This window comes from Paenibacillus thalictri, from assembly GCF_004307995.1.
Lineage (GTDB): Bacteria > Bacillota > Bacilli > Paenibacillales > NBRC-103111 > Paenibacillus_AF > Paenibacillus_AF thalictri.
On the sequence record NZ_SIRE01000018.1, the window covers coordinates 1 to 57,671 of the forward strand.

The window sequence follows — 57,671 nt, forward strand, 5'->3', positions numbered from 1 at the left end:
TAATGTAGTACCTGTCATCCCCAACCGAAATTTCAAACGTGAAAAACAAAGCAAAGCCAACCGATTTACACAAACAAAAAGACGCAACTTATAAAATAAGCTTAACCTGACAACATTGGGCGCTGCGCCCTGGACCCGCCATGCGTAGAGCGGCTGTGTGCCTCGGGCCCGCGCATTTGGTGTGCCTTATCTTCGCTTTCGCTTGGTTTTGGCGCACCTGCGCTTTACTGCGGCGGGATGATGCGTGGTGCGGCTATGTGCCTCGGGCTCGCGCATTTGGTGCGCCTTACCTTCGCTTTCGCTTGGTTTTGGCGCACCTGCGCTTTACTGCGGCGGGATGATGCGTGGTGCGGCGGCGTGCCTCGGGCTCGCGCATTTGGTACGCCTTACCTTCGCTTCGCTTGGTTTTGGCGCACCTGCGCTTTACTGCGGCGGGATGATGCGTGGAGTAGCGGCGTGCCTCGGGCTCGCGCATTTGGTGCGCCTTACCTTCGCTTCGCTTGGTTTTGGCGCACCTGCGCTTTACTGCGGCGGGATGATGCGTGGTGCGGCTATGTACCTCGGGCTCGCGCATTTGGTGTGCCTTACCTTCGCTTTCGCTTGGTTTTGGCGCACCTGCGCTTTACTGCGGCGGGATGATGCGTGGTGCGGCGGTGTGCCTCGGGCTCGCGCATTTGGTGCGCCTTACTATGGCGGGATGATGCGTGGTGCGGCTATGTGCCTCGGGCTAGCGCATTTGGTGTGCCTTACCTTCGCTTTCGCTTGGTTTTGGCACACCTGCGCTTTACTGCGGCGTAATGATGCGTGGTGCGGCGGGGCGCACCACAAAAAGGCGTCTGCAATCCGCTTTACAGCGGTTTTACAAGACGCCTCGCCGTCATTTTTACAAGTTACACTCTCCGTAAACGTTCGAAAACGATGACGTTGCCTCTTAACGACACGATCCGGAAACCGTTGGATAACAGACAAGCTTCTGCCCTGCTCAGCCGTCCCCCCAGAAAAATTAAAGATCTGCACGGAAATGCGGTGCCAATGATCCGGAACGCACGGATGATCCGTACTCCCCTTACAAAACGAAATCTGATCGTTATGACATCGGTTCTAAATATCGCCATATACTCACCCCGCTTTCTTACGAAGCTGTATTATTCAATGCGGGTGAACATGTCGGCGCAACTGCTAGTACCTCCCTCTCGATAAAAATCCGCTGACAAGCATAGACAAGCGTCCTGTGAAAGTCGCAGCCCCGCTCCTCGCTTTACCCGCTTTTGTCCTATGCAAAATGGGCTTGCTTTAGGCCAAGCTCACTGAATTCGGGTGAGATCGTACAAAAAAATGGACAAATTGCAGGCCATTGTCCATTTAGAAGCGTAGACGACTTGAATAGTGTATTAATGCGGGTCACATATAAGGAAGGGAGGAAAAGGCGTGCGGAATGTCGCGAACAAATGGTCCAAATTCGCTGTCCTGATGCGTCACAGCGGGGTGGCAAAGCATATTCCGACCATGCGGGTGTTCAATCCAGCCAATTTGCAGTGGATGCTGCAGCGCTTCTCGTTTATTGTCGCCAAGCCGTTTGTCGGAACTGGAGGACATCGTGTCGTAAAAATTACGAAAGACGCGGGAGGTTATGTCGTCCAGTATTATGGCAGCAGAACCAAGGTGCATTCGCTCAGTCAATTAGCCGCCAAAATCAACCGGATACGTCAAGGCCGCAGATTTATGCTTCAACAAGGCATATCGCTGACGACGATTCACAGCCGGCCCCTGGATTACCGGGTCAAATTGGTGAAGGTGAACCGAAAATGGGCAATTAGAGCCGTAGTCGGCCGTTTGGCCCGCCCCGGTTTGTTTGTAACCAACCTTTGCCAGGGAGGCACGATGCTGAAAGGAAGCAATGCCTTGCGTCAAACGTTCCCAAAATCGCTAGTTAAATCAAAAATCGCCACCATGTGCGGGGTGGCGCGGACATGCACCTTCTTGCTGGAATCGCATTACCCCGGAATCGGGGCGCTTGGCTACGACTTTGGCATCGACCGGCAAGGCCGGGTTTGGATATTAGAGGTTAATACAAGGCCGCATTAACTTCATAAATAAGGGAACATGTTTTACTATGTAATAGGGGAAAAGTACAAGGCTGCACCCGCCCACTGAAAGATGATGCTCGGAATGTGCAGGTATGAGACGAAATTTGACTTTTCCCCTGCTCTTCTCCACCCGACAATCTGTTGACTTCACTTGCGTTTGCAGCATAATAAAATAAAGGGCCTGACCGAAGCTTTCTTCGGACGGACCCTTCATTATTACGGAACTCTCTTATATTATTGATCCTGCCGGATCACCCATACCTCGGAAACGTTCAGACGCTTAAATCCGCTCATTCGTTTCCATTTCAAAACGAGCGTTCCGTCCGTTATCGCTTCGCGGGGAATTTTCGAGACAATTTGCGTACATTGTCCTTGCTTCACGGCAACATTCTCGTGAACGGCCATGCCGCCTGCCGTAAGTGTCACTTCGTAATCGCGATTTAATTCGCTGGCCGTATCGCCTACATAAGTCACTTTGACGCAATACGATGAAGACGGGTCCAGATGATCGTACTTCAACACCAGCGGCGTATCGGCCAACGTATTGGCGTGACGCACCGACGCCAAAGGCGGAATGTTGTCCAGCGGGCGCACATGATCTTTTTGCAGCAAATAAATGCCATGAGCCATTCGGGGGGATTCCAGATACCCCGGGTCTTCCGCCCAGCCCTTGCCCGGATCCACGCGCTGCCATCCCTGATACGAGCCCAAATTGTCATAGAAACCCCCGGGACCCGGGTTCGTCCGGTTGACAAGCTGGTCAATCGCGACAAGACGGTCCGATTCCTGCGCCATTTCCTTAATTTCAGCGCATTGCGAAGTTAACCATAACGCATCGTTGAGCGGAAAATCAATTGCATCCATAAACGCTCCACGGCCTAATGCGATTGCTTGATGTTTCACAACGGACAGTTGTTCGCCGATGTTCTTGAACAACTCGTCGGCCAGCTCCCAGCAGCGTGTCCGGTAATGCGGCGATACAGGCTGAGAAGTCGATTTCCGCAAAATGCTTTCCATCCGCTCGATCGCCTGCAAAGCGCCGATAGACGGTGCACTCCGCAGTACATCCATCGCTTCGCTCTCCAGCTCCGTTTCGTAAATCAGCCGTCTGCGGATATAAGCATCATAATAAGCGCGCAGCAGCCCCATCTGGAACCTGTAACTATTCAGCACTTCAGGCGGCGCGGACTGCTCCATCCGCTGCCATTGGCGCAGCGTATCGTCGACGCCGGCATTCGCCAGCAGCGGCCCCTCCCAGTTTCTTTCCAGCGCCATCAATCCCTGCGCCACGCCTTCCGCGTAATCGGCGCCGACAAACAGCCGGGCAAAATCGCGCAAAGTTTCGATGACCGGTATGCTCGAATCCCAATCCTGGTCGCTCCAAACAAATTTATTGACGTCATCGTTTATGCCTTCGGAATAAGAGATATTGCCGGAGGCATAACCCTCAAGTAAATTATGAATGTACTTCTCCGCCACCGGGCGAGGATTGATGCTTTCCCGGCCTAATGTAAGGGCATAAGCAAGATCCCAATTTTGCACCGGATACTGGCAGTGGAAGTTATGTGTGATGTCCTCATAGCGGCGGATCGGATATCGGTCCGGCACTCGCTTGCGCAGTTCGGGCAACGTGATGTCGACATGGGGGCCAAATACTACCCCGCCGAGCCATTCAGGCTCTTTGGCAATTTCGGTAAGAAACCCTTCGAGCCATTTTTGCTGCTCATAACCCATAAACTGCGGCGACAGCCAGATACGCGCCTGCGGATGGTGCTTCTGCAGCAGCTGCGACACCTGCTCGGACCATTCAAACAGCAGCTCGGGATTTAAATCTCCCGGATCGCTGCCGGGAATAAAGACGGCATGAATATGAGGCACCTTGCTAAAAATCTCTTCCCGCTCCGCGATTTCCGCACGAACCGTTTCCGGATCCTCGTAATTTTCCGCCATATTCGGGTACCACACCCAAGTATCAAGCCCGTAGGAATGGATCGTTTCCGACAATCGGATCATCATTTCCAGCGGATCGACCTTCATCAGCGGACCGGTCGCGTCGTCGTCCGTGCGCGGCGGCATAACTTCGATGCTGTTGGCTCCAAATAAAGCAAGCTCGCGAATATACTGATCGAACTGCTCGGGACTCCAAGCGTCGTATGCATTCGTTTTTGGGCGGTAACCAAGCTGATGTCCCCGGATCGGCTGGCGCGGCGTGCTTGAAATCGCCGTATTGGCGTCAAGCCGGATCGATCCCCGCGTTAAGCGGGCATTCCGCAGAAACTTGCCGATGCCGTACAACATCCCCCTGTCATCGGCGCCGACAATCAGTACCGCGGCGCTTGTTCCCTGCTGGGCCAGCAGATGGTAGCCTTCTTGGCCTGGAGCCGCAAGCTGCTGCAGCGCCGCCGCAGTGTCCGTTTGCTGCAGCAATTCCTGCAAAGATGCTTCCGTTCCGGCCACAATCACAGGTTCGTTTCCTTCCGGCCATGTATGAACGACAGGCAACGTAATACCCGTCCTTTTCTCCACTTCTTCGACCAGCACCTGCGATGCTTTGGCCGCCGGTCCCTCTGTGCCTTCAGGAATAAGCAATACGGCGTTAGCCAGCTCCAATGCAGCTGCCTGAGTGGCAGTCGCTCCTTGATTGTCTCCCATGATTAAACCCTCCCGTTAAATATGAATCCGGTTGCCGGCATCTTCCGTCCGGTCGCCCAGACCTTCCTTGATCTCTTTTAACTCCCGGGACATATTCGCGACAAATGCGGTCATATCCGATGCGTGAATAATAAAGTTAAGCCCCAGCTTACCCCAGGCGATTTCTTGATCGACGCCGAAAAAGTAATGGATACCCGCAGCCACGCCCGCAGCTCTAGCCTTGACGATAATCGTCTCGATCGCCTCCACGAATATCGGGTGACGGTACTGTTCCGGAACGCCCAAGCTGCAGGACAAATCGTGCGGCCCAATCAGCACCGCATCCAGCCCGGGAACGGCGAGAATGTCATCCAGCGCATCCAGCGCCGGTTTGCTTTCGATATTGACAATCAGCAGGTTGCCGCTGTTATAGTCCTTCAAATATTCCGCCAGCTCCGGTTCCGGAGCTTCGCTGCCATTGATGATGCCTTGCAGCTTGCGTCCTTTAAGCGGTCTCATCTTGACCGCGCCGCGCAGCGCCTGCACCTGCTCCACCGTCTCCACGTAAGGAGCGACAACACCGGCTGCGCCGGCATCCATCGCAATGCTTGCCTGGTTAGGATCGGGGTAAGGGATTCGCACGATCGGCGCCATGTTCAAGGCCCCGTATGTCCTGCACATCCACGACAATTGATCGCGGTCCATCGACATATGCTCTGTGTCCAGAAACACGAAATCGAGATTCAGCTTGCTCACTTCCGCCGGCCAGCGGGGCGAAGTCGAGATGATTAACGTCCCGTAAGCCCTGCCGCCATCCTTTAAATGCGCCGATAATTCCTTGCCGTTCATGGCTTCGCTCCTTTGATATATATTAAACGAATGTTGTGGCAGCCCGTTCCATCCCGAAAGGAGCTGCCTTGCCGATCTTGGTGTTGAATTCCTTTTATCAAATGGCTTTCGGTTGCAGGAATTCAAAGCCAACACTCGCCGGCAAGACAATCTCCATTCTCCATTTCACTCTGATCTTTCTTGCATTTCTTGGTATCTTGAAATCCTCACGTTCAACTCATTTGATCTTCACCTTAAACACCGCTTTGCGAATCTGCTGGGACGAACCGGCCGCAAGACACGGCATATGCGCATCGCCGGGGAAAAAGATAGTAAAACATCCGGCCCGAACGTCGAGAAAGTCCCCTTCGCCCGTCAGCACCTTGTAATCTTTTTCTTCCAGATGGTCTTCGGTTACCGTCATCCGTCCCGTTTGCGCCACACCCATCCGCTCGGTTCCCTCAAGCATAACCTGGATATCGATATATCGGCGGTGCGCCTCCCAGAAGCCCTGCTCCAGCGGCCGGGTCGGATAACTTTGCAGCAGCAGGAACAACTCGTCTCCTTCGATTTCATATTTGCCCGGCTTCATCGTATCGAGCGGTTGCTCCTGCAAATATTGAAAAGCTGCGGCAAATTTCTCGTGAAGGGCAACATACAACTCCGCGTTGTCTACATGATCGTAAATCAAAATCGGCTTACCTCGCTTTATGTTTACTTTTTCAATCTGGCATTAGCGTCATTGTAGATCTTTTCGATATCGAGCGCGCCCTTGGACACCAGTTGCTTGGCGTAGTCGTCATATTCACTGAGCGGTCTTGTGCCCATAATGAATTTATCCATTTCCTGCTGGACGGACGTATCGACCTGTGTTTTCAGCTGCTTCAGCTTATCCATTTCTTCTTTCGTAAACGGCGGGTCGAGCGGATTTTGGAAATAACCTTTGTCCTGATCCATCAGCTTGCTCCATTTGTCCAGCTCCGGCGGCGAAATCGCCACAAGCGGCCGTTCATCGACATAGGTGGCGAAAGCCAGCAAGCCGGTACCGAGTGCAGATTGCATTGCGTGGAACGGGTCTTTTTTGTCCAAGTACGTTTTCAGAACGCTGTCTAGCACAACCGGATTACCGCCTTCCATCTTGTAATGCTCGCCTTCGATGCCGAGATTGGTGGCAAGCACACCCTCGTCGCTGTACATCCAGTCCATGAATTTGATGGCCGCTTTCGGATCTTTCACCTTCGAGCTGATGGAATACAGATGCCACCAGTCTTTCGGATACTCGTAGTTTCTTGTTTGGCCCTTCGAATTTTTCATAATCCGGATTTGCTCGAACTTGGCCTGCGGCTCTTTGGCTTGAAGCGCTTTCGTAAAGGTCAGCGCATACGTGTTGTTGTCGTAATAAAACAGTGATTTGCCCGAGCTCAGCTTCTCCTGCCATGTCTGCTGCGTGTTGACCGCGTAGTCCGGATCAAGCAACTTCTCGCTGTACAGCTTATTCAAATAAGCGAGCACCGGCTTGAAATCCGCGGCATGCGCAGGCCCGTATTGATATTTGCCGCCCTCCACATCAGGATCGAAGTAAGTCGGGTAACCCGAACCCAGCGTAAACGCCATATATGGCAAAAAGTTGGCAATTCCATTGCGGAACGTAAGCGGATACGTATCGGGGTACGCCTCCTTAAACTTTTTCAGCACCTGGTACAGCTCGTCGAAACTGGTCGGCGCCTGCAGGTTCAGCTTCTTCATAATGTCCTCGCGGATCAGCGGCAGCTGCCCATAACGTACCTTCCATTTACCCATGACCGGAAAGCCGTATAACTTGCCGTCGACCATCAGCTTTTTGATTTCCGGATTCTGATCCATCACCTTTTTGAAATTGGGGGTCAGATCAGGATAATCGGTCACGGCCAGAAACATGCCAGCCTTAGCCATCGGCGACGCGTCCAGCAAATTGTTTTTCGGAATGCGGACGACGTCCGGGATGTTGTTGGTGGCGAGCATCGTCTGCAGCTTTTCCGAATAGTTCGTGTCCGGCGTCGGCTGAAGTTCGATTTTCATATTCGTCTTGTTAAAAATTTCCTTAATCGCCGGCGAATCAGCGACAATCGGCTGGGACGCGCCATCCGGCAGCATGACCTTCAGCGTCATCGGCGAATCAAACAGCTTGCCGCTTTTCGCCGCGCCTGCCGCGCCGTCGGCAGGTTTAGGCGCCGCGGCCTGCTGCCCGGCAGCGTCCGGCTTCTTGTCGGTTTGCGATGCGCTCGGCGTGCTGCTGCAGCCAAGTAATGCCGCCGATGTCAATGCAAAGCTGGACACGATAGAAATGACCTGTTTCTTTTTGTTTGCCATACTTTTCGCCCCTTACTTTTATTTTTGAGTTTGTGTGGTGTGGCCTTTGTCTGTGTGAACATTTATTCATTAGGGTTGTGGAGGGTAAGGGAATTGCTGCAGAAAGTTTACGTCCGCTTTGAAAACCGAGTTTTTACCGTAAGGTAAATTTAAAAAAACACGGTTTTCACTGGCGGTGGAGCAGCAATCCCTTTCCCGGAACAGCCCATGAATGAATAAATGTTCACTGTCCTTCCACACCGCTCAAACTCCCCTTCCTCTACCCTTTAAGGGCCCCCACCATAACACCCTTAACAAAATACTTCTGCACAAACGGATAAACAAGTAAAATCGGCAAAATCGTGATGATGATAACGGCATATTTGATGTTTTCCGCGCTGACCAGCACCCCGATCTCCGAGCCGCTTGCGGCCATGCTTTGGTTGCCCATCTGCCCGGCCACGACGATTTTGCGCATAATGATCTGCACCGGGAACAACTTCTGATCGTTCAAATAAATCATCGACGGGAAAAAGCTGTTCCAATGCCACACGGCGTAAAACATCGTCATTGTCGCCAGCACCGGTACGGACAACGGCAGCACAATACGCAGGAAAATCACCAGATCGTTAGCGCCGTCCATCAGCGCCGATTCGTGAATTTCGCCCGGAATTCCGGCAAAAAAGGTGCGCATCATAATCATGTACCAAACATTAATCGCCGGAGGGAGCAGGATCGCCCACATCGAATCAAGCAGCCCCAAGTTGTTGACGACGAGATAACTCGGGATCATCCCCCCGTGGAAAAACATCGTCAGCACGATCAATACGGTAAACACGGTTTTGCCCTGCAGTTTCCGCGTCAACGGGTAAGCGCAAAGCGCCGTCAACGCAACGTTGATCAGCGTTCCAAGCGTCGTGTACAAGAAGGTGTTCCCGTAAGAACGAATGATCGCCGGGTCCTCCAATATCGTTTTGTATGCCTCCAGGTTGAACCCGGACGGGAAAAACCGCACATCCCCGCGAGACACAAGCAGCCCGTCGCTAACCGAAATGATCGCCATGTAATAAATCGGATACAACGTTACGATAACAAGCAGCAGCAGCAGCGCGTAATTCAGACTGTCGAACAGCAGCGAGCCGAAGCCTCTGCTTTTTCTTTTGGCGCGTACCGCCGTTAAAACCTCCACACTTGATCTTTCCACAGAGCCACTCTCATTTCTACCATAGACTCGTTTCGCCTACTTTTCTCGAGATGTAATTCGCGCTCACTACAAAGATCACGACAATCACCGACTGAAACAGCTCCACTGCGGTGGCAAAACCGAAGTCGCTGCCGACAAGACCCCTTCGATAGACGTAGGTAGAGATGACATCGGCGGTCTCGTAAGTCGGACCGGTGTACAGCAGCAAAATCTTCTCATAGCCGATGCTCATGATATTGCCCAAGTTCAGCAAAAACATGATGGTGATGACCGGTGCGATACCGGGTATCGTCACATGCAGTGCTTGCTTCCAGCGGCTGGCGCCGTCCATGGTAGCGGCCTCGTACAGCTGCGGGTCGATCGAGGTGAGCGCCGCAAGATAAATAATCGCTCCCCAGCCCAAGCCCTGCCATATTTCCGAGCTGACGTAAATCGTCCTGAACCATTCCGGCAGCATCAGAAACTGTACCCGTTCTAAGCCAAGCCCGCCGAGAATCCGGTTAACCAAACCTTCATTGGTCAGGAAGTTGACAATCATACCGCAAATCACGACGGTGGAGAGAAAATGCGGCAAATAGCTGACCGTCTGCACAAATTTTTTGAACAGCTTGTGTTTCATCTCATTTAACAACAGCGCGAGAATAATCGGCGCCGGAAAAAAGAAGATGATCAAGTAAATGTTCATCAATACGGTGTTGCGAACCAGCTTCCAAAAATAAGGGTCCCATAGAAACTGTTGAAAATATTTCGTGCCCACCCATTCGCTTTTCCAGATGCCTTGAAATACGTTGTAATCTTTAAACGCGATCAATAACCCGAGCATCGGACCGTATTTAAAAATTACAAAGTATACCATCGGAACAATCATCATGAGGTGCAAATATTTGTTTTGCAAAATGAGCCGAATAAAGATACCTCCTTCCCCTTAAGCTGTTTTAGTTGTAACACGAAAGTTCGCCGCGGCGTAACGTCCAAAATCGGAACCGCGTGTTCCATTTGCGGAACTTAAACCCGATGTATCATCCCTCCATCCGTTGTTCCACATTTCCGCCATCCGCCGTATGCCCTGCGCGCCTGCGGAATTCATTGGGAGGGAGACCTTCGATTTTTTTGAACAGGCGAATAAACGTCGTCCGGCTGAAAATGCCGACCCTCTCGGCGATATCGCTGATGTTCATGTCCGTGTTCAGCATAATTTCCTTCGCTTTCGAAATCCGCGTCATGCTGATATAGTCCGTCAGATTGACGCCCATCTTTTCTTTAAATACTTTCGATATATATTTAGAAGAAACACCCATCTGCTCGGCGATTTTTTCCAAATACAAGTCCTGTTCGTAATGGTTCTCGATATAATGCAGGATGGTGTTCACCAGCTGATCGGACCTGTGCGGAGCGCCGCTCCGTTCCCGGTTCAAATCGGCCGTGTCCGCAATCAGGAAGTTTTGCTGCGCATCGCTATTGGCCAGCACGGACATCGCATCGTGATAAGATTTGGGGATTCCTTCCGTCCCCGGGTAACATTTGCCGATACCGGCATGAATGCCGCAGTACCTGGAATCGTGCTGAAACGTTTCGATAATAAGGCCAAGAGCATGTTTTAGGCGGATGGCGTCCTGCTCTTCGTCGACGTTGGCGAGGCACACAAATACGTTTTGCTTTGATTCGATGATATACGAAGGCACATATTGACCGATCAGGCTTTCCACGATTTTTTTCATTTTGTGGAGAATCATCAGCCGTTCAACATCTTGAATTTCTTCGTAAAACGCCGGTTTGTAAGAAAGCTTGATGCTGCAGCATACGAAATATCCCCGGGTGAACGCCAGCTCCTCCTCCAGCACCTTATGCCATTCCCGTTCGTTGACCGGCTTGTTTCCCGTCATCACATGCAGCAGCACATGATCGATGTAATCGGTGGACAGCGTATCCAGCCGTTTTTTGAACGTATTGCTTTTTTCGATGATCTGGTGGATCCCCATGCCGATCCAATCCAATTCGCTGACTCTCATCTTGCCCTGCCGTCCCGCCGGATACGCATCGTCCCCGTCGCTTAACAGGATGTCTCTGATTTTTTGAATCGGATTGTACAAATTGTAGGCAAAAACAAACGACAACACGCATCCGACAATCATCAGCAGCACACAAACGGATACGATCATCACAAACACCTTGGTGTATTGGGCCGTAAATTCGGAGTAAGGAGTCAGCGAATAATAAGTCCAGCCGTACACGCCGGATTTGATTTTGGTCAAAATATACTTCTGACCGCCGATCCGGACATCGCCGCTGTCGCTTCCGTTTTTCGCCAAAACCTCGCTAAGCTCCGCGGTTCCGAAACCTTCCGTTCCGTCCAGACTGCTCCAGATGATTTTGTCATTATTGTTCAGAATCATAAAATTGGTGCTGGTGAACAAAGCGTTGTTGCGAATCGTCTTGGCGATCCGTTCGATGGAAACCGTCATGACCAGCTCCGTTTGATGACCGTTGACCGTTTTGGAAAACACAAAAGGAATCCCGTTTCTCTCCAGCGACTGATTCAAAACGACTTTCGACGGACTCAACAGTTCCAGATAAGTGCTGCTGCTCAAGCGGTTTCTCCAGAAATCGGCGTCGTACGCTTCGAACTTGTAGGTGCTGCTGAAATAATAATTGAAGTTTTCAAGACCGTCCTTCGTATATACCTTCTGGTCATCGACGTATACAAACAGATTATCGATCAAATCGCCGATATCGTTGGAGATGCGGGACAACGTATACGGGATATTGGGCACCTTCACCTTATCGGCCGAGTTGTACTCGTCATACGGCTGAATTAGGGACATCACATTTTTGTCATAGAAAAAACTGACGCTGGATCTTTGCGCTGTTTGCACAAACATATCGATAAAATCAACGGAGGATTGCAGGTTAAGCTGCACCTTCTGCTTGAAGTCATCCTCCGATTTTTGGCTGAAATTGACGTACAGAAAAGCGCCGATAATCAATATCGGCAGCAGCAGGGACAGGAAATACAACAAGATGCGCAAAAACAACTTGTTTTTTAAAGGGATGTAAGAACTTAAGGGGATCTTTTTCATATGTGTGAAAAGCTCCTTTCATGCCAAGCATCGGTAAGCCGCTTCACCCCGGTAACAAACTCATAAACAAACTCACCTTATGTTATATTGTAAACGGTTGCAATTTTTTTGCGAGACACAATACCGGATCCGGTGTTTCATTATTCCGCTGTTTCATTTAACCGCCTGTATGTTTCAAATTTCCTCCTTCCGATTTTCCCTATCCTGCGGCTACTGATGCCAGTTTTGTCAACGTCCTTGCGGGTTAGGTCCCCATACCGCTCAACATGGAGTTGCCGCCATTTCCCTTAAGCAACGATAAAAGATCGGAACGCTCCTTATAGAGCGTCCGATCTTATTGCGCATTGCCGGTCAAGGTCGGGCATCGATTACCGTGCCGTCTCCAAGTACAAATTGATTTGAATAGGGATAAAAATGTTTTTCTCTCGCCATACGCGGAGTTGTCGAGAACCGCTTCATCTGGTCGTCCGGTTTCCAGAACTCCAGCACTTTGGCGCGAAGGGCTGCCGCAATCTCGGCATATTCGCTGTTTCGGACCACGTTGTTCCATTCTCCGGGGTCATCCGCCACATGGTACAGTTCTTCGCTGCCGTCCAAATAGCAGCAGTATTTCCACGATCTCTCCCGTATCATGCAGCCTGCAGCTTCGGGTTCCCCCAGTATCGTGCTTTCGCAGAAAATGCCGTCCCGCTCCAAGCTTTCGCTTACGCCTGTCAGCAGAGGCAACAGGCTGAGTCCGTCGCATTCGTCCGGCACGGGGCTTGCCGCAGCTTCGCTGAAGGTCGGAAATAAATCAATCAAGCCGACCGGCTCGGCAATGCGGGTGCCTGGAGCAATTTGCCTCGGCCAGCGGACGATCAGCGGAATGCGGGCGCTGGCGTCGAAAAACACGGACTTCTGCCACGCTCCCTTCTCTCCGGCCATTTCACCATGATCCGAAGCGTAAACGACCATCGTGTTATCGGCAAAACCGAGGTACTGCAGCGTTTGCAGCAGTCTGCCGACCGCATCGTCGATCCATTCCACACAGCCGTAATAAGCGGCCAGCGCTCTCAACTGCTCTTCATCCCGTTTGCCGTAATGATGTCCTACCCCGTTGCCGGTAAACGCTTTGCGCACGAAAGGCACTGCGTTGTCCAGAACGTCCGGAGGCGGCTCCGGCAAACTCACTTTGCCTGCATATTTCTCATAATAAACGGCAGGAGGATTGATCGGAAAATGCGGCTTATCGAAATGCACGCTCAGCAGAAACGGCTTCTCTCCGAACATCGCCGCATGCCCTTGCAGCCATTTGGCAGCTTCCGCTACGCAAATTTCCGTCTGCGTCAGCGGCAGCGGAATACCCGACGGCCCGGAGTTGCCCAGCACGTCGCCAAGCCCCGATTCTCCCTTACTCTCATCGCGTGCCGGATCGGGCTGATGTGCTTGCCCGTACAAATCGCCGTACGGCCTCATCTGGTAGCCGTGGAACTGCTCGCCGTTAAAATGCGCCTTGCCGATCAAGCAGCTGCGGTACCCCGCAGCCGTTAATACACGCGGAAATGTCGCGCTGTTCGCTTCCAGTATGTGCTTGTTGTCGTAAATGCCCGTGTGGCGGCAGTACTTGCCGGTAATCAGCGATGACCGGCTCGGCGCGCACAGCGGATTTTGACAGTAGGCGCTTGTAAATGCCGCTCCTTCCGCAGCAAGCCGGTCCAGATTCGGGGTGTGTACCGTTTCGTTCCCTTCGAATCCCAAGAAGTGCGGATTGTGCTGATCGGACAATATAAATAATATATTAGGTCTGCTGTTCATAAATAACCTCCTTGACTGAGGCCGGGACATCTACTCAAACTCGATAAAGTTCACTTCTTTTACCGGCTGCGAAGCATCGGACGGGATATAAAACGTTTTGATCTCGCATTTCCCGAATGAGCTGCTCCACTGCCGCCCAAGCGACGGAAACGCAATGTCCGCATCCGCTTCTTGCCCTGCCGTTTCGTAACAGCGTACGATCCAGCCTGCACCGTCCTCCGCTTGTTTAAACGCCGTAGCCGCAACAGCTTCATGAGAAATGGAAATCTCTTGCGCGCGCTGCGGCAGAACGCCTTCATGGTACGTTTCCCACACCGTCAGCAGCGGGACGTTCAGCTCGTTCGCTTTGCGCACGATGCCCGCTTTTCTCCAGCAGCCTTGATGAGGAACCAGCGTGTAGGAAAACTCCTGAATCCCTTGATCCATAAACTCAACCTGATCGTCGCGGTTGCCAAAATGATCGGCATAAATCGGGCTGCGCACAACCGTCATGCGGATATCGCCGTCCAGCACATCGTAGCCGTATTTGGCATCGTTCAACAAGGACAGACCACAGCTGCGCTCCGTTTCGCCGGGAACTAGCCCCGACACGTCGACCCACTGCTGGCCCGGCACCTCGTCGCCGTTCATCGCCCGTTCGATAAATCCGTAAGGAATTTCCGAGAACGAGCGGGCCTGTTCGGCGCGGACCGGGAATGAGAGCTTCAGCATTTTGTGGCGCTCCCGCCAGTCGAGCTGCACCTTCACCTCTACTATCGCGGACGAGTGGCACAAGCTGATGTCCTGACGCAGCAGCGAACCGTTATAGCGGCTTATGACGCGGATCGTACCGCGCAGCGGACCCTGCTCCAGCACCTTGACCTCGGCGTCGCCGAAGCGGCCGATTTCGTCGCGGAACTGCCTCATCCCGTGGCCCCACGTATCGCTGTGATGCTCGTCAACGACAATCGGTACGGCACCGCTGCCGTTCAGCAGCTCCGTGCCGGCCTGTTTGTCGAAGATGCGGCGGATGTATCCGGTATGGCTGTCGATCTCGATGCGAATCAAGCTGTTCTCGAGGCTGCCGGAATCGGTTTTCACCGGTTCCACAAGCTCCGGCGCGTGCTGCTCCTTGTCCAGATAAGCCCAGTAGACGCGATAGCCGAATGCGGGGATTTTGGCCATAATCAGCGTATCCCACTTATCGTCCACATTCGTGCGTGTCGCTCTCACCTTCTGAATCGGTACGGCTTGACCTTCGTCATCCGTTACGCCGCTCAGCAGTTTGTTGAGTCGAACCGGCGCCTCGACCTCCCACGACAACGGGTTAAAGATAACGACCGGCGTGCCGAGATCGTCCTGCTCCCACAGCTGCCAATGCTTATCTTTGCTCAGCGATTTTATCTGGGGTTTCATCGTATTTATCGACCACGATAGTTTTTGCAGCGCCGCATTCAGCGACCTTGCTCCGATGCTCAGCGATTCGCCGTAAAATTCGCGTACGTCGTCGAACGCTTCCTTTACGCTGCAGCCGCCCATAATATCGTGAAAATGGTTAAACATCACGTTCTCCCACGCCTGCAGCAGTGCCTGCTGAGGATATGGCAGATCCAGCTTGATGCGCGCCAGCGCTGCAAATTTCTCCGCCGTCAGCAAACGGTGCTCCACCCGCCGGTTCAGCGCCTTCGATTCCGAATGCGAGGAGTAGCAGCCTACCGCATGGCGCTGCATTTCGTCATGAATAACCGGAATATCGGGCTGATTCCGCTCCATTTCGGCAAAAAACTGGTTGGGCGAGCTGAGCTTAAGCTGCCCGCCGCCTTCGCGAGCTTGAAGTTCTTCGAGCAGCTTGAGATTGGCAATGGTCGGTCCGCCGCCATGGTTGCCTACGCCGTAAAAGGTCATGTAGCCGTGACCGTGCTGATTGGCAAGCTTCTGCTGTTTCGTGATTTTCCCTTCCAAGCCGCCTTCTCCCCAGTTGCCGTAGCTGTCGGACAAACGGAATGTCATCACCCTGCTGCCGTCTTCCGACTCCCACCAGAACAGATCGTTCGGCAGCGACTTCTCATGCGCCTCCGGACGCATAAACACATAGTAGTCCATGCCGCTGCGCCGCAAAATCTGCGGCAGCATTCCATGGTGGCCAAACGAATCGACGTTATATCCGACACGTGCCGTCACTCCAAATTTGCTTAAAAAGTAGCGTTGGCCGTAAAGGCTATGGCGCGCAAACGATTCTCCGGAGGGCAGGTTGCAGTCAGGCTGGATCCACCAGCCGCCGGTGACGACCCAGCGCCCTTCGGCGATCCGGCTGCGGATTTCCTCGAACATGTCGGGCGCATTTTCCTCCACCCACTTGTAATACGCCGCACAAGCGCAAGTAAAAACAAAATCGGGAAACTCGTTCAAGCGGTCGAGCGCCGACCGGAACGTAGCTTTTATTTCCGCATAACCTTCCTGCCAACGCCACAGCCATACCGGGTCGAGATGGGCGTTGCCGATCAGATGCACATTGTTGCCGTCAGCCATACTTGCTCCTCCTTATAAGGGACACAGTTCGAATATTCGACTTTTGAATGTTACGTATCATGAACTTGAACGGGCGAACAAACTTTTAAAAATCGGGTATCCAAAATCGAACATTCTAAGCGGTTGTTTCCTCCCAGCGGGCCCACATTTCTTGCGGCGTCGCGCCTCCCGTTTCACCTAACTTGCGCACGGACACCGCCGCCGCCAGATGGGCAAACGCCGCCGCTTCCGGACCGCTGCAGCCGATGCCGTATGCGGCAAGAAAAGCCGCAGTAAAAGAGTCGCCCGCGCCAACGATATCGACCGGAGGAGCGACGGGAGACGTCGGTACAGGCGTAATGCCGCCGTCTTCAAACCAATAAGCTCCCTTTTCCCCAACCGTGATGCAGCAGGGTGACCCGGCTTGCTGCGACAACCGCAGACCGGCCTTAAACAGCTCCGCATCCGAGACACCGGCCTTCATGGTGCCGTGAAACCAGCGGAGAGCTTCCACTTCATTAGGCTTCAGCACAACCGAAGCGTAATCGCCGATTCGATACCGGCTGTCGACGACAATTCGTTTGCCTTGACCGGCCCAATAGCGCAGCCGTTCGCGCACGGACGGATCGATCACACCTTGCTCCAGCTGATCGGTCACCCCAATCACGTCGACTCGCTCGGCGAGCAGATCAAACTGCGTCAGCAGCTGCTGCCGGACCTCGTCGGTCAAGGTGTCCTTGCTCGTAAAATCGATGCGAGGCGCCTCCTGCCGCACCCCCTGCAAACCGTGCATGATGACTTTGCAGTAAGCCGGGGTCATGCAGCCCGGCACGGCAAGCATCAGCGAGCCGTCGACTCCCCGCGAGCGCAGCGCTTCCTTCAGCAGGCCCCCCCGCCAATCGTCGCCGATCACAGTACAGAAGCTAACCTCCGCACAGCCCAATAATTTAAAATTTACCGCCGCATTACTGGCTGCGCCGGGAGCAAACCGCTCCCGGGCGACAGGCATATTGTAATGAGGCGTTTCTCTCGACAGCTCGCTGATCGTCATATCGGCGTCCCAATACAAGTCCAGACAGCCGTCGCCGATCACTCCGACCTTTAACGACCGAATCCGCTCCAAAATCTCTTGCATGCGCTCCCGTGTAAGCCCCTTGAAGGGCGCGCCTAAAACCGGCGGCGAATGCTCGTCTGCCATGCGCTGCTCTCCTCTCTATTCATTTTATATGCTTTCCGGCGAGCGATAGGCCAGCTTGAACGTTTTTAGTTCAAACGGGTTGAAGTACACGTCAAAGCTGTGGTCCGTATGCTCCAGAGCGACACCGTTTTGCTCCGCCAAATTGACCTCTTCGACGTTCATCAGCTCGTAATAAGTGCGAAGCGATACTTCACCGCGTTTACCTGCATATTCGTAGCACCGTACGATCCAACTGTCGGAGTCCTCGGCTTTTTTCACTGAATCGATGATGACATGGTCGCCAAGCACGCTGATGAAGCTCAGCTCCGCAGGAAGCGCTGTCGCTCCCGGCGCGGCAGCCGCTCCGGCACCCGAAGCCAAATCAACAACGCTCACCGGTACGTTCAACCGATGTGCCTGCTCTACCGTGCCTGCGGCAAACCAGTCGCCGTCATGCGGCAGCAAGGCGTACGTGAAGCGGTGTTCGCCTTTATCGCATTCCGGATCCGGCTTATTAGACGACTTGATTAACGTCAGACGCATGACATGATCTTTGATGTCGTGGCCATATTTGCAATCGTTCATCAAGCTGACGCCAAAACCGCGCTCCGACAGATCAACCCATTTGTGAGCGCATGTCTCAAACCGGGCATAATCCCAGCTTGTGTTCCAATGCGTAGGCCGCTGCACATGCCCGAACTGAATTTCATACGTCGCCGTAGCGGAACGCACGCATACCGGAAAGGCCACCTTAAGCAACGTTTCCCGCTCCTGCCAATCGACCCAAGTCGAGAATTCGATACGCGGATCGGCCGCATAAACGATCATATCCTGCTGCAGCGCCGTTTTGCCGTAGGTCCATTCGAAACGTACAACAGCTCGGAACGGCCCGTTTTCCACAACTTGAACGGAACGCAGATCGGTCACGTGGCGCACTTTTTGCACATAGAAAATATCGATTTCCCAGTTGTCGTGATACGCCGGTTTATCTTCATGCACATCAAAGCGGTTGGCCGTCTCGCCCTTAGCGATAACTTCCCGTCCCGAACGTTTGTCGAACAAACGGCTCAACTGGCCGGCTTCATTCCATTCGATTTCATAAAACGGCGTCGACACGCCGCTAGCTCCAAACACAAACGGCTGAGGCGCAATTTCACTAACCGCAGCAGACGCCGAAGCATCGCCGATTACCGCCGATACATCCGTTTCTGCGGTGCCGGTGCCCACGGAAACCGCCTCGCCTTGCTCCATGCGCAGCGTCGTGTAGCCCATCGCCGGCACATTGTCGACACGCAGCTGCAGCACGTCGCCGTTTGCGCTGCTGGTCCGCTGAGCGGCAACAGCCTGACCTGCTCCGTCGACCCACCGCTTGCCTTCGTATTCCGGCTTCCACGGCAAGCTCACCAGTTCGCTGCGCGACCATGGCAGCGAGTTAAACACCAGTTGTTCCGCTCCATCCGCCGCTACCTGCTGTACCAGTCCGCTTAGGCCTTCGCCAAGCGCCGCAAGCGCAAGCTGCTCCGCTTCGCCGTATTCGACATGGCAGTCCTCGTATACTTCGGTAATCGACGATCCCGGCAAAATATCGTGAAACTGATTGCGCAGCACGATTTTCCAGCTGTCGTACAGCTTTCCGGACGGATAAGCGGCATAGCCGGCAAGCGGCGTCGATACGATTGAAGCCAACTCGGCTTCACGCAGCAGCAGCTCCATGCGGCGGTTCATTTTTTTCACATACGCTTGCGATGTGTAAGTCCCCCGGTGCAGCTCCAAGTACAGCTCGCCGTCCCAATGATGCACGTAACGGTCCGATTTCTCCACCGTTTGCTCCAGCTTGGCGAAATATTCGTCGGCGCGTCCCGTTGTCGCTTTCGGCAGACCCGGCATGTTTTCCAGCCTTCTGCGCATTTCCAGCATCGTGCGGGTCGGACCGCCTCCGCCGTCGCCCCAGCCGTAGGACAGCAGCAGCTCGCTGTCGTTGACTTCCTTGTCGCGGTAGTTGTTCCAGATGCCGGTCAGCGTAGCCGGCAGCACCTGGCCGTTGTACGTATAGAAACGGGTGAACGTCGACTCCGGAATATCCGGGTCCGGCGTCGTAATATAATGCGTCAGCACTTCTGTGCCGTCGATGCCTCTCCAGTAGAACGTATCGTGCGGGAACCGGTTGAACACGTTCCAGCTGATTTTGGTTGTCATGAAGTGGCGGATGCCGCTTTTTTGCAATATTTGCGGCAGCGCCCAGCTGTAGCCAAACACGTCGGGCAGCCATAAATATTCGCATTTCACGCCAAAGGTACGCTCGAAGTATCGCATCCCGTACAGCAGCTGGCGTACCAGCGATTCCCCGGACGGAATGTTGCAGTCGGATTCGAGCCACATGGCGCCGCCGGCTTCCCAGCGGCCTTCGCGGACGCGTTCTTTGATTTTGGCAAAAATTTCCGGATAATCGTGTTCGATATATTCATACAGCTGCGGCTGCGTTTGCAAAAAGACGTATTCCGGAAACTGCTCCATCAAACGCAGCACCGTGGAGAACGAGCGGGCCGCTTTTTCCCGCGTATGCTTAAGCCGCCACAGCCAAGCGACGTCGATATGGGTATGCCCGATGCAGCGCACCGTGAGCGGCTGGAACTTCGGCAGCTTCTCCAGTTCTTCCTTCAGCAGCTTGTTGGCTACGCTTATGCTTTCGTAGAAAGCTTCGTCTCCCGGCACACGCCAGTCAATCGGCAGGAACGCGCGGTCAAGCGCTTTCACGAGTGCCTGATGCTCCCAGCGGTTTTCCTCCAGCACTTTGATCGAATGCCATACGGCAAAGGCGGTGTGGTACAAGTCGTCCGTCTCCGTCTCCAGCAAAGCCAACGCCGACATCTGCACCTGGTGCTCTTGAATCGTCTTCACCCCGGTTGCTCCGTGCAGACCGCTCCATACTTTAAAGAGCAAATCGACCCTTTGCCCGACAAACGATTCCGGGAACCACACTTCCGTATGATTGCTGCCGACGCCTTGATACGGCTCGCCATTCACGTACAACAGCGACTCAAAACCCCAGTTGTGGCCGGAGCCGGTTTTGCCGAAATCAAACAGGCCAACGACCTGTTTGCCCAACCATTCCTGCGGAACAACCGCTTCGGCTTGAAGCCAGGCGGTCAAATCCCAGCCCTGCCATCTGTCGCCAAGACGCATCTCGCCCCACTGCGTGTCCTCCGGAGGCATGCCGCCGATCTCAGCCTGCTCGTCAACCCAGAACCGGTAAGCCGGAATCTCACGCTGATCGATATAACGGTACTGCTTGATCTGCTCAATTCGCTGCCACAACTTATCCATTGTCAAAAACATCGTTAGTTGGCCTCCCCAAGGATCTTTATCTTCTATACCTCATCAAGAGTCTGTCCGAGAGAATCGATTGATGAATTTTTATTCAGCATGATACAGAGGGAAGGGAATTGCCGCGGAAAGTTTACGTCCGCTTTGAAAACCGTATTTTTACCACAAAGTAATTTCATAAAAAACACGGTTTTCATTGGCGGTGGAGCGGCAATCTCTTTCCGTAGTAAATATTGTTCTGAATAAAAATTCATCATTTTGCTTCACCGGACATACTCCTACAACCCCAGCCACTTCAGCCACATATTCAGATCGGAGAAATCTCCGGCGATTTGGTCCGCACCGGCCGCCTGCAGCCGGTTGACTTTCACCGGATTGAGGCCCTCTCTGGCGTTCTCATCGCTGGCAAGCCCCAGCGCAAGCGCCCCGTTTTCCTTCGCCAGGCGGATCTCCACCTTGCCGTCGCCGATCACCGCAAGACCTTCACCGCCAAAATCGGGCTGTGCGAGCAGATCGGCAATAACCTTTTCCTTCGAGCAGTCGGCTCGTCCCGGAGGCGCTCCGGCGATGCTTGCAAAATAGTTGCGGACTCCCAGCACTTCCGCTTCATTTACGACATCCGGGTGATCGGTGCCGCTAGCGATATACATCGGAATGCCGCGGGAATGCAGCGCTTCCAGCAGCTCAACGGAACCGCGGATCAAAAATCCCGAAGGCGCAAGTTTTCCTTCACGCAAGTCGGCGATCCGCTCGTTTACCTTAAGCAGCAGCCGATTGTTGTATTCCGCCTTGTACTCCCAATCGCTAAGCACATGCGGATTCCAGCCCTGCTCCCGCACACGCTGCTCCAACCAGCGCATTTGGAAAATCGTCTGAATGCCCGTCGATTGATCGATATAGGCATCGATCTCGCGCTCCAGCTCCGCTTCTTCCTCAACGCTTAACTGCCGGCTGCCGGCAATCATTTCTTTAAACAGCGGAGCCATCGTTTCTTCCCAGCCCGACCTTAACGTAGATAACGTGCCGTCAAAATCAAACAGCACCGCTTGAACTTGACCTTTTTGCTGGCGGTCCATCTTGTGCCTCCTTATGAATGTATTAAAGTTCGAAATATTTTCCTTATACTGGAACTATCTACGGTTCGCAGCAATTCAAAACTCCCGCGTGCACCATGCCGCTTTCGGCTCTTGCGCCCAGCCGCGGTCTTACTTCTTATCACCGGCCACCGCCTGCCATATAGCGGGAATCGTGTCCTGATGCAGTCCTTCGAAATGAAAACCTTTGCCGCCAAGGCTTGTCGGACGGTGTACGATATTTTTACGCGGCCGGTAATAATAGTCCCAATCCTCATAGCCGACCTTTTGCGAATAATCGCCAAGTTTGACGATATCGAAATTAGCGGTTGTAATATGGTGGACCGGGTACTGCAAATTGCGAGAGATGGATAACGCTTTCAAGAACACCTCAGGACCCGTAACCGTGGAACCGAAGTTCATGAACACCCCGCCCTCCAAATGGGCGACCGAATAGCAATATGTTTGGAAGTCATATCCGCTGGCTTCCGCCTGCAAGGCGATATCGGATTCCGGATGGATCTGGATATCGTCGGTCCCCAGCGTAATGTGGCATGTATACGGAATGCTGGATTCCATGCAGACGCCAAGCAGACTTTCCTGCAAATAAGGAAATGATTGCTGATGGGTGCGGATATAATGCATCAGGCGTTCCCCATACCCTGTCTCCCCGGAACTGCCTGCTGCCAATGCTTCATGGATCATCTGCGCGGGTTCCGCCCACATCGCCAGTTTGCCTTCGCCCAAATACCCGGCTTCCAGCTCTTCGGCCCGCCCGAAAGCAGCCAGCTCAACATCGTGCAGGCAACCTGCCCCGGTGATGGCAATATGGCTGATATACCCCCTGCGCACCAAATCGATCAAATAGCGGTTCACTCCGCTGCCGATCACATCGCTGCCCAAGGACACAAGCACACGTGCGCCTTGCGTTTTGGCGGCTTCCAGCCGTTCAACAAAATCGCCGAACAGCTCGGGATGCCAGCTTGCGCCGCGAGGCCGCTCGAGAGCCGCTCCCGTTTCCGCGTCCGCCGCCCGGCCTTCTGCCCCGGGCGAATGACTTTGCCGCTGCACAGCACAGCCGTCGGCATTGTCCGCATTGCTGGCCGCCGCCTCCGTCGGTACCGACTTAACGCCTTCCGCCCCCGCCGCTCCGCCATACTGCAACATCGTCCCCGACCGGGCCGGACCGCTCAACATCTCAGCGTGCAGGCGGCTGTTGCGTGTACCGACCGGATATTGCTTGGTGCCGGCTTGAGTGGCCCTTACATTGTTTTGCGCACTCTCCGGTACAGGCGGAAACTCCGCTCCCAGCTCCGCTTTTCTCGCCAGCAGCTTGTGAAACAACGCCGGAATCGTCATCTGGTGCAGGCCGCGGAACATCAGCCCTTGCCCGCCGATTTCGCTCAGCCTGTCGATAAATACCCGGCGCGGCCGGTAATGGTATTCCGGCTTGGTATTCTCTGGACGAATGTCCGCAGATGCCGGAACGATGTCAAAATTGGCGGCCGTAATTCCTTCCATTTCCAGACCGCGGTTGCGTGCCAGCGCCAATCCCTTAAGGAAAATCTCCGGCCCCGATATCGCCGAACCAAAGTTCAAAAACACGCCCCCGTCGTTCATTCCTGCGATCGAATGGCACATCTGCCGGAAATCCCGGCCCGAAGCCGCACCCAAATCTTTAAACACCACAGCCGGGTGCTGATGAATAATATCCGTGCCAATCGAGATATGGCAGGTGTAAGGAACGCCATAACGCTGGCACTGTACGAAAACGCAATCGTCGTAATAAGGAAAACGTTCCGGATGGGCCGATAAGTAACGGTACAGGCTGGGCCCGTAACCGAGCCCAAGCTTTGCGCCTTCACTAATCGCCTCATTCATGAACCTCCCCGTTTCCTCCCACATGCCAAAGGAACCGTCCTCAATCGCCGTGGCGACGTCCTCCGACGTTTCGCCCAGAAACGCCAGCTCGAAGTCGTGAATGCTGGTCGCCCCGTTGCCGGAAACATGAGTGACAAAACCGTTGCGCACCATTTCAATGACATACCGCGACAGGCCGTTTTTAATCACATGGGCCCCCATCGACCAGATCACGGGTTTGCCTGCCTTCCGCAATTCAATGATCCGGTCGACCAGTTGCAGAAACTGCGGCGTTTCTGCGGCAGACCAGCCCTTGCCGTCTTCTTCGTAAGGTCTTGACATATTTTGAATCGTCACCAGATTGGTGCGGCTGTACACGGAAAATGTTTTGATGCCCGCAAACGACAGCCTGTTCCCCGATGTCATTGCTTCTCCACCTTCCTTTCGCTTAAGGACAGCAGTCTTACCGGTTCGGACAATAAATAATCAAACAATAAAGCGGCTGCCCCCACGGCGCTTTGCGATGCTTTAAACGTAGCTGCTTCAATGTTCAGCCGGTCTTTGGCAAATGCGTATATTCTCGATCTCAAACGCTGCTTCACATGATCCATGTAATCCGCAAGCATCGGGTACAAGCTCCCGCCCAGCACAATCAATTCAGGATCGTACAAATTCTGAATGTTGATCATTGCCGCTTCGAGATAAACAAGCGTATCATGGATGCATTTGATCGCTTCCTGGTCGCCGCTTAAAGCGGCGCTGCGCAGTTCAGCCAAGGTACTGCCATGCGGCCAGCGGCTTAAAATGCCGGGAATCGAACCGACCGTTTCCCAACAACCTCTATTCCCGCAATCGCACAACTTGCCGTCCAGCACAATCGTCATATGGCCGACTTGACCGCATAACCCGTTTGTCCCGCGGACGATTTTCCCATCGGTGACAACTCCGCCGCCGATCCCCGCGCCCATGGTGACAAACACGAGGTGTTTGACATTTTTGCCGAGTCCGTAGCGTCTTTCGGCTAAAGCCGATGTCCGGGCATCGTCCTCAATCAGCGTCACAAGCCCGAATTCCTCCTCCAGCTTCATCTGTAAAGGAAACCCGCTCCATCCCGGAAAATTAGGCGGGGATACAATCGTCCCTTTCGCATGGTCAATCGGTCCAGGTACCCCTACACCTAACCCGAGAACCCTGCATCCTGCAGCATCAATGCTTTTTTTCGCGTCCGCAACCAATTCCCGAATCACCTTCAAATAGGCGTCCGGACCTTGGATACCGGTCATATCCCGCTCTGCCGACTGCATGATCGTACCGTTCAAGTCCATAACAACCAGTTCGATGCTGGAACGGCTAATATCGAGACCGATAACCCGGAACGTATGAGGATCGAAGCCAAGCAGCACTCTTTTCCTGCCCACGGTCCCTGAAACGGCTTCCGTTTCCCGCAAAATATTCAATTCGATCAATTCATGCGTCAAATTCGTTATGGTCCCCGAGGTCAGGCTTGTGTGTTCGACAAGCTCCACCCGCGAAATTTGATTGTGCTGCCAAATGCGCTCGAGGATCACCGACATGTTGCTCTGCTTAACCTGCTGCAAATAAATCATTTTGTTCTCGACGATGACGGTTCCTCCTCTATTTTCTTAATCATTTAATTAATTAGAATTATACACGCAGAACAGGGATCTTGTAAATTCATCAGCCGTAAATATTTTTGAACTTCCCGCGCAACATAAAAAACCGTCCTCCCGGTTTGAAGTGCCCCCAAAAAGTTAGATAATGTCTAACCATTGGGGTGCAGTTCAGTTTTGGGGAAGGACGGTTCTTTCGTACGTGTATGATTTATCGAAGCGTATTAGTCAAAATAAACGGCTTTGCCGGTTTTGGCCGACTCGTAGATCGCTTCAAGAATTTCCGAAACAACGCAAGCTTGCTCCGGCGTGACGATCGGATCTTTGTCCTGCTCGATCGCTTCGATCCACAGTCTCATTTCCGTTTCCTGCGGGTTTTCTTTTTTGCCGTCGTAGAAATCGACGCCCTTGGCATCAAGCTGGATGTTGTTCATATACAACCGGCTGTGTTTTTCGCCGTTGATACGCAGACCCTCCTGCATATCGGCTCCGCCTTCCGTACCGCAAAGCGTACATTTGGCTTCGCCTGTCTGCAGCGTGTTAAGCGCCCAGCTGGATTCCAACACGATGGTCGCGCCGTTCTGCATCGTAATCATGCCAAAAGCCGAATCCTCGACGGTAAATTTGCTCGGATCCCACGGACCCCAAGCATTTGCCGCATTTTCGCGGCCGGACAACTTGTGGTGGGTTGTGCCCAGCACCGCTTTTGGCTTATAGTTGTCCATCATCCAAAGCGTAAGGTCAAGCGCATGGGTGCCGATGTCGATAAGCGGGCCTCCGCCTTGCTTCTCTTCGTCAAGGAACACACCCCAGGTAGGTACTGCGCGGCGGCGGATGGCATGGGCCTTAGCGAAATAAATTTCGCCCAAGTCGCCTTCTTCGCACACTTTTTTCAGATACAAGCTGTCCGTACGGAAACGGTTATTGTAGCCGATCGTCAGTTTTTTGCCCGAGCGTTTCGCCGCTTCGACCATACGTCTGGCATCGGCCGCAGTTTTAGCCATCGGTTTTTCGCACATGACATGTTTGCCGGAATCCAGCGCCGCAATCGTAATGTCCGCATGAGAGTCGTTTGGCGTACATACATGGATGATATCGATGGAAGCGTCTTCAAGAAGCTCACGGAAGTTGGATGTTACACGAGCGCCTTCCACCCCGTATTTACCTGCCGCATCATGTGCTTTCTCTACAATAACGTCGCAGAAAGCGACCATTTCTACGTTTGCAAGTTTGGCAAGGCTTGGCATATGTTTGCCGTTGGCAATACCGCCGCAGCCGACAATCCCGATTTTGAATTTTTGTGACATAACTGTATATCCTCCTCGATTGATTGGATTTCAGTGCTTTGACTAATTTCTAGTATAGATACACGGCCGCAAAAAAGATATTCGTTATATGGCGCTACTTGTATTCAATTTTGGCATTATGTGAGAGGGGCCCCCTCAATTCTCCTGAAGCGAATACTCCCCATGCCCGCTTTGCTGAAGTAAAGCCCTCAAGGGGCAGGCCCCTCCTCTGATCCCCTATTTCATGAAAAACCTGCGACTACCTATCATCCTTCAATAAAAAGAACGCTTTGCATAAACCGCTTCAAAATTGTCGCTGCTTGTGCCCGGGTAGCCAATTCGGCCGGTGCAAACCGAGCCGGTTCGAGTCCATTCATAATGCCGGATGCGACCATCTCTTCCACGGCGTCAAGTGCCCACGACGATATCGTCCGCGTATCCGCAAACGTCTGCAGATGAGCGTTGTCCGCTCCGCTTGGCATCCCTTGCAGGGAGTGGACAAGCGTCCGCGCTCTTCCGATCATGACAGCCATCTGTTCTCGGTAATCGGCTCATTCGGCGCAAATTCGGTTTCGCTTATTCCGTTAACCAGTCCCGCCTTCGACGCCGCTTCTAGCGCTAATTCATACCATGCATCCGCCGCAATGTAGTTAATGCTTTCTTTACTCTACAAAAAAGACTCTGCTATTGTAGCAGAGCCCATCTGAAAGAATTATGAAAGACTTGCTATTGAACCAACATGCCCGCTATGGCATCCCCTGGATGCCGCGTCTTTTGTTTTGGAGAGGCTGTAGCGCAGCAGCTTGTCATCCCCTCCTCTTCCTCCTTTTATTAAGCCCAGTTTATTTTCATTTTAAGGAAAATTTAGAATCTCGATCACAGAATAAGTAGGTTTTTTATGTCCCCATGTCGAATAATGTCTAAATTAATCACTTCACGTATCCTCTTTCGATGGGACTTGATTATTATGAGAAACAAGAAAAAAGGATTCACGCTCACTTTTTTGTCGAGTCTTCTCGTCACCTTATCGGTCATATTAACTCTTGGCATCAGCATTTTCGTCGGAACCCATGGAATTAAAGACGCCTTAATCGCTAATACATTAACGATGAATCGGATCAATGCGGAAAAACTCGCTGTAACAACCAACGATTTATTTAATTCGATGAAGAACAGTTTGGCTGTAACCGCTGATTTGCTTGAACGCGACTGGGGGCGGGGTGATATACAGAAGCAGCTTGACTTGTTTCGCAGCGTCAATCAAAATTTCAATTCGATCTATTTCGTCGATCCGCAAGGCATCATGCGGCAATCGTCTCCAAGAAACGAACTTCAAGGAACCAAGCTGACGAGCAGCGGCTCCGCGGAAGCCATCATGGAAAAAAAACCGCTCGTATCCGATCCTTATATCGGGGGGACCTCCAAGCCGCTTGTCCAAGTAAGCCAACCACTTTTCAACCGCGAAGGCGTTTATTTGGGATACATCGGGGGCTCGATCATGCTTCAGGAGAAAAATATTTTTCAAACCATACTGGGCAGCTATCCGGATATTCAGACAGGTTCGTATATTTTTGTCGTCAACTCAAAGGGACAGCTCATTTATCATCCCAACGCTTCACGAATCGGAGACGATGTGACCTCCAATCCAAGCGTAGACGAAGTGCTGCATGAGAAAAGCGGACAACAGCGCGTCGTTAACACAAGAGGCGTCGATATGCTGGCCGGTTACGCCCCTGTACCGGTCACACGGTGGGGCGTTATTGTTCAGACGCCAACGCAAAGCGTTGTTTCGCTGACCTCGCAGCTGGTCAGCAGCGTGCTGAAATATACGCTTCCGGGTATTGCCCTGCTGCTCATTATCGCGTGGCTCATCGCCGTGAAAATCTCGAAGCCATTGTATCTGCTTGCTGAATACGCCAGAACGATAAGCAATCAAGAGCACAACCTGAAGCTGCCGATGCCTCGTTCTCATAACTGGAATTATGAAACGAACCAGTTGCGAAGCGCAATCGGGCTTGCGGTAAGCCGAATGCAGTCTCAAATGAACCATTTATCGCTGCAGGCGCAAACCGACGCGCTAACCGGGCTGCATAACCGAAGATCGCTGGATGCCCGCATGGAAAAGTGGGCGCATGACGAGATGCCGCTCTGCATGCTCGTGTTAGACATCGACAGGTTCAAATCGGTTAACGATATGTACGGCCACGACCGCGGCGACGACGTGTTGAAATATTTAGCGCAAACAATGGAGCACCATGTACGGGAATCCGGCGTTTGCTTCCGTTATGGCGGAGAAGAATTTGTTATTGTGCTGCCGAACGTCTCAAAGCAAACCGCCTATGACTTGGCGGAACAACTCCGGGCCGCTGTTGAAGTAACCGTCAGCCCGATAAATAAACCGATTACCGTCTCCATAGGACTCTCCGCCTCCGACGAATGCGGTTACGCCGGATTGTTCGCTGCGGCGGATCGTGCGTTGTACCGGGCCAAGCAGTCGGGCCGAAACCGCACGGTCACAGCCTAAGCGTGAAGGTTCGTTTGATGGACGGCAATCGATTAAACCTGATGATGACATTCAAGGCGACATATGTCTGTTCGTTCATCGACCTATATAAATGGATCTATCCCAAAAGGGGATCGATGAACGAAGCAATCCCAAATATATGCAAAGACGCCTCCAAAACCACTATATACGTGGGGATGGAAGCGTCTTTTGCATGAACATACAGGTCTATGTGGGGATTCAAAAATCAAAAAAATGACTTTTGGTACAACCCTATGCTTAAAATCAGAGCCGATCAAGTGGGTTCCTGCAGAAACAAAGGAAAGCGGACCGCAAAAAAGGAGCCCCTCGGCTCCCTGCAACGAACTATTGTAAACTCAAACGCTCAACTTTTTCTCGCCGTTGTCGCCACCAGCTTATACCCGACGCCGCGGATCGATTCGATCTGCACGGACTGCTGGTTCATCTCCAGTTTCTTGCGCAGTGAGCTGACATGTACGTCAACCGTGCGTTGTCCCCCGATATAATCGAACCCCCACACAATGTTCATCAGATCGTCGCGTGTAACAACGATGCCCGGACGCTGCACCAAATACAGCAGCACCTCGAATTCCTTCGGACGCAGCGGAATCGATTCCCCGTTTAAGCTGACCTCGTATTTCTCGGGATAAATCAGCAGATCACCGGCGGAAATCACCTTGTCGCCTGTGTCCCCCTTGCCTGAGAAAGCCTCCTCCGGCAACGTGCGGCGAAGCACGGCGGAAACACGTGCAAGCAGCTCGGCAACGCCAAACGGCTTGGTGATGTAGTCGTCCGCGCCATGCTTAAGCCCTTGTACGACTTCTTCCTCCGCATTGCGGGCGGTCAGAATGATGACGGGAGTGTGGTTTCCTTTTTGCCGAAGCTTGGAGAGCACTTCAAACCCGTTCATACCCGGAAGCATAATATCGAGAATGATCAAATCGTACGGATGCTGCAGCGCTTCCTGCAGACCTTCCCCGCCGTGGTCAATCATCTTGGTTTCGTAGCCTTCTTGGGCCAAATTATATGAAAGCAGCCTGGCTAACGTCGGCTCATCTTCAATGACTAGAATGCTTTGCTGCACAGCTTTCCCCCCTGACAAGCCCATCATACCACGGATTTGTAAACAGATCGTAAAGATATTGTAAATTTACGATTAATGTTTCCCATTTCGTGAAAATTTAATGAATTACCGGCATCTCAATAATAAAGCGGGTACCGAAACCAACCTCGCTTTCGACGCGAATGGAGCCTTTGTGCAGCTCTACCAGATGCTTCACAATCGATAATCCGAGCCCGGTACCGCCGGAGCTGCGCGATCTGGCTTTGTCGACTCTGTAGAACCGTTCGAAGATACGCGGCAAGTCCTTTTTCGGGATACCGATACCGGTGTCTGAAATAATAAACCGCACCGTCTCGTATTCCCCATCCTCTGCGGTCACCGCGCCTTCCACACGTACGCGCACCCGCCCGCCTTCCGGCGTGTAGTTGATTCCATTAGAAAGCAAATTGATCAAAATTTGCCGCAGCCGATCTTCGTCCGCTTCCATATACATATCGTCGTCGACATGCATCTCCAGATCGATCTGTTTCCTTCTGGCTTCCGTCTTCATCACCTTCAGGCAGTTGCCGACAAATGAATTCAGATGCACCGGAGAAAAATTCATCGGAATGCGCTTGGACTCGATTTTCGACAGCTCCAAGATGTCCCCGATCAGCCGGTTCAGTCTTTCACTTTCATCGAAAATGATTTGCAGGAACGACTTGGCCGTATCCTTATCGTTTAAAGCGCCGGCCAGCAGCGTTTCGGCGAACCCTTTCACCGCGGCGATCGGTGTTTTCAACTCATGGGACACATTCGCCACGAACTCGCTGCGCATCCGTTCCAGCCGCCTGACCGCCGTGATATCGTGAAGCACGATGAGCACACCGGACCATTCGTCTTCCGTCTGCAGAACGGGATTCAGGTTAATTTCCAGAATGCGTTCCGTCGGATAATAAAACACCATCTCATCGCGTATATGCTCATGCTCATCAATGCATGTCCGGATCAATTGGGTAAATTCAAAATGCAGCTTCGCCTCGTCAAACCGCTTGCCGTGCAGCTCCTGCCCGGAAAATCCGACAATGTCCTCCGCCGCGCGGTTGAGCAGCACGATTTTTTCCTCGCGGTCAATCATCATGACGCCGCTGATCATATTTTCCAGCACGCTTTTCAGGCGGCTTTCGTTTTCTTGAATACGGTTCATCTGCAGCTGCAGGCTGTCCGCCATCCGGTTGATCGCTTGGCCAAGCTGGCCGATTTCGTCTTTTTTGCGGATGGTCACACGGGCTTTGTAGTTGAGATTTGTAATTTGCTGAGCGACCTGGGTGATCCGTTCGATCGGACGGGTAATGCCGAAAGCAACTCTATAGCTAATAAGCCCGGCCAAAATAAACACAATCAGCAAACCAACGATCAGTCCGAACCAGACTTGGCGGATCGATTGTTCTACATCCTCAAGGCTCATCGCCAAACGAAGATACCCCACAACCGCCCCGTTTTCTTTAACCGGTACAGCGGCATACAGCATGTTCCGGCCGATCGTATCGCTGTAGCGGATCGAATACCCTTCGCCGCCGGCGCCGGCATCGACGATTTCCTCGCGTGCGGAATGATTGTCCATCGTCGCGGGATCATGGTCCGAATCGGCCAACACCTTGCCGTCCTTGCGGATGTAAGTAATCCGGGAATCTGCGGAGCGCTTCAGCAGCGCAGCCTGATCGTTGAAACGGCGGACCTGTTCAGCCTCGCTGCCCGGCATGTTCCAATTCATCGTTGCCATAATGATCCGCAGTTCCCGGATCATGCTGCTTTTCAAAGCTTCGATATGGGAATCTTGAATCATTTTGGCCATAAAAATGCCTGCGGCTAATACGGAGACGCCGATCAATACAATAAATATAAGCGTCAACCGCGCGCGAAATTTGATCATGGTACGCCCCCTTCAGCGTTTTATCGTAACCGGACAACCGCTTGCATGCCAAGTTAAGTTTTTGTAAATTCCCAAAAAAGAATCCCTTCATCCGAAGATGCAAGGGATAACTGCCGTATGATTGCTATTTATTTAAACACAGGTTCCTTGAATGTTGCCAGTTTGCCCAGCGAATCTTTCTCGACGTCCGCATGCAAGCTGTTGCCATGTGAATCCATCGTTACGATCGCCGCAAAACCTTCCGTTTGCAAATGCCACATCGCTTCGGGGATGCCAAATTCCATCAAGTCCACGCTTTCGACTTTCTTGAAGCACTCGGCATAATATTGAGCCGCACCGCCGATTGCGTTCAGGTATACGGCGCCATGTTCTTGAAGCGCTGCGAGCGTTTTGGCGCCCATGCCGCCTTTGCCGATGACGGCGCGAATGCCGAACTTTTTGATAATATCGCCTTGGTAAGGCTCCTCGCGGATACTTGTCGTCGGCCCTGCCGCCTTCACATGCCATTCGCCCGAAGCATCCTTCGCCATAACCGGTCCGCAGTGGTAAATGACGCCGCCGTTCAAATCGACCGGCGAATCGTGGTCCATCAAATATTTATGCAGCGCATCACGTCCGGTGTGCATCATGCCGTTGATAATGACGATATCGCCGACCTTCAGGCTGCGGATTTGCTCTTCCGAAATCGGTGCGGTAAGCACCACCTCACGGCGTTCGCTGTCCTCTGCGGCCGGAGCGTCTTGTTTCATCGGCAAGTCGCTGCCGCGCTCATACACCCAATTGGTAATTTCGCCGCTTCCCGCATCGATCAGTACGCCTTGACGACGGAACGCCCAGCAGTTGTACGCCACGGAGACGAAGAAACTGGCCGGCAAACGGTTCATCACGCCGACTTTACAGCCAAGCAGGGTAACTTGTCCGCCAAAACCCATCGTGCCGATGCCAAGCTTATTGGCGTTTTCCATCACGTAATCTTCGAGTTTGGCCAAATCTTCATTCGGGTTCACATCTTCGACTTTACGGAACAACTGATGTTTGGCCAGCTCATAGCCGGTTGTACGGTCTCCTCCAATGCCTACGCCGATAAAGCCGGCGCTGCATCCTTGACCTTGCGCTTGGTATACCGCGTGCATAATGCACTTGCGGATGCCGTCCAGATCGCGGCCGGCCTTGCCTACGCCCTCAAGTTCTGCAGGCAGGCTGTACTGGATGTTTTTATTTTCGCAGCCGCCGCCTTTTAAGATCAACTTCACTTCGATATCGTCGCGTTCCCATTGTTCAAAATGGATAACCGGGGTGCCTGGACCCAGATTGTCGCCGGTGTTCGCACCGGTCAGCGAATCGACCGAATTCGTGCGCAGCTTGGCGTCCTTGGTGGATTGAGCTACTGCTTCGAGGATATGCTTGCGCATGACAATCTGATTGGCGCCGATCGGCGTATGAACGATAAACGTCGGCATGCCCGTATCTTGACAGATCGGCGACACGTTGCATTCGGCCATTTCGATATTATTGGCGATAGTCGATAAGGACAAAGCCGAACGCGTGCCTTGATCCTCTTGTTCGCGCGCCTTTTGAATTGCCCTGCGCACATCTGCAGGCAAATTGGTGGAAGTCTCGACAATTAGCTGATACACGCTTTGCTGAAAATGCTGCATAAATATAATTTCCCCTTTCGACATCTGAAACAAACCTCAATATTCCTATCATATCATATTCAATAATTGTTCTAAAGAACATCTTGCTGCCGACCCGCCGCCGTCAAAAATCCCCGTAACCGATTCGACAAAAAGCAGGATTTTTTCGCTGCGACGCGAATATAGTACATCATCGTAATGGGTATTTACGACTACCGGTGTGGGGGAGCTTGAGCAGCATGATAAAGATCATTTGGAAAGCGGTTTTACTTTGCATTATTGGGGTTGGCGTCCTCGTTCCCACGCTGAGCGCGGCAAAAACAAACGTGATGTACAAAGATCAGGTGGCCGTCATCATGTACCACCATATCGACGATTACGCCCAAAGCTCGGGTACGATTACAACAAAGCTGTTTAATGACCAACTGGTCTACTTAAGAAACAAAGGTTACCAGTTTATTACGCTGAATCAGTTCAAAGAATTTATGGCCGGCTCCAGTGTGCCTCACAATGCGGTGCTCGTGACGTTCGACGACGGATACGAGAGCTTCTATATCAATGCTTACCCGATTCTAAAAGCCATGCGAATTCCCGCGGTCAATTTCGTCATCACGGGTGACTTGGAGAATCCGCTGGCCAGCTACATTCCTTCGCTGTCCAAAGATGAAATCGTCGAAATGACAAACGATACGAACTTTATCGATACCCAATGCCATACCAATGCGTTTCATAATAAATTTCCCGACGGCAGCGCCATGCTGGTCGGAAGGATGCTTGTGAACGGCAGTCCGGAGACGCCCGATCAATATAAACAACGTGTCGTCAAAGATACGCAGGCTTGCGTAAGCAAGCTCAGCGAACTGTATGACGAGCCGATCGATTCGTATGCTTATCCTTACGGGATCTACGACAAAACAGCGCTGACTTATATCATGCAAGGCGGCATGAAATATGCCTTTACGATCCTGCCCGAGATGGCGACCCGCCGGCTTGACCCGATGCAAATTCCGCGCATCAATGCCGGTAATAGCGCAATTACGCCGGAAGGGCTGCACAACTCGATCATGCGCAGGGTCGTTGCCACCGATCACCCTTATCAGGAAGTCGAGCTTGGCGTTGTCATGCCGCAGTTGGGTGGTAAGGCATCCATGGATAAGGAAGGCAATATCTCCATTCAATATCAGAATAAGGTATGGACGGGCAAAGCCAACTCGCAAAAGCTGGTCTCGGCCGGCAATACGCTCACGCTGATCAAACCGCTGACGATCAAAAATAACAAGTTCATGATCGGCTTCGACGATCTGCAGAATACGCTTGGCGTCCCGCTTGTGTATAACCCGAACGTGCAAAGCTTTTCCGTTCAACAAACGCCGGTGGTCAAATAACGATGGAAAGCCGTTCGGTCAAATACCGGACGGTACAATATGAAACGGACTAGCGTAAAGTCGAACGCTAGTCCGTTTCTGTTTGTTCATTTTTTGCCTTTTTCAGCTGCTTTCTCTTGACATGGGCCAATCCCCATTGATGTAAGGTTTCCAACACCGGAGACAGGCTCATTCCGTATTCCGTGATGGAGTACTCCACTTTCGGCGGGATCTGCGGATAAATGACTCGTTTAACGAGCTCTTCCTCCTCCAATTCGCGCAAATGGAGCGTAAGCATCCTTTGAGTGATATCGGGCAGCAATCTTCTTAGCTCATTAAACCGCAAAGGTTTACCTTGAAGCAAATGATAAAGGATAATCGGCTTCCATTTGCCGACGATCGAATCCAGCGCCGCAACGAATTGACATTGGACAGGGTTCTTTGGCATACGTTGGCCTCCGTTTACAGTACCTTTTTTAATACTATACCACAATATTGTTCCTACTTACCATAAGTAAGTCCATGTTATATGATAATCCTAGAAAGTGTATTTATTTTAATTACAGAAGGGAAGTTTTCATTCATGGCAACTGTGCTATACATCACCGCACATCCCCTTGATCCTCATGAGTCCTTTAGCCTCGCGGTAGGCAAACAATTTATTGAATCGTACTGTGAGGCGAATCCAACCGATGAAGTTATTCATTTGGATATGTACAAAGAGAATATTCCACAATTTGATGCCGATGTTTTACGCGGTTGGGGAAAGCTTCGATCGGGTTTGTCTTTCGATCAACTGTCTGATGCCGAGAAGTCAAAAGTAGCTCGTCTTGAGGCGATTGTTGATCAATATGTGGCTGCCGATAAGTACGTGTATGTTTCCCCCATGTGGAATTTCTCGATCCCGCCGATTTTGAAAGCATACACGGATGTGACTTCAATTCCGGGTAAAACGTTCAAATATACCAAAAATGGTCCTATAGGTCTGTTGTCCGGCAAGAAAGCTTTGCACATTCAAGCTAGCGGTTCCGTTTATTCGGAAGGTCCGCTTGCCCTGCTTGAAATGGGCTACAGCTATTTGAATAAGATTTTACAGTTCTATGGGATTCAATCTATTGAGGCCATTTTTGTTGAAGGAACGGCATCATTAGAACGAGCTTCAGTTATTAAAGAAAAAGCAATTGCCCATGCTGCAGAAGTTGCCAAGCGGTTCTAATAGGGAAACATAACCCCGTTTTCAGCTGCGACGGAAAATTCGCAGCGCTATGACGGAGAATGTTTTCCGCGGTGCGTGAAGCAGCTACACGCATCGAGCACCGAGGTGCATTGAGCTGCTCCGTGCGTTACGAACTGGCCGTGTTCACACAAAGGCAGCCGTTGCTTTTTTGGCGGTCTGCGGGTAGAATAGATCGAAGCCGTTTCCACGAAGATACACCGGAAGCTAGCGGCAGTTTTGCTTGCAATATCAGAATAGTGGCGTTAAAGGAAGATGCACATGGACAGTCATTTTTTTGCTTATATGTATAGATTGCGTTTTATCGAACGCTGGAGCTTGATGCGCAATGTCATGCGTGAGAACGTCGCGGAGCATTCGTTCCACGTTGCGCTGCTGACTCATGTGTTGTGCACGATCGCAAACGAAATGTTCGGCAAAAAGGTGCCCACAGATAAAGCTGTTTCGCTTGCCTTGTTTCACGATGCGACCGAAGTGTTTACCGGAGACATCCCTACCCCGGTGAAACATCATAATCCGGATATATTGGCCAATTTCCGCGAAATCGAGCATATTGCCGCAGACCGTCTGCTGCAGATGATTCCGGAGCCGCTTCGCGCCATCTACCAACCGCTCATCGACGGCAAAAACAACGCAGTTGATTATGCGATCTACGTCAAAGCTGCCGATCTGCTGGACGCTTACCTGAAATGCGTAACCGAATTGTCCGCCGGCAACCGCGAATTCGCCGTCGCCCGGAAGCAGATTGAAGAATCGATCCGCCAGTTGAATATGCCGGAAGTCGATTATTTCCTGAATCACATGGCTGCAAGCTTGGAAAAAACGCTTGATGAGTTGTCCGAGTGACAGCCCGTTCATTTCCAACGCGCGTGAATCTTGAGCGCACGGCCCGGCGCCGCATGGCGATGTTCGCTCCCAAGCGCAGCTGCCGACGAAGATAAACAAGCCACTCCCCATGCAACAGCAGCGGAGTGGCTTGTTTTCATTTGCCTTTTGCCGCGAAGCGGCCCTTTGCGCTTGCCCCTATGCGTTGGCACTGCGAGGATCGGCAGCTTCGAACCGATTTTTATTACCACTTTTTAACTTTTGTTGCCCCCGACGATAAAACGTCGGTGCGTCTCGATAAAACTCCACCGGTAGGCAAGCGGAAATGAACGCGAATCGGCTTCCAGCAGATGCTGCAGCCCGTATTCCTTCACCTGCTCCATGCCCGCCGCTTCCATCAAAGCGACCACCTTGCCCGGATCGACGCCGCTGAACGGCAGCAGATGGGCCAGATCGTCATATCCCCGGCCTTTTTTGATCCACGGTATGTTTCCTTTGCTCAAAAAAGTGAGCGTATTTCCAATCGCCAGCTTCAATTTCTGCTTGCCGGTCATGTTGTGTTTCGTCCAATCGCCGTCCATGACGAGCAGCCGGCCGCCGGGCTTTAGAACCCTCACCCATTCCCGCATCGCCCGGCCCGGATTCGGCAGCGTCCACAGCAGGTGCCTGTTGACCACAACATCAAACGAGGCATCCGCAAACGGCAGCGCTTCCGCATCGCCCTGCATCAAGGTGCAGGCAAGCCCTTTCGCCGCCGCTTTCTCTGCGGCAATCGCCAGCATGTTCTCCGAGAGGTCGACTCCCGTCACTTGATGGCCAAGCCCCGCAAACTGCAATGCAAGAAAACCGGGACCTGTCCCGACGTCGAGAACCCCTAGCGAAGCTTGGGGATTCAGCGGTTCCAGCAGCGAAGCGAGCGTTTCACTCCACAATCGCTGCTGTTCCTCGGTTTGCAAATACATATCGCTGCGGCTTGTATATTCCCGGGAACGCCAATCCCAATCTCCGGCAATTCTTTCTTTGACCGCTCCAATACCCATCTCCATCGGTGGCTCCTCCTCGCTTTACAGCTTCGTAAATCGGAATATATAAGAGCTTTCATACACCGACATCAGTTCGTCGCTTAACGAACGGAAATAACGTTCCAGAGTGGAGACGGCAATAAAATCGGTGGGGATTCTACGCTTCAATTCAACTTTAAATCCTTCATGCTCAAACGCGGAGACGATATCGTCAAGGGAATGCACGTTAGCTTTCAGATGGCTGTATTTTTCAATTTCCTGCTTAAAAAAATCTCTGCTCGGGTTGGATGACAAGTCGTTATATGTCACATAATAGACGCCGCCGGGCTTCAACGCTTGGCTTAATTTCCAGGCATGCGTCTTCAAGTCGTCGATCAAATAAATTACCGATAAACAAAAGGCAAGATCGAACTTTCCGGGGAATTGTTCGGGTGATCCGGATACGAGATATTGGATCGGCAGATTGCCCTTTCTTTCATTGGCGATGGCCACCGACTGCTCTCCCAGATCGATGCCTACAGCTTCTTGAAACGGCTTAACTTGATGAAGCAGCCGCAAAAATCCGCCGCGATTGCAGCCGAAGTCCAGAATGGTGCGGCCGGATAAATCGTCTTCCTTCATCATGGAAATCAGCTGCTTCCAGCCTCTCAGATGCCCTTCTTCCATGATTTGCTCACCTTCCGTGTTATTCCACCATACATCATAGCTTTGCTCTTTTGTTTGCATTATGTTCTTCTCCTTCGCTTCGTTGATAAATTCTAAAGTGAACGTCAGTTACACTGCTTCGGTAAGTCCGGGTTTGCTGCGGTTTCGTGGTTGGCTGGGCAATATCGAAGCCACAAGCTGCTTGGACACAGGATGTTTCATCGAAGAAAGCGGGTCTCCGCCGTCCAATGTCTCAACAATACGCCCCTGGTGCATAACGGACAGCTGATCGGAAATCGAACGCACCGCCATCAGATCATGGGAAATAAACAAATAAGATAGCTGATATTGTGTCTTCAGTTCGTCCAGCAGCTGCAAAATTTGATGTTGTATGAGCATATCGAGACTGCTCACGGCTTCGTCCAGCACAATCAGCTTTGGTTTCAGCGCAATCGCCCGGGCGATGCTAATTCTTTGCAGTTGTCCACCACTAAATTGATGCGGATACTTTGTTATATCTTCGGGTTGCAAACCAACCGCCGCAAACAGCTCCCGGACAGTCTTCTTTTCTTCGCCCGCGCTCAGCCGCTCGAAATTGTTCAGCGGTTCTCTTACCGACTCGTAAACAGGCCAACGCGGATTTAAAGAGCTGTAGCAATCTTGAAAGACCGTTTGAATTTTCCGGCGCATCCGCTTGCGCTCCCGACCGCTTAAAGTTAACATGTTTTTCCCCTCAAACCATATTTCTCCGCGATCCGGTTGTTCCAAACCAAGAATCATTTTGCCCAGCGTGCTTTTGCCCGAACCGCTTTCGCCTACAAGCCCGTGGCATCTGCCTTGCTCTATAGTCAAACATATTTGATCCGCAACTTTGACCGTTTCCTTGCCGAATAATGACAGGCCGCCGCCTAGCGTATAACTTTTATGGACATTTTTTAATTCAAGCATGACGCCCCTCCCTGAAAACATATTTCAATGAGACAGCACGGCGAACATTCGCGTCCATCCGTTTATGCCAAGCGAGCATCCGCTCTTGCTTGCAGCAGCATGCGGGTATAAGGATGCTCAGGCCGTTCGAATAGATCGGCGGCTGGAGCTTTTTCCACAATGCTCCCGTTATTCATCACCATCACCTCGTCAGCCATGTAAGCGATCACGCCAAGATCGTGCGACACGAGCAGCATGGCCGTGTCCTGTTCCTGACATAAACGGTACATCTGATCGAGCAACTGCGTTTGATGGACACTATCCAGAGCCGTTGTCGGTTCGTCGGCAATCACTACAGCCGGCTGCAGCGACATCGCAATGGCGATCATCACGCGCTGAAGCATACCGCCGCTTAATTGAAACGGATATTGATCCATCAGCTTATCCGGGAAACGCAGCCCTGTCTTGGCCAGGTACGTCACTGCCAGTTCACTGGCCTCCTTGCGTGAGAGCGGACGATGCGTACGGATGGTTTCCACGAAATGGGCGCCGATGGTTAAGGTAGGATTAAATGCGCTCATCGGATTTTGCATAATCACGGCGATCCGGCTGCCGCGTAGGGCTCTCATTTGGCGGGGATGCAGCTGAAGCAGATTATGACCTTCCAGCCGGATCGTTCCTTGCTCGACGAGGACCGAATCTGCCAACAGCCCCATGATGGCGAGGCATGTCATTGTCTTCCCGCTTCCGCTGGCTCCGACCAGCCCCAGCACCTGCCCTTTTTTCAAATCGAAGCTGACGTCGTTCATCAGTTTCTTCGTCCCCTGCGGAGCTGGAACGCTAATATGCAAATGTTCCACGCTTAATACGACGCGTTCTTCCATTCATTTTACCTCGATTCTCTCTTGGCGCGGATCGATCGCATCACGCAAAGCGTCCCCGACAAAATTAAAGGCCATGACTACAAGCAAAATGCATAAGCCCGGATATAACATCATGAGCGGATTGCTTTTCAAAAACGGCTTGCTGTCGTTCAGCATCGCTCCCCATTCCGGCACGGGAGGCTGGATGCCCAGTCCCAGGAACGAAAGCCCGGAAATGCTTAAGATGATGCTCCCCAAATTCAGCGTGGCCAGCACAATCGTAGGCGGCAAAATATTCGGAACAATGTGCAGCAGCATAATTTTATAGCCGGGAGTGCCGGCGATTTTGGCGGCTACAATATAGTTTTGCTGCTTGGCCGTCATGACCATGCCGCGAATCCACCGGGCGTACCACACCCAATACGACATGACCATGGCAAACACGACATTCCCCACGCCCGGCCCAAGAATGCCCAGCATCGCCAGTGAAAGAATGAGGCTCGGGAACGCCATCAGCATGTCGCAAAACCGCATAAAAATCCGGTCGGCGACACCTCCGATATAACCCGATACCGTTCCGACCGTCACGCTGACGATTACGATCAGCACCATCACGATAAAAGCGATGCCCAGCGAAATTTTGGTCCCGTGAATCAGCCTCGATACGATGTCTCTGCCCAGGTGATCCGTTCCGAGCCAATATGCCGCCGAAGGTTTCTGCAGCTTATGCGCCAAATCGATATTATTCGGATCGTGAGGAGCCAGCCATGGAGCCAATACGGCGACAACCAGCATCGCCAGCAGCAGCATGCCGCTGATTAAAGTCAGCTTGCTTGCGATTAATTTTTTCCATACTGCGGAATCCATCCTAATGCGCTCCTTTACGCCGCACTCTGGGATCAACGGCCATATGAAAAATATCGATCAGCAAATTGCAAATAATGATGATCGTTGTGACCAACAGCACGTAGCATAAAATAACCGGATAATCTCTGCCGAACAAAGCGTTTACGAAATAGCGCCCCATTCCCGGCCAAGCGAACACATTTTCCACGATAATCGAACCGCTTAATTTGTGTCCGATATGCATTCCCATCGTTGTAATGAGCGGGGTCACCGCATTTTTCAACACATGCTTGCCGATGACGAGCCGCTCCTTTATGCCTCTAGCCCTTGCATACAGCACATACGGCCGATGCAATTCGTCCAGCGTGCTGCCCCGGAGCATCCGTGTGTACACCGCAACCGACGCCAGCGCCAAAGTCAGCGAAGGCAATACCAGATGCAGCAAGCCGTCTTTGCCGGATATCGGGAAAAAACCCAGCTTGAGCGAAAAAACATAAATCAGCAGAAAACCAAGGCAAAAGCTTGGCGTCGCCGCTCCGACAAAAGACAACGTGCGGCTGAAATGATCAAACAAACGGTCTTTGTAAAGAGCCGACAAGATGCCAATCGGCAGGCTGATGACAAATGCAAGCACGATCGACGAAAACGTCAGCTGCAGCGTGGCTGGAAGATATCCCATCATTTCATCCCACACCGGTTTCTTGCTGATATACGAGCTGCCGAAATCGAGCCTGAACGCACCGCTTAACCAATTTACGTATTGAACATATAACGGGCGATCCAGCCCAAGTTCCGTCCGGACCGAGGCCAACGCTTCACTCGTGATCGGAATCTTCGACAATCTCAAGTACGCTTCCGCCGGATCGACGGGGAGCAAACGAACACTCAGAAATGTGATCAACGAAACGCCAAGCAAAATCGGGATCATATTCAGCACCCGTTTTATGATAAGCCAAGCCATTATCATTGACTCCTATTCCTTATCCATTTTCTCGAAAGGAATTTCGCTGTTCATTTGTCCGAATTGTACGCCTTTGATGTTTTTATGATAAACGGTCAGGTTCGTCCCATAGGAAATCGGCAGGTACACGGCTTGTTCGTGCAGCGTCGTGAGAATGTAGTCGTAAAGCTCCTGCCGTTTCTTTTCATCCGTGCTGAGCAGCGCTTCCTCGATTTTTTGATCAAGTTCTTTCTTCATGGACAGCCCGGCCTGCGCCTGGTAATCGGCATGCGACGGCACACGCATTGAGGAAACCATCGCATGAGGATCGTACGGAATGCCAAACGTATCGCTAAAGATCATATGGAAATTGCCGCTGGTTTGCCGCTGTCCGAACAATTGGCTTTCTTCGCCGATCAGTTTGACGTTGACCCCTATTTTTCGCAAATCGCCTTGAAGCACTTCGGCAATCGCCTTGTGCACATTATTCGCGCTATCGAAGCTCAGCTCCAGCTCCAGCACATTGCCGTCCTTTTCCCTGAACTCTTTTTTCGCGGGAAGCACCCAGCCGGCCTCATCCAGCAGCTTTGCCGCCTTGCCCGCATCATACGTATACGGCGTAAGCTTCACGTTGGAATAAGGAAAGTTAGGGGGAAACAACGTATCCGCCTGCTTATCCGTGCCGTAGAACACATTGTCGATGACCGACTTCTTGTTAAATGCGTATTCGATCGCTTTACGGACGGTGATATCCTTTAATGGGCCTTTATTCGTATTCAGCGCAATCGATTTGGTAAAAAGCGGCGAGGAGGTGGCCGCCACATATTTGCCGGATTCCTTCAAATATTTAAACGAATCCAAGCTGATGCTGCCGTCTCCGTAAATGACGTCGAGATCGCCTTTCTCAAAAGCAAGCACACGGGACTCGCCGTCGGGAATGACCGCCACGCGGATTTTATCCGCTTTGGGCTTCTCGCCCCAATAGTTCTCATTCCGGCTGAATTCGGCATATTCGTTCATCTTGTAATCGGTCAGAACCCAAGGTCCGGTACCGATCGGAGCTTTGATGTTTTCCGAGGTTTTGCCGTTGTCGGGAAAACCCGCTTCGCCCAGGAAACGAAGCGGCCTGATTAACGACAGCTCCTGCAGCATCGGATAATAAGCGTTGGCCAGCTTTATTTTGACCGTATACTCGTCCGTTTTCACTGCGTCCTGAATCTGGTTGATCAGCTCCAGCCAGCTGTGACGCTGCTTGTTGGCCAAAACCGCCTTCACATTCTTAACTACAATATCGGCGTTAAACGGCGATCCGTCGGAGAACTTCACATCCTTGCGTAGAAAAAACGTATACTCTTTGCCGTCGCCCGACACTTCCCATTTCTCCGCCAGATGAGGAAGCACTTTGCCGTCCGCGTATTTCACCAGCGACTCGTACACCATATTTTGCGCAAACATCTGATTTGGCGCATACATATGCGGGTTTAACGGGCCAATATCGTTGGCGGATGAAAACTTGATCGTTTTCTTAGCTCCCGCTTGGGCCGCCTTGGTTGGTTCCGCCGACGTACCCGCTGCCGGGGATTCGCTGCAAGCAGAAAGGAATAACAAGCAAGAAAACAAGATCATTAGCATAGTGGAGCCACGGAATAAACGTTTAGGTGAACATAACATAACCATAAGTCCCCTTTTATTTATGATAGTGCTGCCGATTCGTTATCGGCAGTTTGACCCGTCAACATGAAGCAGTGCGTGAAGAACCGTTTTTCAGAACATGTTATCGGGGGCCAGCCGGCAGTCCATATGTACCGTTTGCCAATTGTCGTGCGGCTCCAGCCGCAGCTCAAAGCCCTGCGCTTCCCAGAAGCCTACCGCGCCGGGCAAAAACCGGTGCGTATGCAAATACATCGTCTCGTACCCTTTGGCTCGCGCCAAAGGCAGCAGCTGCCGCACCATAGCGGTGCCAACCCCTTGGCGGCGCAGCTGCGGATTGACGTAACATTTGACCAGCTCTGCGGTGGGACGCGCCGTATACATGCCTTTAATCTCGGGGATCCGGTCGTCGTAAGGTAAGAATGCCGCCGTCGCCGCAATCGTCCCATCCCGGTCGAAAGCAGCCAGAAACGCCGCGTCTTTTGCCTTATAATACACTTCTTGAAACCGCGCCATATCCGGGGGCAGCTCATTCGGATCCAGCATCGGAAACACTTCCCGCACGATATCCATCACAAAATGCGTAGCGGCAGCCAGTTCCACCGGCTTAATTTCTTTGATGTCATAATCAGTCAGAACCTGTTCCAACACCCTCATCCTCTCTTTAGCAGATTACTTGGAAAATTGTGCATCGATTCTCTTCACCAATAGTAACACGAAATAAATAAAACGTGCTACCAAAACCCAAAAAAAATTTCATTGGTTACGCGTGTTACCAATTTCTTATAATGTATCACGAATTGAACTGCCGGTTGCATGACGATTCCGTCTAGAAGAACGGGTTCTAAAAAAACAAAAAAAGCAGGGTCCCCGGGATGGGGAACCTGCTTCTCCGAAGTTATGGCCGGACCGCTGTCCTGCCGCTTACATAAACCAATTAGGGAATTTCATAATGATAATCAGCACGAGAAAAATGACTCCGGTGATCGAGCTCAGCGACTTGATTTTGCCCAGCTTGCCAGCGATTTGGCTGCCCGATTCGTCGGTCAAAGCTCCTCTCATCGCTTTGCCAAGAATGCCTGTCAATGCGCCCAAAGCCAAAAACAGAACCACCGCCAAAATCATCCACACAATGGAATAGTGCCCTTTGCCCGCCAAATAACCGCCGGATAAAAACGAAATCACAAGCCCTAATTGTCCAGCGCGGTTAGCGGAGAACAAGACATGCAGGAAGCCGTGTTGGGCTTGTCCCTTTAATGCAGACAGCCGAGCCGAAAGAAACGGAAGCATCAGGTAAAATCCCATTAAGATCGCTGCCAATACGTGTAGAAATAAAAACACTTGAATCATAAAGCTGCCCCCAAACGAAGTTAATTTACATTCAGTATACTTGAATGAAGTTGGAAGGGCAAGGAAGCCCGAAAGGCCCGGCGCGAGGCAAAATCATGCCCCATCCGCCGGACCTTCCGTTATCATGGCGGCAGCCGTTTAAACGCCCAGCCCCGTACCCGGCGCAGATGCTGCGGGTTCGTGCGCGGCATGGCCCGGATACAGCGAGATTCCGCGTCTCGCCGCCCGGCGGTCGCGCCATTTTGCCACAATGACATACAACGACGGTACCACGACAAGCGTCAGCATCGTCGAGTACAGCAAGCCGGAAATGATCGTTGTACCCATCGGCCGCCACAAATTGCCGCCCATGATGGTCATCGGCAGCAGACCGCCGATCGCTGTCGCCATCGTCAGCAGGATCGGACGCAAACGCGCTTTGCCCGCTTCGGCAACCGCCTGATAAAGCTCCGTGCCCTGCTCGCGCGCCTGTTCAATAAATTCGATCAGTATAATTCCGTTGCGCACGACGATACCGGACAGGCTGACCAGGCCCATTAACGCCATGAAGCCGATTGGCGCCCCGGTAATAAACAGCCCGATAATGGCGCCACCCGCCGCCAATCCTACGGTCGATAAAATCAGCAAGGGCAGCGACAACGAGTAAAATTGAATGACCATAATAATATAGATCAATATGACAACGACAATCGAAAGTTTGCCGATCGCCGCAAACGCATCGTTCCGCTCTTCGTTTTCTCCGCCGTATTCTACCGTGTATCCGGCCGGAAGCGAGTAGGCGCTCATCTTCTGCTTCAAGTCGCGCAAAATCTCATCCGGCAGGCGATCCTGCGCATAACTGCGCACCGTAATCGTCCGGTTCTGGTTGCGGTGCTGGATGGACTTGATCATGCTGCCGCTCACCGTATCGCCGAGTTCCCTGACTTCAGCCGTGCCGCCCTTCTGAGTCGGCACATGCATACGGCGGATCGTCTCCTGCGGGTCGCTTTTGATATCCTTGGCATACAAAGTGATGTCCAACTCGTCTTCGCCTTTTTGAAACTTTGTTACGTCCAATCCTTCGGTGGCAATTCGCGCGGTCATCGATAAATCCTTTTCGCTTACGCCGTATATGGCCAGCTTGTTTGGATCCGGTTTGATCTCAACCGTGCTCATCGGATTGCCGATGTCGTCGGCGACGCTCACCGTTCCCGGGATTCCTTCCAGGATCTCCTGCATATCCGTCGAGATACGCTGCAGCTCGGGCAGTTCGGCGCCGCTGATGCGAACCGCAATCGGCGCGCCGACAGGCGGACCTTGCTCGAGTTCACGCGGCGTAATATCGACATCCGGCGGGAACATCGCTTTCAAGCCGTCACGCCATAGAGCCACCACGTCTTTGGTGTGAATCCGCTGCGGATCGATTTTGACAAAAAGCTGACCAATGTTGATGCCCGACTTGTCACTCTCCGAATAATAGAAATGCGGGGTCGAACGTCCGGAATAAGCCGATACAAAAACGACCCCCGGCTGGCTGCGTACCCATTCGGCCGCTTTGCCCACCGTAAATTCGGTTTCGCTGAACAATCTGCCCGTGGGCAGCTCAAAATCGATCAGCATTTCGTCCTTTTCCGCAGGCGGAAAATATTGTACGCCAAGCTTGGGCAGCAGCGCAAAACTGCTGGTGCCTACCAGCAGCGCCACCACGCCCGTCAGCAGCGGTTTGCGCAGAAACGAATAAATTTGCCTGCCATACAGCTCGCTTAGCTTCTGGATCGGCTTGCCCAGCAGTCCCGGCGCATGTTCTTTGCCCGTTTGGGGTTGTTTCCGCTGCTCGGCCAAGCCTGCATGCTGCACTCGTTCATCGGCCGGCAATCCGCCTTGCTTATGTCTTCTTTCACCGACCCACTGGCGGAATATTGGAATAATAGTCAGCGACATGGCCATCGATGCGGCAAGCGTCAGGGTAATAACAACCGGAATCGGCTTAATGAAATTCCCGATATTGCCCTTTAAGAAAAACAAAGGAAGGAATGCCGCAGCCGTGGAAATCGTCGCCGTTAAGATGGAAACCGCGACATCCTTAGCCCCTTCCAGCGACGCTTTATACGGAGAATCGCCCAACTGCAGACGCCGCTGGATATTATCGTTAACGACAATCGCATCATCGACCAAAATGCCAAGCACAATGACGATCGCCACCACCGTAATTTGGTTCAAGTCGATACCCATCGCTTCGATCGGGATAAATCCAATCGTGATGGATATTGGAATCGCCAGCGCAACGATCAGCGCCGTGCCAAAGGTAAGCCCCATCGAGCAGACAACGATGACCGCCAGGATACCGATCAGCAGCTCTCTCCCCAAATCGTGAAACAGATGATCCAGGCTTTCCTTCTGCGTAAATAACGAAGTCATGGTGACATTGGCCGGAAGCTGCGACTTCAGCGTTTGAACCTTCTCGTCCAGCAGCTTTTGCAGCGTCGGAATATCGGCGCCTTTCTCCGCATTGATAACGATATCCAGCGTTGGTTTGCCTTCGTGATAAATGCTCACTTTCTTTTTCTCCGGTTTCAGCTTGACGTCGGCCACATCTCCGATTTTTAGCGAAGTGCCGTTTGGCAAACCGAGAATTTCAGTGCGGGCGATATCTTCCGCCGATGTCCATTCCCCTGTCATGTTGACATAATACGATTTGGCCCCTTTGTCCAGATTCCCCAGCGGGACGCGGTCATGTTTGGTTTGCAGCGCCTGGGCTACTATCGTCCACGGCAGCTTAAACGTATTCAGCTTTTCCGTGTCCAGTGTAACGGCCACCTCTTGATCGGGCAGCCCGACGATCTGCACGTTGCTGACCCCCGTTATGGTGGAAAGCTGTTTTTTCCAAGCGTTCATCGTCGGGCGGAGCGGCTCCAGCTCACTTTCCTCATTTACGGTAAAATGCAAAATCTGCTCGGCGATTTTGCCCAAATCGTCGTTGACAAGCGGCTTTTCGGCATCGCTCGGCAGATCGCTTTCCGCCGATTGTACCTTTTGGCGCAGCGTGTCCCAGGCCCTTTTGATATCGACATCGGGTTTAATCTCCACATTAATCGCGGAAACGTTAGCCGAAGAAGTCGACTTCAGCACTTTGATTTCGCTCATTTCCTTGATTTTATCTTCAATCGGCCGGGTCACGAATTGCTCGACCTTTTCCGGCGAGGCGCCGGGATATACCGTCGTTACCAAGGCAACGGTCAGATCAATCTCGGGATTCTCCCGCTGTTTGAGCGTGGCGATATTGAGCGCGCCCAGCAGAATCGCCATCATGAAAAAAAGCAGCGTCACCTTGCGGCGGCGGATTAGCTTAGCGATCACATGGAAGCCTCCCCTCTCCCCGCAGCAGTGCAATCCAATATGTCCACAAGGGTATGGGCAATGATCTCAATGTATTCCATGCCGCAGTTTTTCACGACAAACCATTGATATGCGCATTTTTCCACCATGCCGATTTTGGAATACGCGGCGATTTCCAGCTGCTCCTCGGTATAACCGGGGTATGCATTCGCTTGAACGAGCTGTGATTTCACAACCTTCATCAGCCGCAGGTGAAAACGTTCTGTAATGTCCTTTAGTTCATTCGAAGCAAATCCGTGCTTATAAATAATATGTAAAATCGACCTATTAAGAGCGAACACCCGCAAAACGTTGCTTATCGTGCGATACATCTGCTCGCCGCACTCCTCCGTGCCTTCCTTCTCCAGCGTTTCCGCCACTTCTCCAAGGCAAGCTTCGGTGATGTCCCGAAACAAGTCCTCTTTGCTTTTAAAATACAAATAAAACGTCCCTTGTGCGACGCCCGCCTCCTGCACGATATCCGACACTTTCGTCGTATGGTATCCTTCCGTCTCAAACAGTTTGAGTGCGGCAGCAATAATTTTTGCCTGCTTATCTTCAGCCATATGTACCTCCCAGATTATGAATGACGTGTCAGTCATTTAACAGCGGTATGAAAATCCGTCATCTTTAGCATCTTATGTTTAAAATTCCCCATCTGCTTCCCATTATTATGACTGACTCATCAGTCATTTTACTTATATTAACATGTGGAGGTACTTTTTTCAAGAATACCGGAGCATAACAAAACCCGCCTTTTTGGTGAGAGGCGGGTTGGTCGGTAATTTGGCAGCTACGGCGTCGCGCCGCTATATAACGGTTCGATCAAACGAAGCAATGTTGCGACATCGTCGCGGTCCACTCTGCTGTCACCGTTTAAGTCGGGCACTGAATGACCGCTCAACCATCCAATGATGTGCTGGATGCTGATACGGTTTCCGCTGCCGCTCATCTGCTTCAGCTGCTCGTAGATTTGCTGCGTAACTGTCGGCAGCGTACGGTTTTCAACGTAAATACCGCCCGCAATTCCAGGTGAACCCTCGACTCCGTATACGGCGCCCGCATCGGCTGTCAGCCATGCCGCGGCCTGATATGGAACCGGCGATGACAAGGTTAAAGTGACGGTCTGCGGATTATCTGCATGATAGACGGCATTGCTTACGGAAACAGGGGCGCCATTGATGCTGACATGAAACTTATTCATATCTAAGGACGGCGAAATGGCCCGGCTGTATGTCAATATGATGTTGAAGCCTTGATCGTCGGTCCATGCGCTTAGCAGCACGGGCTGCAGCGAGGTTGGGTCCGCGAGTACGGTAACCGGCGGGGACGGGTCGCTTTCCACCCCGTTAACCTTCTGTACGGCGATAAACGTCTGGCCCGGCGATAATGCCGGAAACACGCCAATGCCGTTTGCATCGGCCGTTATACCCGTATATACGGCGGAAGTAACCGTGTTGTACAGCTTTAATTCGGCACCGGGGCGAGCGCCCGACACAACGATCTTATATACATCCGCACTTGCAAAAACAGGAATCGGCGTGACATAAACCGCACGAACGACTTCAATGGCGGCATTGGCTGCCGTATCCTTAACGTTGTAAGCTACCGCAAAAATCCCGGGAACCGACGTATTCACCGCCCCGCCGTTTGGAGACGCCACTATGCGGTTTGTTATATCTCCGTCCTGATCGTCCGCTGCACTTGCTCCCGCATCCGTATAAACTAATCCTTCCATAATTCTAACCGGATTAAGTCCGTTTAACGTAATGACTGGCGGCGTCGTATCCGCCAACACGACAGCTTCAGCAGAAAACAAGCCGGTAACATTAGAGACGGTCTGAGCGGCAATGTAGCTTTGGCCCGGTATTAATCCGGTAAAGGCAACGCGCCCGTCGTTATCGGCATTTTGGGTGTCGACCAGCTGCGGCTCTGCCGTATTCTTATACAATTTGACCGTCGCTCCGGGTTCGGCATTGGAAACGGCTATCGAGCATAACCCCGCAGTAAGCTGCACTTGATCCGGTACAGTCACCGCCACGTTAGAGCGAGTGCTTTCAACACCACCGACCGTCTGGGTGACCAAAAATGCTCTTCCCCCCGGCGCATCGGCAAATCGTCCTGTTCCTGAGCCATCGGCTGTAATTGCAGCGCCATATTGAGCATGGGTGCTCGAATCATACAACGTCAATAAAGCGTTTGGTTGCGCCCCGCTGACTTGAATGCTTTTGACTTCCCCTGTTATGGAAACGGCCCCCGGCACATTCATTGGCACAAGCCGGAGACCTCCTCCCGTCAGTTCATCCGCCCCTAAAGGAATCGCAAACCCGCAAAATCCGTTGGCGGTCATGTTGACAATCTGATTATTCGACGAATAATCGATGCTGCCGTACGGATAATACCCCTCAAGCGCCAAACCCTCGTATTCGACAGCAAACGGCAAACCCCGCAAGTCGATGTTGGCATACCCCATAAGGTTGGAGGAATTGCAGCCTCCCGCATGAGCATAGGGATATTGAGTCAGTTTATAGCCATGATATGTATTTCCCGTTGATTCGCTGAAGGTGAAATCTCCGGTATCCACTTGAAATGTGGCTGGGTCGAAGCGCAGCTTCGTAAACGTCGTTCTGACTCCCGGAGAGCCGTCATCGCTATACGAGCTGCCTCCTGCGGCATAAAATGAAAAATTCAGCGCACTTCCCGTATGCAGCAAATCGATATATTCCTTAGGCGAAGAGGTATTCATTCCGCTGCAGTACACTTCAAAAACATTGCCATTGGAAACCAAAGTATAATAGCCATCGGTAACGGAAGACGAACCTACCTTCACATCCGCGCAAGAGGAGGGATTTGGCAGCGACGCCGCCGTTGCATGCGGGTACAACATCAATCCGGTAAGCATAAATACGCTGATACATAAATAGATCAAATAACGGCACATGGATAACAACCTCTCCCGTAATCCAACATGAAACTTCACGAACTGTAAGTATGCTTTTACCAAATAGCAGTTGAACAAACGAGGTAGTCAGACCCGGATCGGCTTGGGTATCAACAACATGAGGAGGTGTATAAAGGCCGAACATGCACTGGTAAGTTATATCTATTTTATAAGCAATCCGACCTATTGCGCAATCCATTTTCAATAAGAAAAGCGGTCTGATCGACGCAAAAAGACGCTTTGTTTGCACAAAGCGCCTCTCATCTCAAACCTCTTATCTCATAAACATGCCGCCGTTAATTTCGATCGATTCGCCGGTCAAGTAAGCTGCAAGCGGCGACACCAGGTAAACAACCGCTCCGCTGACGTCCTGCGGGACTCCGCCGCGGCCAAGCGGTACGCTTTTAATCGAGGCGATACGGCCTTCCTCGGAAGTAAACGTGGAGTGGAATTTGGTCTCTTCGATGAAACCGGGCGACACCACGTTAACCCGGATACCGTGTGGAGCAAGCTCTTTGGCAAGTCCTTTGGAAAGGCTCAGCACTGCGCCTTTGGACGCCGCATATACCGAAGCTCCGTTTGCGCCGCCGTTGTGTGCGGCAAGGGAACTCATGTTGATGATAACGCCGGATTTCTTGGCTTTCATGCCGGGAATAACCGCCTTGCTGACAAATACAGTGGAAAGCAGATTCACGTTCATGACCTTGCTGTACAAATCAAGGGTCATCGTTTCAATCGTACGGCGTTCCACCAGGTGGCCCGCATTGTTGATCAAAATATCAACGGTGCCGCCAAGCGCTTCCTCCGTTTGTTTAACCAGCGATGCGATTTCGTCTTCTTTGGTTACATCGGCTTGAATGATAACTGCCTTACGGCCAAGCTCGCGAATTTTCGCCGCGGTTTGCTCGGCTCCGTCACGGTTGCTTAAGTAGTTCACGGCAATGTCTGCCCCGCATGCAGCCAAATCGATCGCAATCGCCTGTCCGATTCCCCCGCTCGCTCCAGTTACAAGTGCAATTTGCCCAGTCAGATCAATATTCATCATAAATTCCCCTTTCGCGGTTAGTAACTCCCTCTATCATACCATGGACAGACCGCTGTCCTTAGGGATTTTTTTGGGCTGAATAGGGCTGAATTTAGGCGAGGGGGGACACCCCCTCAATCCCCCTTGGAGGGGGACTCCAGGCGCTGCGCCCTGGACCCGCCTAGCTTCGGAGCTCCTATGTGCCTCTTACACGCGCCTGTCGCACCTTGCCTTCGCTAACGCTTGGCGTAGGTGCTCCGCGCTCTTCTGCGGCGCGATGACGCATGGAGCGCCTGTGTGCCTCTTGCCCGCGCCTGTCGCACCTTGCCTTCGCTAGCGCTTGGCGTAGGTACTCCGCGCTTTTCTGCGGCGTAGTGACGCATGGAGTTCCTGTGTGCCTTTTGCACGCGCCTGTCGCACCTTGCCTTCGCTAGCGCTTGGCGTAGGTGCTCCGCGCTTTTCTGCGGCGTAGTGACGCATGGAGCGTCTGTGTGCCTCTTGCCCGCGCCTGGCCTGTTGCACCTTGCCTTCGCTAGCGCTTGGCGTAGGTGCTCCGCGCTTTACTGCGGCGCGATGACGCATGGAGCGCCTGTGTGCCTCTTGCCCGCGCCTGTCGCACCCTGCCTTCGCTAACGCTTGGCCTTAGGTGCTCCGCGCTCTTCTGCGGCGCGATGACGCATGGCGCCTGTGTGCCTCTTGCCCGCGCCTGTCGCACCTTGCCTTCGCTAGCGCTTGGCGTAGGTGCTCCGGCTTTAACTAAAAAACAAAAAACCAGCCTCTTAGTAAAGGCTGGTTGTATTGAATCGTCTATTTAATGAATGCAGGCGCGCGCGCCTGTTATACCGTAACGACTTCGATGACGCTGCGTACGGATTGAGCGGATTTGTCCAAAGCCGCTTTTTCCTCAGGAAGCAGTTCAAGCTCAAAAATTTTCTCGATGCCGTTGCCGCCGAGCAATGTAGGCACACCCATGAACAGGTTGTTGTAGCCATATTCGCCTTCCAGAAGCGCGATCGCAGGAATAATGCGTTTCTTGTCTTTGATAATCGCTTCCGTCATTTGCACAAGCGAAGCGGCAGGAGCGTAATAAGCGCTGCCGTTGCCAAGCAAGTTGACGATTTCGCCGCCGCCTGTCCGTGTGCGCTGTACGATCGCTTCGATGCGTTCAGAAGGGATCAGTTTTTCGATCGGAATGCCGCCAACGTTGGAATAACGAACGAGCGGAACCATATCGTCGCCATGACCGCCAAGCACGAAACCGCGAACGTCTTCAACGGACACGTTCAGTTCTTGCGCGATAAACGTGCAATAACGGGCCGTATCCAGCACGCCGGATTGGCCGATTACGCGGTTTTTCGGGAAACCGAGCGTTTTGTTGGCAACGTATGTCATGGCGTCAACCGGGTTGCTGAGAATAATCACGATGGACTCAGGGCAATATTTTTTCACATTTTCGCAAACGGACTTGACGATGCCCGCATTGGTGTTCACGAGGTCGTCACGGCTCATACCCGGTTTACGAGCGATTCCCGCAGTGATGATCACGATGTCGGAGCCGGCTGTGTCTTCATAATTTGCCGTACCGGTGATGTTGGCGTCAAAGCCTTGTACCGGGGAAGCTTCGAGCATGTCAAGCGCTTTGCCTTTAGTCGGATTTTCCAACTGCGGAATATCGACCAGCACAACATCTCCCAATTCTTTTTGGGCAAGCATCAGCGCTGTCGTTGCGCCGGTGAAACCTGCGCCGACAACCGTAATTTTTTTACGACGAATAGCCATGGTATGTAACCTCCTGGTAATGTGGTTTTCGAGTGCCCTTTGCAGTGAAGCATTTTGGTGCTTTGGTTACGATTGTATGATTGGCTTGCCAATCTCATGCTCCCATTAAGGTGCTCTATACATCAACACAGCATACACCCTTTGGAAGTCTTAAATCCCCCTTGAGAAAGGGGGATTTAAGGGAAGCGTGCGCTAAATTACATGTTGGCGATGATTTGGTTTGCGAATTCGGAGCATTTTACTTCTTTTGCGCCTTCCATCAAGCGGGCAAAGTCGTAAGTGACCGTTTTGTTGTTGATCGAAGTTTCCATGCCTTTGTAGATCAGGTCGGCAGCTTCATGCCAGCCCAGATGCTCAAGCATCATAACGCCGGACAAGATAACCGAACCCGGGTTAACGACGTCCAAACCAGCGTATTTAGGAGCCGTACCATGAGTCGCTTCAAAAATAGCGTGGCCTGTCAAGTAGTTGATGTTTGCGCCAGGAGCGATACCGATACCGCCAACTTGTGCAGCCAAAGCGTCGGACAAGTAGTCGCCGTTCAAGTTGCAAGTTGCGATAACGTCGAAATCGGTTGGGCGAGTTAATACTTGCTGCAAAGCGATGTCGGCAATCGCGTCTTTTACGATGATTTTGCCAGCCGCTTCAGCGTCTTTTTGCGCTTTGTTGGCAGCGTCTGTGCCTTGCTCTGCTTTGATTCTGTCATATTCCGACCAGGTGAACGTTTTGTCGCCGAACTCGCGCTCAGCCAGCTCATAACCCCAGTTTTTAAATGCGCCTTCGGTAAACTTCATGATGTTGCCTTTATGTACCAAAGTGACGCTCTTACGGTTGTGTGTAATTGCGTATTCGATAGCGGAGCGAATAAGGCGCTCGGAACCTTCTTTGGAAACCGGCTTGATGCCGATACCGGAAGTTTCAGGGAAGCGGATTTTCTTAACGCCCATTTCTTTTTGCAGGAACTCCAGCACTTTCTTTACTTCATCCGAGCCTTCTTGGTACTCGATGCCGGCATAGATATCTTCTGTGTTCTCACGGAAGATGACCATGTCAACAAGCTCAGGACGTTTAACCGGGGACGGTACGCCGTTGAAGTAACGAACCGGACGCAAGCAGACATACAAGTCAAGCTCTTGACGAAGCGCTACGTTCAAAGAACGGATACCGCCGCCAACCGGAGTCGTCAAAGGACCTTTGATCGCAACGATGTATTCGCGGATCGCAGTTAATGTGTCGCCAGGAAGCCAGTTGTTGTATTGGTTAAATGCTTTTTCGCCGGCAAATACTTCGTACCATGCGATTTTTTTCTCGCCTTTGTATGCTTTCTCAACAGCCGCGTCAAGCACGCGCTTGGAAGCCGCCCAAATGTCGGGACCAGTGCCGTCACCTTCGATAAAAGGAATGATCGGGTTGTTAGGAACTTGCAGCTTGCCGTCCTGAATTGTGATTTTTTCGCCTTCTGTAGGCAATGAGTAGCTTTCGAATTGTGGCATGTTAATCCTCCCAAACAGATATAGTAATTGACATAATGCAACGGGAGTTCGGCAGAAATACGTCTGTCCGTTCAGACAGATGCTTTTGTCGGACAACCCGTTGTTTGTTAAAATTATGAATGCCTTGTTGCCTTACGGTTCAATCCTGCCAGCCGGAGATTAGCGCTGATCGATGGAAACGTACTTTTGATGCGTCGGACCTGTGTATTCCGCACGAGGCCGGATCAAACGGTTATTCTCGAACTGCTCGAGAATGTGAGCTGTCCATCCGGATAAACGGCTGATTGCAAAAATCGGCGTGAACAGGTCGCGCGGGATTTCCAGCGTCGTATATACGGAAGCGGAATAAAAGTCCACGTTCGGTTTCAGGCCTTTTTGGCCGGTTACCAACTCTTCAATTTTGACAGACATTTCGAACCATTTCAAGTTGCCTGTCATTTTGCCAAGTTCTTGGGACATCTTTAGCAGATGTTTTGCTCTTGGATCGCCGTTTTTGTATACGCGGTGTCCAAAACCCATGATTTTTTCTTTGTTGGCAAGCTTAGTGCTAATGTAGTTTTCTACATTCTCCACAGTGCCGACTTCTTCAAGCATAGCCATAACCGCTTCGTTTGCACCGCCGTGCAGAGGGCCTTTCAACGCGCCGATCGCGGAAGTTACGCCGGAGTAGATGTCAGAAAGCGTCGCAACCGTAACGCGAGCCGCAAACGTGGAAGCGTTCAGCTCGTGGTCGGCATGCAATACGAGCGCTTTATCGAGTGCTTCGATGGCCACTTTCTCAGGATCTTTGCCGGTCAGCATGTAGAGGAAGCTTTCTGCGACGGAAGAAGCTTTCTTCGGCGCAATCGGCTCTTTGCCTTCACGAATGCGGGAAAACGCCGCAATCACCGTCGGCAGTTGAGCCTGCAGGCGAATCGCTTTGCGCAAATTGGCTTCACGGCTCATGTCGCCCGCTTCAGCATCATATAATGCAAGGCTGGAAACAGCCGTACGAAGTGCCGCCATGGAGTTGGCATCTTTCGGATATGTCTTGATTTGATTGATCACTTCATTCGAGATAGGCGCGTACTCATTAAGCTGGTCGATCAGCCCAGCAAGCTCCGCCCGGTTAGGCAGCTTGCCGTACCACAACAAGTAGGCTACTTCTTCGAAAGTCGCATTTTCCGCCAAATCGTCAATATTATAACCGCGATACGTTAGTACGCCGTCAATGATGGAGCTGATGGAAGACTCCGCTGCTACAATCCCTTCCAAACCTTTGGTTGCCGTCAATGCAATCTCTCCTTTTACATACAAAATGAGGCCAAGACCGAAAGGCGCGCCCCCCGATCCTGCCTGTCCTTCGTCTTTCATGTTACAAAACAAAACGCCGGAAGCGTTTGTCGCTATACTTTATGATAAAGGATTTATTTCGCAATGTGAACAAACTGGGACATAAAAGTTCATTATCACTATCATAAAATTAAGCTATCTCCGGCTATCTGACGTCAC

At 52.1% G+C, this 57,671-nt stretch carries 43 protein-coding genes; 5 read left to right on the forward strand and 38 right to left on the reverse strand.

Annotated elements, in window-relative coordinates:
- The first annotated feature begins 1,428 nt into the window (after nt 1–1,428).
- Nucleotides 1,429–2,085, forward strand: coding sequence for a YheC/YheD family protein (locus EYB31_RS23665; protein ID WP_165452575.1), 657 nt, complete (start codon nt 1,429–1,431; stop codon nt 2,083–2,085).
- Nucleotides 2,086–2,321: 236 nt separating this feature from the next.
- On the opposite strand, the gene EYB31_RS23670 is transcribed toward EYB31_RS23665, so the two are convergent.
- From EYB31_RS23670 to EYB31_RS23745, 17 genes are all read right to left on the reverse strand, one after another.
- Nucleotides 2,322–4,739 (reverse strand): alpha-glucuronidase family glycosyl hydrolase, encoded by a 2,418-nt coding sequence (locus EYB31_RS23670; protein WP_131015908.1) that lies wholly within the window; start codon nt 4,737–4,739, stop codon nt 2,322–2,324.
- 15 nt (nt 4,740–4,754) lie between these two features.
- Nucleotides 4,755–5,567, reverse strand: coding sequence for an HpcH/HpaI aldolase family protein (locus EYB31_RS23675; protein WP_131015909.1), 813 nt, complete (start codon nt 5,565–5,567; stop codon nt 4,755–4,757).
- 217 nt (nt 5,568–5,784) lie between these two features.
- Entirely contained in the window at nt 5,785–6,237 is a 453-nt protein-coding gene (locus tag EYB31_RS23680) for a NanQ anomerase/TabA/YiaL family protein (RefSeq protein ID WP_165452576.1), read from the reverse strand.
- A gap of 23 nt (nt 6,238–6,260) precedes the next feature.
- Complete coding sequence (locus EYB31_RS23685; protein ID WP_131015911.1) at nt 6,261–7,895, reverse strand: extracellular solute-binding protein; 1,635 nt, start codon at nt 7,893–7,895, stop codon at nt 6,261–6,263.
- 259 nt (nt 7,896–8,154) lie between these two features.
- Entirely contained in the window at nt 8,155–9,078 is a 924-nt protein-coding gene (locus EYB31_RS23690) for a carbohydrate ABC transporter permease (RefSeq protein WP_240762778.1), read from the reverse strand.
- 16 nt (nt 9,079–9,094) lie between these two features.
- Nucleotides 9,095–9,934 carry an ABC transporter permease gene (locus EYB31_RS23695; RefSeq protein WP_240762780.1) on the reverse strand — a complete coding sequence of 280 codons (840 nt, stop codon included), beginning with the start codon at nt 9,932–9,934 and terminating at the stop codon, nt 9,095–9,097.
- A 163-nt stretch (nt 9,935–10,097) separates the two neighbouring features.
- Nucleotides 10,098–12,155 carry a helix-turn-helix domain-containing protein gene (locus EYB31_RS23700; RefSeq protein WP_131015912.1) on the reverse strand — a complete coding sequence of 686 codons (2,058 nt, stop codon included), beginning with the start codon at nt 12,153–12,155 and terminating at the stop codon, nt 10,098–10,100.
- Between the two features lie 351 nt (nt 12,156–12,506).
- Complete coding sequence (locus EYB31_RS23705) at nt 12,507–13,949, reverse strand: sulfatase family protein (RefSeq protein ID WP_165452577.1); 1,443 nt, start codon at nt 13,947–13,949, stop codon at nt 12,507–12,509.
- A 30-nt stretch (nt 13,950–13,979) separates the two neighbouring features.
- On the reverse strand, nt 13,980–16,457 hold the full coding sequence (locus tag EYB31_RS23710; protein ID WP_131015914.1) for an alpha-mannosidase: 2,478 nt from the start codon (nt 16,455–16,457) through the stop codon (nt 13,980–13,982).
- A 115-nt stretch (nt 16,458–16,572) separates the two neighbouring features.
- Entirely contained in the window at nt 16,573–17,634 is a 1,062-nt protein-coding gene (locus tag EYB31_RS23715) for a bifunctional heptose 7-phosphate kinase/heptose 1-phosphate adenyltransferase (protein ID WP_131015915.1), read from the reverse strand.
- A gap of 24 nt (nt 17,635–17,658) precedes the next feature.
- Nucleotides 17,659–20,949, reverse strand: a complete 3,291-nt coding sequence (locus tag EYB31_RS23720) for an alpha-mannosidase (RefSeq protein WP_131015916.1) — start codon at nt 20,947–20,949, stop codon at nt 17,659–17,661.
- A gap of 266 nt (nt 20,950–21,215) precedes the next feature.
- Entirely contained in the window at nt 21,216–22,013 is a 798-nt protein-coding gene (locus EYB31_RS23725) for an HAD family hydrolase (RefSeq protein ID WP_131015917.1), read from the reverse strand.
- 129 nt (nt 22,014–22,142) lie between these two features.
- Nucleotides 22,143–24,296, reverse strand: a complete 2,154-nt coding sequence (locus tag EYB31_RS40675; protein WP_206105490.1) for a GSU2086 family protein — start codon at nt 24,294–24,296, stop codon at nt 22,143–22,145.
- Nucleotides 24,293–25,477, reverse strand: coding sequence for an ROK family protein (locus EYB31_RS23735; protein ID WP_131015918.1), 1,185 nt, complete (start codon nt 25,475–25,477; stop codon nt 24,293–24,295). Before EYB31_RS23735 ends, EYB31_RS40675 begins: the two co-directional genes overlap by 4 nt.
- A 248-nt stretch (nt 25,478–25,725) precedes the next feature.
- Nucleotides 25,726–26,808 carry a Gfo/Idh/MocA family protein gene (locus EYB31_RS23740; protein ID WP_131015919.1) on the reverse strand — a complete coding sequence of 361 codons (1,083 nt, stop codon included), beginning with the start codon at nt 26,806–26,808 and terminating at the stop codon, nt 25,726–25,728.
- 245 nt (nt 26,809–27,053) lie between these two features.
- The gene (locus EYB31_RS40680; RefSeq protein ID WP_206105491.1) at nt 27,054–27,311 is read right to left on the reverse strand and encodes an S-layer homology domain-containing protein; all 258 of its coding nucleotides are present in this window, start codon (nt 27,309–27,311) and stop codon (nt 27,054–27,056) included.
- Nucleotides 27,308–27,442: an S-layer homology domain-containing protein gene (locus EYB31_RS23745; protein WP_338119986.1), complete on the reverse strand. Its 135-nt coding sequence runs from the start codon at nt 27,440–27,442 to the stop codon at nt 27,308–27,310. The genes EYB31_RS40680 and EYB31_RS23745 overlap by 4 nt, the downstream gene beginning before the upstream one ends.
- A gap of 312 nt (nt 27,443–27,754) precedes the next feature.
- On the opposite strand from EYB31_RS23745, the gene EYB31_RS23750 reads away from it, so the two are divergent.
- Nucleotides 27,755–29,311, forward strand: a complete 1,557-nt coding sequence (locus EYB31_RS23750; protein WP_165452578.1) for a sensor domain-containing diguanylate cyclase — start codon at nt 27,755–27,757, stop codon at nt 29,309–29,311.
- A 364-nt stretch (nt 29,312–29,675) separates the two neighbouring features.
- On the opposite strand, the gene EYB31_RS23755 is transcribed toward EYB31_RS23750, so the two are convergent.
- From EYB31_RS23755 to EYB31_RS23765, 3 genes are all read right to left on the reverse strand, one after another.
- Complete coding sequence (locus EYB31_RS23755) at nt 29,676–30,395, reverse strand: response regulator transcription factor (RefSeq protein ID WP_131015921.1); 720 nt, start codon at nt 30,393–30,395, stop codon at nt 29,676–29,678.
- A gap of 97 nt (nt 30,396–30,492) precedes the next feature.
- Nucleotides 30,493–32,286, reverse strand: a complete 1,794-nt coding sequence (gene pnpS / locus EYB31_RS23760; RefSeq protein WP_131015922.1) for a two-component system histidine kinase PnpS — start codon at nt 32,284–32,286, stop codon at nt 30,493–30,495.
- Between the two features lie 128 nt (nt 32,287–32,414).
- Nucleotides 32,415–33,944: a fumarate hydratase gene (locus EYB31_RS23765; RefSeq protein ID WP_131015923.1), complete on the reverse strand. Its 1,530-nt coding sequence runs from the start codon at nt 33,942–33,944 to the stop codon at nt 32,415–32,417.
- Between the two features lie 218 nt (nt 33,945–34,162).
- Here EYB31_RS23765 and EYB31_RS23770 point away from each other — a divergent pair, with 218 nt between their 5' ends.
- Nucleotides 34,163–35,308, forward strand: a complete 1,146-nt coding sequence (locus EYB31_RS23770; RefSeq protein ID WP_131015924.1) for a polysaccharide deacetylase family protein — start codon at nt 34,163–34,165, stop codon at nt 35,306–35,308.
- A 67-nt stretch (nt 35,309–35,375) separates the two neighbouring features.
- On the opposite strand, the gene EYB31_RS23775 is transcribed toward EYB31_RS23770, so the two are convergent.
- Nucleotides 35,376–35,735: a winged helix-turn-helix transcriptional regulator gene (locus EYB31_RS23775; protein ID WP_131015925.1), complete on the reverse strand. Its 360-nt coding sequence runs from the start codon at nt 35,733–35,735 to the stop codon at nt 35,376–35,378.
- A 135-nt stretch (nt 35,736–35,870) separates the two neighbouring features.
- On the opposite strand from EYB31_RS23775, the gene EYB31_RS23780 reads away from it, so the two are divergent.
- A complete protein-coding gene (locus tag EYB31_RS23780) occupies nt 35,871–36,503 on the forward strand; it encodes an NAD(P)H-dependent oxidoreductase (protein WP_131015926.1) in 633 nt (210 codons plus the stop codon).
- A 279-nt stretch (nt 36,504–36,782) separates the two neighbouring features.
- Nucleotides 36,783–37,367, forward strand: a complete 585-nt coding sequence (yfbR, locus tag EYB31_RS23785) for a 5'-deoxynucleotidase (RefSeq protein ID WP_131015927.1) — start codon at nt 36,783–36,785, stop codon at nt 37,365–37,367.
- 8 nt (nt 37,368–37,375) lie between these two features.
- Here the strand turns inward: yfbR and EYB31_RS23790 are convergent, their stop codons facing one another.
- The 17 genes from EYB31_RS23790 to citZ all read right to left on the reverse strand — a co-directional run bounded on the left by EYB31_RS23790 (nt 37,376) and on the right by citZ (nt 57,452).
- Nucleotides 37,376–37,597 carry a hypothetical protein gene (locus EYB31_RS23790; protein ID WP_131015928.1) on the reverse strand — a complete coding sequence of 74 codons (222 nt, stop codon included), beginning with the start codon at nt 37,595–37,597 and terminating at the stop codon, nt 37,376–37,378.
- Between the two features lie 3 nt (nt 37,598–37,600).
- Nucleotides 37,601–38,392 (reverse strand): class I SAM-dependent methyltransferase, encoded by a 792-nt coding sequence (locus EYB31_RS23795; RefSeq protein ID WP_131015929.1) that lies wholly within the window; start codon nt 38,390–38,392, stop codon nt 37,601–37,603.
- A gap of 18 nt (nt 38,393–38,410) precedes the next feature.
- Entirely contained in the window at nt 38,411–39,094 is a 684-nt protein-coding gene (locus tag EYB31_RS23800) for a class I SAM-dependent methyltransferase (protein ID WP_131015930.1), read from the reverse strand.
- A gap of 48 nt (nt 39,095–39,142) precedes the next feature.
- Nucleotides 39,143–39,961, reverse strand: a complete 819-nt coding sequence (locus EYB31_RS23805; protein WP_131015931.1) for an ABC transporter ATP-binding protein — start codon at nt 39,959–39,961, stop codon at nt 39,143–39,145.
- Nucleotides 39,962–40,023: 62 nt separating this feature from the next.
- Nucleotides 40,024–40,824: an ABC transporter ATP-binding protein gene (locus EYB31_RS23810; RefSeq protein ID WP_131015932.1), complete on the reverse strand. Its 801-nt coding sequence runs from the start codon at nt 40,822–40,824 to the stop codon at nt 40,024–40,026.
- Nucleotides 40,825–41,670 (reverse strand): nickel ABC transporter permease subunit NikC, encoded by an 846-nt coding sequence (gene nikC, locus EYB31_RS23815; RefSeq protein ID WP_131015933.1) that lies wholly within the window; start codon nt 41,668–41,670, stop codon nt 40,825–40,827.
- 1 nt (nt 41,671) lies between these two features.
- Nucleotides 41,672–42,610, reverse strand: a complete 939-nt coding sequence (gene nikB / locus EYB31_RS23820) for a nickel ABC transporter permease (protein ID WP_131015934.1) — start codon at nt 42,608–42,610, stop codon at nt 41,672–41,674.
- A 12-nt stretch (nt 42,611–42,622) separates the two neighbouring features.
- Nucleotides 42,623–44,215: a nickel ABC transporter substrate-binding protein gene (gene nikA, locus EYB31_RS23825; protein ID WP_240762782.1), complete on the reverse strand. Its 1,593-nt coding sequence runs from the start codon at nt 44,213–44,215 to the stop codon at nt 42,623–42,625.
- 138 nt (nt 44,216–44,353) lie between these two features.
- The gene (locus EYB31_RS23830) at nt 44,354–44,890 is read right to left on the reverse strand and encodes a GNAT family N-acetyltransferase (RefSeq protein WP_165452579.1); all 537 of its coding nucleotides are present in this window, start codon (nt 44,888–44,890) and stop codon (nt 44,354–44,356) included.
- 273 nt (nt 44,891–45,163) lie between these two features.
- Complete coding sequence (locus EYB31_RS23835; protein WP_131015937.1) at nt 45,164–45,589, reverse strand: hypothetical protein; 426 nt, start codon at nt 45,587–45,589, stop codon at nt 45,164–45,166.
- Nucleotides 45,590–45,727: 138 nt separating this feature from the next.
- Nucleotides 45,728–48,925 (reverse strand): efflux RND transporter permease subunit, encoded by a 3,198-nt coding sequence (locus EYB31_RS23840; protein ID WP_131015938.1) that lies wholly within the window; start codon nt 48,923–48,925, stop codon nt 45,728–45,730.
- Complete coding sequence (locus EYB31_RS23845; RefSeq protein ID WP_131015939.1) at nt 48,922–49,509, reverse strand: TetR/AcrR family transcriptional regulator; 588 nt, start codon at nt 49,507–49,509, stop codon at nt 48,922–48,924. Before EYB31_RS23845 ends, EYB31_RS23840 begins: the two co-directional genes overlap by 4 nt.
- Before the next feature lie 227 nt (nt 49,510–49,736).
- On the reverse strand, nt 49,737–51,884 hold the full coding sequence (locus tag EYB31_RS23850) for a GON domain-containing protein (protein ID WP_131015940.1): 2,148 nt from the start codon (nt 51,882–51,884) through the stop codon (nt 49,737–49,739).
- A gap of 274 nt (nt 51,885–52,158) precedes the next feature.
- Nucleotides 52,159–52,926: an SDR family NAD(P)-dependent oxidoreductase gene (locus tag EYB31_RS23855; protein ID WP_131016069.1), complete on the reverse strand. Its 768-nt coding sequence runs from the start codon at nt 52,924–52,926 to the stop codon at nt 52,159–52,161.
- An 819-nt stretch (nt 52,927–53,745) separates the two neighbouring features.
- Nucleotides 53,746–54,687 (reverse strand): malate dehydrogenase, encoded by a 942-nt coding sequence (gene mdh, locus EYB31_RS23860; protein WP_131015941.1) that lies wholly within the window; start codon nt 54,685–54,687, stop codon nt 53,746–53,748.
- Nucleotides 54,688–54,884: 197 nt separating this feature from the next.
- On the reverse strand, nt 54,885–56,180 hold the full coding sequence (gene icd, locus EYB31_RS23865; protein WP_131015942.1) for an NADP-dependent isocitrate dehydrogenase: 1,296 nt from the start codon (nt 56,178–56,180) through the stop codon (nt 54,885–54,887).
- A 159-nt stretch (nt 56,181–56,339) separates the two neighbouring features.
- Nucleotides 56,340–57,452, reverse strand: coding sequence for a citrate synthase (citZ, locus tag EYB31_RS23870; RefSeq protein WP_131016070.1), 1,113 nt, complete (start codon nt 57,450–57,452; stop codon nt 56,340–56,342).
- Nucleotides 57,453–57,671 lie beyond the last annotated feature (219 nt).

Coding starts and splice junctions, on each gene's coding strand:
- EYB31_RS23670 (WP_131015908.1), bottom strand. CDS start 4,739: ATGGGAGACAATCAAGGAGCGACTGCCACTCAGGCAGCTGCATTGGAG.
- EYB31_RS23710 (WP_131015914.1), bottom strand. CDS start 16,457: ATGGCTGACGGCAACAATGTGCATCTGATCGGCAACGCCCATCTCGAC.
- EYB31_RS23740 (WP_131015919.1), bottom strand. CDS start 26,808: ATGTCACAAAAATTCAAAATCGGGATTGTCGGCTGCGGCGGTATTGCC.
- EYB31_RS23725 (WP_131015917.1), bottom strand. CDS start 22,013: ATGGACCGCCAGCAAAAAGGTCAAGTTCAAGCGGTGCTGTTTGATTTT.
- EYB31_RS23705 (WP_165452577.1), bottom strand. CDS start 13,949: ATGAACAGCAGACCTAATATATTATTTATATTGTCCGATCAGCACAAT.
- EYB31_RS23685 (WP_131015911.1), bottom strand. CDS start 7,895: ATGGCAAACAAAAAGAAACAGGTCATTTCTATCGTGTCCAGCTTTGCA.
- mdh (WP_131015941.1), bottom strand. CDS start 54,687: ATGGCTATTCGTCGTAAAAAAATTACGGTTGTCGGCGCAGGTTTCACC.
- yfbR (WP_131015927.1), top strand. CDS start 36,783: ATGGACAGTCATTTTTTTGCTTATATGTATAGATTGCGTTTTATCGAA.
- nikA (WP_240762782.1), bottom strand. CDS start 44,215: ATGATCTTGTTTTCTTGCTTGTTATTCCTTTCTGCTTGCAGCGAATCC.
- EYB31_RS23720 (WP_131015916.1), bottom strand. CDS start 20,949: ATGTTTTTGACAATGGATAAGTTGTGGCAGCGAATTGAGCAGATCAAG.
- icd (WP_131015942.1), bottom strand. CDS start 56,180: ATGCCACAATTCGAAAGCTACTCATTGCCTACAGAAGGCGAAAAAATC.
- EYB31_RS23750 (WP_165452578.1), top strand. CDS start 27,755: ATGAGAAACAAGAAAAAAGGATTCACGCTCACTTTTTTGTCGAGTCTT.
- EYB31_RS23835 (WP_131015937.1), bottom strand. CDS start 45,589: ATGATTCAAGTGTTTTTATTTCTACACGTATTGGCAGCGATCTTAATG.
- EYB31_RS23845 (WP_131015939.1), bottom strand. CDS start 49,509: ATGGCTGAAGATAAGCAGGCAAAAATTATTGCTGCCGCACTCAAACTG.
- EYB31_RS23780 (WP_131015926.1), top strand. CDS start 35,871: ATGGCAACTGTGCTATACATCACCGCACATCCCCTTGATCCTCATGAG.
- EYB31_RS23675 (WP_131015909.1), bottom strand. CDS start 5,567: ATGAACGGCAAGGAATTATCGGCGCATTTAAAGGATGGCGGCAGGGCT.
- EYB31_RS23850 (WP_131015940.1), bottom strand. CDS start 51,884: ATGTGCCGTTATTTGATCTATTTATGTATCAGCGTATTTATGCTTACC.
- EYB31_RS23700 (WP_131015912.1), bottom strand. CDS start 12,155: ATGAAAAAGATCCCCTTAAGTTCTTACATCCCTTTAAAAAACAAGTTG.
- EYB31_RS40675 (WP_206105490.1), bottom strand. CDS start 24,296: ATGACATCGGGGAACAGGCTGTCGTTTGCGGGCATCAAAACATTTTCC.
- EYB31_RS23715 (WP_131015915.1), bottom strand. CDS start 17,634: ATGGCAGACGAGCATTCGCCGCCGGTTTTAGGCGCGCCCTTCAAGGGG.
- EYB31_RS23765 (WP_131015923.1), bottom strand. CDS start 33,944: ATGCAGCATTTTCAGCAAAGCGTGTATCAGCTAATTGTCGAGACTTCC.
- EYB31_RS23735 (WP_131015918.1), bottom strand. CDS start 25,477: ATGATTTATTTGCAGCAGGTTAAGCAGAGCAACATGTCGGTGATCCTC.
- pnpS (WP_131015922.1), bottom strand. CDS start 32,286: ATGATCAAATTTCGCGCGCGGTTGACGCTTATATTTATTGTATTGATC.
- nikC (WP_131015933.1), bottom strand. CDS start 41,670: ATGGATTCCGCAGTATGGAAAAAATTAATCGCAAGCAAGCTGACTTTA.
- EYB31_RS23810 (WP_131015932.1), bottom strand. CDS start 40,824: ATGGAAGAACGCGTCGTATTAAGCGTGGAACATTTGCATATTAGCGTT.
- EYB31_RS23855 (WP_131016069.1), bottom strand. CDS start 52,926: ATGAATATTGATCTGACTGGGCAAATTGCACTTGTAACTGGAGCGAGC.
- EYB31_RS40680 (WP_206105491.1), bottom strand. CDS start 27,311: ATGATCGGAAGAGCGCGGACGCTTGTCCACTCCCTGCAAGGGATGCCA.
- EYB31_RS23800 (WP_131015930.1), bottom strand. CDS start 39,094: ATGCAAACAAAAGAGCAAAGCTATGATGTATGGTGGAATAACACGGAA.
- EYB31_RS23770 (WP_131015924.1), top strand. CDS start 34,163: ATGATAAAGATCATTTGGAAAGCGGTTTTACTTTGCATTATTGGGGTT.
- nikB (WP_131015934.1), bottom strand. CDS start 42,610: ATGGCTTGGCTTATCATAAAACGGGTGCTGAATATGATCCCGATTTTG.
- EYB31_RS23805 (WP_131015931.1), bottom strand. CDS start 39,961: ATGCTTGAATTAAAAAATGTCCATAAAAGTTATACGCTAGGCGGCGGC.
- EYB31_RS23795 (WP_131015929.1), bottom strand. CDS start 38,392: ATGGAGATGGGTATTGGAGCGGTCAAAGAAAGAATTGCCGGAGATTGG.
- EYB31_RS23695 (WP_240762780.1), bottom strand. CDS start 9,934: ATGGTATACTTTGTAATTTTTAAATACGGTCCGATGCTCGGGTTATTG.
- EYB31_RS23775 (WP_131015925.1), bottom strand. CDS start 35,735: ATGCCAAAGAACCCTGTCCAATGTCAATTCGTTGCGGCGCTGGATTCG.